Here is a 57671-nt window from a genome sequence, read left to right as displayed (position 1 = left end):
GCTTTTGGCGCTTGGGATGCTTTCGATCGGATTTTGAATGAAAAAAGAAGTAACTTTCCTGTAATTTCAGCCTTTGATGCTGTCGGAGGAAATAAACCTACCGCTGTTCAGAAGGTATTAAATGAAATGCGTGATAATTCTTTTAAACCCTTTCATGAGGACGAGTGCCTCGATGTTTTTACCCATTATGAAGCCATCAACGAACTCAAAACCAACAAACCAAAAGTACTTTACATTGCCTACGGGGAAACCGACGAATGGGCACATGCCGGACATTACAGATCTTATCTCGATGCCGCCAATCAGGTAGACAGCTGGATAAAAGAAATCTGGAACTTTGTACAAAATGATCCCCAGTATAAAAACAAAACGACACTCTTAATCACAGTAGATCACGGTCGTGGCGATAAAACAAAATCAGAATGGACAAGCCACGGTGACAAAATTGCCGGCGCCTCTGAAATTTGGTTTGCCGCAATGGGCCCTGAAATTGCCCCAAAAGGCGAAATAAAAACAGAATCTCAATTTTATCAAAAACAATTTGCCCAAACCATCGCCAAAATCATGGGATACACTTTTACGGCAGCACATCCTGTTGCGAGTGAGATTAAGGAAATTTTTGAGAAATAAACGGATTTAGATGTATTTATGCCACGAATTTCACGAATTTACACTAATTTTTAATTCGTACAAATTCGTGACCGAGCGACAGCGAAAAGGTGAAACAAATTCACGAATCTGCACTATTTTTAATTCGTGAAAATTCGTGAAATTCGTGGCGACTTTTTTTATTTATTAAATACTGACGGTTTTAAAAACTTTACAGAAGAAAACCTATTGACCTTTGCAACGCTGAACCTTTGCCCCAATTTTAAAAAAATCTCAGTACCTTAGCCCCTCAGAACCTAAGTACCTTTAAAAAAAATGAAACAAATTACTTCAATCCAAAATCCGTTTATAAAATCACTTGTTTTGCTGCAGGAAAAAGCAAAAGCCCGCAAGCAAACCGGAACATTTTTAATTGAAGGTTTACGTGAAATTTCAATAGCCATAAAAGGCGGTTACGAAATAGAAACGGTTTTATTTTTACCGGAATTAGTTACTGAAAATCAGATACAGAAATTAATCGGCACACCGCTTCAGCTAATAGAAATCAACAAAGAAGTGTATCAGAAACTGGCCTATCGTGATACCACTGAAGGCATTCTGGCTATCGCCAAAACAAAATCATTGCAGTTATCTGATCTAAAATTATCCGCTAATCCATTAATTTTAGTAGCCGAAGCACCCGAAAAACCGGGAAATATCGGTGCCCTTTTACGTACTGCGGATGCTGCCAATTTAGATGCTGTTCTGATCGCCAACCCGAAAAGTGATTTATACAATCCAAATATCGTTCGTTCCAGCGTAGGCTGCCTGTTTACCAATCAGATTGCTACAGGCACCACCGCCGAAATTATTGCTTTTCTGAAAGAAAAAAAGATCGGTTTTTACTGCGCTACTTTACAAGATTCCACTTCTTATCACACACAGGATTTTACCACCCCGACAGCCTTAGTGGTTGGTACAGAAGCCACGGGCCTGACTCAGGAATGGCGTGATGCTGCCACACAAAATATCATCATTCCCATGCAGGGCGAAATCGACAGTATGAATGTATCTGTTGCAGCCGCCATTTTAATTTTTGAAGCGAAACGCCAGAGGGGGTTTTGATTTTAGATTTTAGATTTTAGATTTTAGATTTTAGATTTTAGATTGAAAATTAAAGTCCTGCGGACTTATTTTCTTAAAAGGCTAAACAATTTTTACTTTTTCTTTCTAAAATTTTCATGTCAGACTGAGCGAAGTCGAAGTCCTTTTTATCAATCTAAAATCTAAAATCTAATATCATAAATCTACAATCCATTCCCTTGCGTATGTTCTAACTTATGCTTATTTTTAGTACTTGAACTATGCCGTTATGATAGAAATAGATATTGAAAAAGAAAATAAAGCAATTGCGCAGGAATACAAAGAATTACTTCGAATAAGTTACCAGACTTTATCACCCGCTGACAAAAAACTAATCAGAAAGGCTTTTGATGTAGCAGTTGATGCCCATAAAGAACAACGTCGCAAATCCGGGGAAGCGTATATCTTTCATCCTATTGCAGTTGCAAAAATTGTGGCCTCCGAAATTGGTTTGGGAGCGACCTCAATTGCAGCGGCTTTATTACACGATGTTGTCGAAGATACACCCATAACTGTTGAAGATATTGAGCGCTTATTCAATCCGAAAGTAGCACAGTTGGTGGAAGGCCTTACGAAGATTTCGATGGTTCAGAAAGATCTGAATGCCTCCATGCAGGCAGAGAATTTCAGAAAAATGATCCTGACCCTGAACGATGACGTGCGTGTTATCTTAATCAAACTGGCCGATCGTCTGCACAATATGCAAACCATGGATTCGATGGTGGAATACAAACAAACCAAAATCGCATCCGAAACCTTATACATTTATGCCCCGCTCGCCCACCGTTTGGGACTTTACAATATCAAAACCAAACTCGAGGACTTAGGTTTAAAATACACCGAACCGGCTGTTTACGAAGATATCGTCAGCAAAATCAGGGAGACAAAAGAAGAACAGGATGCTTATATCAAAGATATTTCAGATGTTCTGAAAAAATCGTTAGACAACGAAAACATTGATTACATCATCAAAGGCCGTCCGAAATCTATTTATTCGATTCGCCGAAAAATGCGTGCACAAAATGTAAGCTTTGATGAAGTATACGACAAATTCGCACTTAGAATCGTCTATAAATCAGATCCTCACGATGAAAAATTCGTAGCCTGGAAAATATATTCCATTGTAACAGATCATTACAGACCGAGCCCAAGCCGTTTGCGCGACTGGATTTCCTCTCCAAAATCAACCGGTTATGAAGCGCTGCACATCACCGTTATGGGCCCGAAAGGCCGTTGGGTTGAAGTACAGGTTCGTAGCGAACGTATGGATGAAATTGCAGAAAAAGGATACGCGGCACATTACAAATATAAAAATGGAGCCACGGAAGAAAGCGGACTGGATGTCTGGCTGAATTTACTCCGTGAGGCTTTAGAAAATCAGGAAACGAATGCGGTTGATTTTGTCGAGGATTTTAAAATGAATCTGTATTCAAAAGAAATCTTCGTCTTTACGCCAAAAGGAGAAATCAAATCATTGCCGAAAGGAGCTACTTCTCTTGATTTTGCTTTTAGCATTCACTCCGAAATCGGGATTAAAACCAGAGGAACACGTGTAAACGGTCGTCTGGTTCCTTTAAATCACGAGCTGAAAAGTGGTGACCAGGTCGAAGTTATTACCTCTGCCAATCAGAAGCCAACCGTGAACTGGCTGGAATATGTGACCACTTCAAGAGCTAAAAATAAGATCAAAAACGTTCTTAACGAGAACACCAAAAAAATTGCCGAAGAAGGAAAAGAATTACTGACCCGAAAACTGAAACATCTCAAAATTACCATAAGTGAACAGGTGATCAATGAGTTGGTGAACTTCTTCAAGCTTAAGACCAGCTTAGATTTATTTTACAGAGTTGGAATCGGGGCTATTGAAAATCAGCAATTAAAAGATTATGCCGCACAAAAAGGCAATACCATTATCAATTTCTTTAAAAATAAAATCAAAAGGAATAAGGATACGGCTGACGATGATATTCACAAACCTGTCATCAGCAGTAATTACGACATGCTGGTTTTTGGAACCGAGCATGATAAATTAGATTATAAGCTTTCACAATGCTGCAACCCAATTCCGGGTGACGATGTTTTTGGTTTTGTAACGATCAACGAAGGGATTAAAGTCCATAAAAAAGATTGTCCGAATGCAATCGGAATGCAGTCGAATTATGCGTACCGTATTATGAGCGCGAAATGGATTGATTCGTCTCAGGAAGAATTCAAAGCGATTATCAATATTACCGGAATGGATGTTCTCGGACTTACCAATCAATTGACCAGGGTAATTTCGAACAATATGAGTGTGAATATTCAGAGTATTTCTTTGAGTACGGATGCCGGAATTTTTCATGGCCAGATTGCGGTAATTGTGAAGAATAATACCATTTTGAAAAAAATGATCAATGCCATCAAAAAAATTGACGGCGTGGATAAAGTAACCAGGGAATACAGAACCTAAGTATTCGGAAATCAGAACTAATGAAAAATGACAATTTAAAAATACCCGAATTAAATTTTGATGAAAACGGAGCACTTATCATTAAGGCCTCTGAATCTTCTTCTAAAAATGATTTTGATTTTTTTAAAGGCAAGTCCAATATCATCAATAAAAAACTAAAAAAGAGACTTTGCAACTGCACCGAATGGATCGAATTTCCATCGACTCAGGAAATGTACACTATTCTGAAAGGAATTGGCAACATTGATAATTTCCTGGCCACTTTTGACGGAGAACCTTTTGAGGGAATGACTGTTCGTCTTTTTAATCCTGCAACAAAATTGTGGAGCATTTACTGGTCGGATTCGAATACAGGCGTTCTCGATAAACCTGTCATTGGTTCTTTTGAAAATAATGTCGGACACTTTTTCTCGGAAGATATTTTTGAAGGCAGCAATGTAATCCAGGTATTCCGGTGGGATGCCAGAGACCAGAAAAACCCGGTCTGGAGTCAGGCTATGAGTGCTGATAAAGGAAAAACATGGGAATGGAACTGGTACATGTTTATGACAAAAGCCGAATAAAAAATTTGTTAGTTTTATCTCATATAAAAATAAATATGTTAATTAAGTTCCTTCCGATCAATAAAAAAAATACGACGCAAAACCCTTAAACAGGAGTATTGACAGCATCTAAATCGAGATTTGAAAGTTAAACTTTGAACCGTAAACTTTTATTCATTAAAATAAAAAATTATCTTTGCCAGATTATGACACTAATTTCAACTGACAATACTAAAAATCAAGAAATTGTAAAAAATGTTTTTACAATGTATCTTGAACAGAAAGGGCATCGCAAAACTCCTGAGCGTTATGCTATACTTCAGGAAATTTACGATAGCGAAGAGCATTTTGACATAGAAAACCTTTATATCAAAATGAAAAACAAGAACTACCGTGTGAGCAGGGCAACCTTATACAACACGATTGAGTTACTGTTAGACTGCGCTTTGGTTAGAAAACATCAATTTGGGCAAAATCAGGCTTATTATGAAAAATCTTATTTTGATAAGCAGCACGATCACATTATCATGACCGATTCCGGTGAAGTGATTGAATTTTGCGATCCAAGAATTCAAACCATCAAAAAAACAATCGAGGAAATCTTTGATATTGAAATCACCAATCACTCATTGTATTTTTACGGAAACAAAAAACAAAAACAATAGTCCGGAAAGGAATTATTCAAAAAAATAAAAAAAAGAAAATTAACTACATTAATCAGTAGGGCAACTTAAATTGTCTCAACGCAAATTAAAACAGAATGACCGTAGATTTATTACTAGGATTACAATGGGGAGATGAAGGTAAAGGAAAAATTGTTGACGTTCTTACCTCAAATTATGATATTATTGCACGTTTTCAGGGAGGACCAAATGCAGGACATACATTAGAATTTGACGGAATTAAACACGTTCTTAGAACGATTCCTTCCGGGATTTTTCATAAAAATTCAATAAACATCATTGGAAATGGTGTTGTAATAGATCCGGTAGTTTTTCAAAAAGAAATTGAAGGCTTAGAGAAATTTAACCTTGACATCAAAAGCAAACTGATCATTTCAAGAAAAGCACATTTAATTTTACCAACACACCGTTTATTAGACGCAGCTTCGGAAGCATCAAAAGGAAAAGCAAAAATTGGTTCTACACTAAAAGGAATTGGCCCGACTTACATGGACAAAACCGGTAGAAACGGATTGCGTGTGGGGGATATCGAATTAGAAGACTTCAAAGAAAGATACAGAGCATTAGCCGACAAACATGAAGCAATGATTGCTTTTTATGATGTTGCAATTCAATATAATTTGGCAGAACTTGAAAAAGAGTTTTTTGAAGCTGTTGAAGAATTAAAAAAATTAGATTTTATTGACAGTGAAGAATATATCTACCAGGCTCAGAAAGCAGGTAAATCTATTTTATGCGAAGGGGCGCAGGGATCTTTATTAGATGTTGATTTCGGAACATATCCTTTCGTAACTTCATCCAATACTACTGCTGCCGGAGCTTGTACCGGTTTAGGAATTGCTCCTAATAAAATCAAAGAAGTATACGGAATCTTTAAAGCCTACGTTACACGTGTGGGCAGCGGACCGTTCCCAACAGAACTTTTTGACGAAGTGGGTGCTACAATGGCAAGAGTAGGAAACGAATTTGGTTCTGTTACAGGAAGACAAAGACGTTGCGGATGGCTGGATTTAGTAGCTTTAAAATATGCTGTTCAGGTAAACGGAGTAACGCAATTAATGATGATGAAAGGTGATGTACTTTCGGGATTTGAAACTTTGAAAGTTTGTACTGAATACAACTATAAAGGACAAAACATTTCTCACTTTCCTTATAACATCGAGCCTGAAAATGTAACTCCGGTTTATAAAGAATTTAAAGGATGGAAAGCTGACTTAACAGGATTGACTACTTACGAGCAGTTGCCAGTCGAGTTAAAAGAATATATTGAGTTTATTGAAGCAGAAGTGGGAGTGCCAATCAAAATTGTATCGGTTGGGCCAGACAGAAAACAAACGATAACCAAATAACAAATACGAAACGCTCTGATAACAGGGCGTTTTTTTATACAAAACTATTTTCATCATGAGAAAAAACCCTGAAATTAAAATAACCGAAACTAAATTATTATCCGATAATTGGTACGTACTTAACAAAGTTACTTTTGACTACAAAAAAAGCGAGGGTAAAACCGAATCCCATATTCGTGAAGTGTATGACCGTGGCAACGGAGCAGCAATTTTACTATACAACAGCGCTAAAAAAACAGTTGTTCTAACGAGACAATTTCGTCTGCCGACTTACCTGAACGGAAATAAAACCGGAATGATGATCGAGGTTTGCGCAGGACTTTTAGACAAGGATAATGCAGAACAAGCGGTGATTCGTGAAACGGAAGAAGAAACGGGGTACCGCTTAAGTAAAGTTCAGAAAGTGATTGAAACCTATATGTCGCCCGGTTCTGTAACAGAAATTTTATACCTGTTTGTTGGAGCATACGACGAAACAATGAAAGTGAACGAAGGAGGCGGATTGGATGCCGAGCAGGAAAACATTGAAGTTCTCGAATATACTTTTGATGAGGCCTATGCCATGATTGAGTCGGGTGAAATTACGGATGCTAAAACAATTATGTTGTTGCAATATGCTAAGATAAAAGGATTGATTTAAGTTTTTCCGACTTATAAATATGCATTTTTTAATAGACGAAATTCACCTGAAAAATTAAATGAAATTACCTAAATACGGAAAAATAATTATTAAGATACTATTGATTATTTTTATAATAATGAATGGTATAGGTTTTTTCCATGCATACAAATTCACTCATTTTTCAAATAATAAAGCTGAAAAAACTAAAAGTCCTGAAAAATTATCTTCGCTTGAAAAAGCTAAAATTGTACTTTTTGGAGTTAATAATCCAAAACCAAAAAATATAAAACTCCCTTCTCAAAAATATCAAACTTTAAAACTGAAAAGCAATAAAGAAATTGAGTGTTGGCACATTAAAACTGCTAATTCGAAAGGAACTGTTATATTATTTCATGGTTACGGAGGTGACAAATCTCAAATGCTGGAAAAATCAGATGAATTTATAAAATTAGGGTTTAGTACGATGCTTGTTGATTTTATGGGAAGCGGAAATTCAGAGGGGAATCAGACGACAATTGGCTACAAAGAAGCACAAGAAGTAAAAACCACATTTGATTATTTGAAGCAAAATGGAGAAAAAAACATCTACCTCTTTGGCACTTCGATGGGTGCTGTTGCCATTATGAAATGTATTAATGACAATAAAATAAAACCTGCAGGAATAATACTTGAGTGTCCATTTGGTTCAATGTATGAAACAGTTTGTGCAAGATTCAGAAGAGTCAATGCACCGGTTTTTCCAATGGCAAGCATCTTGTTATTTTGGGGAGGAATTCAAAATGGATTTTGGGGATTTACTCACAATCCAACAAAATATGCAACTACTATAACTTGTCCGACTCTATTGCTTTATGGAGAAAAAGATAAAAGTGTCAGCAGAAAAGAAATAAATGAAATTTTCAAAAACTTAAAGGGTCCGAAAAAATTAAATATTTACAAAAAAACAGGACATGAAAACTATATGATAAAGAATAAAACTGAATGGACAGCAAATATTTCTAATTTTCTACTAAATCGGAAATGTTAATCAGATAAACAATTCAGAAAATTGTGTAAGCGATTAGAGAGGTTATTAAAATAACTTTACACAAATCAAAACACCAATTTATGAAAAAGTTATACTATACCTCCAATATCCTTCTTTTACTTGTTTTAGTTTTGTTGGGGTCCTGTAAAAAGAATGAAAAAACTACACAAGAAAAAACCGGAACAAAACCACATAAAACTGTTGAATATACGGAACCAAAATCATTTGGTTTTCATTTCGAAAAAACAAAAGAATGGCTTGAAATCAACAAAAGTGATTCAGCTAAATCTGCTATCGTTTACGCGATAAACAGAACGGATAAAGCCAATCTTGCTAAAATGGATTCCATAATAATTCCTGCTGATTTTAGCGGTGATTTAGTATATTACCTACCTTTCCCGCTGCATGTTGCTTCTTTAAAAGAAGTTTCAAAAGTACTTATTTTCTCCTACCCTGCTCAAACTTTTGCTGCCTACGAAAACGGCGAACTGGTGTATACAGGGCCAACCAATATGGGAAGAAAAAAAGACCAGACACCAACCGGATTATTTTTTACCAACTGGAAAGCCGAAAAAACCACCAGTACTTTTAATGACGAATGGGACTTAAAATGGAACTTCAACATCGAAAACAAATTGGGTGTCGGATTTCACCAATATGAATTGCCGGGTTATCCTGCTTCGCATTCGTGCCTTAGATTATTGGAAAAAGATGCCAAATACCTGTACAAATGGGCCGATGAATGGATTCTGAAAGATTCCGAAAATGTGAGAGTAAAAGGAACTCCCGTTATTGTTTTCGGAAGTTATCCTTTTGGAGAACCAAAACCCTGGTTTGCATTAGTTAAAGATCCTAAAGCTTTAGATATTTCAGAATCGGAAATTGATACTCAGGTGAAACCTTTCTTAAAAGATATTTTAGACAATCAAAAAGTTAGAGAAGGCTCTATATAGAGGTACAAAGTTGCAAAGCCGCAAAGGTTTTACAAAAAATTATCAATTATTAAACTAAGTCATTTTTAATTTCTTAATTTCGTTTTGAATACCTTCTTATTAAAAGATGGGTTAAATAGCGCTAATTAAGAACAAATAATAACCATTACCAAAAATGTCAAAAAAACTAATACTGCTTTTTTTGCTATCAGGCATCTGCATGATCGGACAAACTAAGAAAAACTCAAATTTAGAGACCTATACCAGCCGAAAAAAAGTTTATGAAATAAAATACGCCCCTGAAAGATGGATACGCGCAGATACATCAGACTGGGATGTTGAATTTCATGATCAGTACAATTTAGTGACTGCCTATTTTATCGAGTATGATTATTTCATTAGCGATAAAAAATTAAAAAGCACTATTGAAGATGAATATAAGGAATTTGGCAAAATTAAAAATCTTAAAATCTATAAAAAGAAAATAAAGGACTTAAACGTTAATTATTTTGAATGTGAACTGGATTACAATGATATGCTATATAAGTATCAGGGATTTTTCTACAGCGGAAAAGGAGGTTCGATACAAATGCAGTTTGGCGCACAGGCCGAAGCAATAGAACAAAATCAGGCTCTTATTGATGAATTGAATAATGGAATTTCGATTCTCAATTAAATATAAAAGGCGTAAGAATTTAAATCTTACGCCTTTTGTTTTATGATGAAAGCTGAAAATTATCTGGAATAATTCGGAGCTTCTTTTGTAATGGTAACATTATGAGGATGACTTTCTGTAATTCCGCTTGACGTGATTCTCACAAAACGTCCTGTTTCCTGTAAAGTCGGAATATCTTTAGAACCACAGTATCCCATTCCGGCACGAAGACCGCCAATGAACTGAAGCATACTTTCGTTTAATTCTCCTTTGTATGGAACACGACCTACGATTCCTTCCGGAACTAATTTTTTAACATCGTCTTCCACGTCCTGGAAATAACGGTCTTTAGAACCTGTCTGCATCGCTTCTACAGAACCCATTCCGCGGTAGGATTTGAATTTTCTTCCTTCAAAAATGATTGTTTCTCCCGGAGATTCTTTTGTTCCTGCCAGTAATGAACCTAACATTACACAGTCGGCACCGGCAGCAATTGCTTTTGGAATATCTCCTGTATAACGAATTCCGCCATCTGCGATAACCGGAACACCTGTTCCTTTTATAGCTGCTGCCACTTCAAGAACTGCAGAAAACTGAGGAAAACCAACACCTGCAACGATACGGGTTGTACAGATAGAACCGGGACCGATTCCAACTTTTACACCATCTGCACCATTCTCTACTAAATACTTAGCTGCTTCCGGAGTTGCGATGTTTCCAACGATTACATCTATTTGCGGGAATCTTGATTTTACTTCTTTTAAGGTATTTACAACACCTTCGGTATGTCCGTGAGCTGTATCGATAATGATGGCGTCTACACCAGCAGCTACTAATGCAGCGGCTCTTTCAACAGCATCTCCGGTAACTCCAATGGCAGCCGCCACTCTCAAACGTCCGAAGATGTCTTTGTTTGCGATTGGTTTTTGAGTCAGTTTGGTAATATCCCTGAAAGTGATTAAACCAACTAATTCATATTTATCATTTACAACCGGTAATTTTTCGATTTTATGGCCTTGTAAAACTACTTCTGCCTGCTCTAATGAAGTTCCTTCTGCTACAGTAACCAGGTTAGTACTTGTCATTACTTCTACGATTGGCCGGGATCCGTTTTTTTCGAAACGTAAATCACGGTTGGTAACGATTCCTTTTAGGATTCTGTTTTCGTCAACAATTGGAATTCCGCCAATTCCGAATTCTTTCATGGCATTTTTAGCATCTGCAATGGTAGAAGTCATGGGTAAAGTTACAGGATCAATAATCATCCCTGCTTCTGCACGTTTTACTTTTCTAACCTTCGCCGCCTGCTGCTCGATAGTCATGTTTTTATGTAAAACACCAATTCCGCCTTCCTGCGCCATAGCAATAGCCATTGCACTTTCGGTAACGGTATCCATAGCAGCTGATACTATTGGAACGTTTAGTGTTATGTTTCTTGAAAATTTTGATTTGATACTCACTTCGCGTGGAAGCACATTCGAGTAGTTAGGTACTAATAATACATCGTCGTAAGTTAAACCTTCGCCGATAATCTTGGAGTTGTGTGCTATCATGTTGCAATTTCTAGTTGAATTGCGTGCAAATGTAGTGAATAAATCGGCAACTTGTTCACTAACTTAATCATAAAATTGTATTTACAGGAAAGGTCTTACAAATGATTTAGGAGATAAATTCCAATTTTTAAATTCCAAATTCCAATAAAGGCATAGTAAATTTAAATACTAAAAAAGTACAAATTCTAATGCATTCCAAAGCCAAACCTGAAACCTGAAACTTGTTCACTAACTTAATCATAAAATTGTATTTACAGGAAAGAACTTACAAATGATTTAGGAGATAAATTCCAATTTTTAAATTCCAAATTCCAATAAAGGCGCAGTAAATTTAAATACTAAAAAAGTACAAATTCTAATGCATTCCAAAGCCAAACCTGAAACCTGAAATCGGCAACTTGTTCACTAAGTTAATCATAAAATTGTATTTACAGGAAAAATCTTACAAATGATTTAGGAGATAAATTCCAATTTTTAAATTCCAAATTCCAATAAAGGCGCAGTAAATTAAATACTAAAAAAGTACAAATTCTAATGCATTCCAAAGCCAAACCTGAAACCTGAAACTTGAAACCTGAAACCTGAAACTTGAAACCTGAAACTTGAAACCTGAAACCTGAAACTTGAAATTTAAAAATTGGAATTTATATTTTTCATTAATCGTTCCGGTCCTGAAAAACGAAATTGAATCCGAATTGAAAGGCCAGACTATTGGCTTTGGTGACATCTTTATATTCCAGAAGATTATCCACAAGGGCGTAAATATTAAACTTTCCAATCGTTCCTGCGATTCCTAAACCAATATTTTTTTTAGAAAAGGAATCGAAAGTATAAGTCGCTTTTACATCCAGTTTCTCGAAAATACTTCGTTTGTAAAAAGCGGTAAAAGCCGTAAAAGGTGCTCTTGGCATTGTCATCATAAACAACTGGCCACCCACTGCATTCAGGTATCTTCGGCTAACTTTTCCTTTACAATTACAATCTTCACCAGAGCGGTATTCTCCAAACGAATATTGCATTGAGGAATAGAATTTCACAGGCCGCCAGGTGGTGTATTTGTTATAAAGCGTGTCGCGGGGAATGGCTTTTTCGAAATCATCAAAAACATTTTCAGGTTCATTGATGGCAGAAAAAATTGGATTCACGCCTTCATATTCATAATATCCTTTATACGTTAAGGTCTCGATATCTTTGGACTGTTTTATAAAACCTACATCCACCACGCTTGCCGTAAACTGAAGGTTTTCTTTGAAATAATAGGTAATTCCGGCATCAAAACCCACACCTAAACTCCCGTTAAAAAAGGTATTGTGGGCTATATCTCCTGGTATGTTTCCTTCGTATTTATCTTTGGTAAAACTTGCAATTCCGGAAGTTTTAAGTTCCAAATCAGAAGAAATGATCTGATTATACACATTGGCTGTCCCCTCATTTTTTCCGGTATAGATATATCCTGAATTTTTCGTAGAAGTTGCATTGGCACCACTCGAGTAGATTTTGGCTCGACCTCCTAAAACCAGCTTATCACTTATTTTTTTATGAAATCCGACATGGAATACCGAAAGCACTTCGGCCCTTAGATTTACATCCCCTAAATTGAATAATTTACCAATATAATCACGGTTTCCGTCTAAAGCAAGAATCCCAATATCTTTAGGGAAGTACATTAAAAAATCAAATTCCTGATAGACTCCAAAGGAGATATAGGACTTACTTTCTTCTCCTCCGACTCTGAAACCTCCCGAAAACAATTCCAGTTGCTGGTTGACCTGGGTTTTATCATTATTGGACGATCTGCTTACAATGCTGCGGACTTTATCATTGAAATCAACTCCGTTGTCAGCAAATAAATCGTAAGCCGAAAAGCTTTTGGAACCCATATTTGCCGAAACCCCTGACAATGCAGGGATTCCGAAATAAAATTTATACGAAACATCGGCACCCGGATTTACAAGCGAAGACTGTGGAATCGCCGTAAAGTTATACAGCACTTCTTTATTTTGAGAAAAAGAAGAGAGCTGAAAAAGTACTGCCAGAATATAGATTGCCTTTTTCATTCGATTACCAGATAAGCGGTTGCCCCGGATTTTAGTTTTAAACTTCCCGGACTGTTTTCATCTAAAGGAGCTCCGGCGCCCATTTTTACGACAAAACGAATTTTAACCGTTTGTTTCAGTAAATCTAATCTTTGCCCTTCGAATATTTCTGTAGTATGTTTTATAACGTTGGGGCTTCCTGAATAGGCAGGCGTTTCTAATGTTACGGTTTCCAGAACGTTACCATTCTCGTTGAGAAGTAATAAATCAACTGTAAAGGCACGTGCTATTGTATTTTCGGTTTCACAATCCAGCTCGAGTTTTACGAGATTATCTGTGAAAAATTTCTTTCTAAAAACATCGAATTCCTTTTCATCAAAAGTAATCAGCTGTTCCTCTCCATTATCTGTAAATTCATTTGCAGGCACATCAAAATAAGCCACATTGGCAACAAAAACGGGCTTTAATTTCAAATCATTAACCTGATCAAAATCTAAATCACTGGAACATGAAATAAAAGCGAAAGGCAAAAAAAGGAAAAGGAAAATTTTATTTTTTAAGAATAATTCCATGGCGGTACTTACATTAAAGAGTAATAACGAATATAGTATACCCTTTATTATTCTGATTTGTAAGTAAATATCCTGATTTTAATGAAACTTTCCAAATAATTTTGATGCTTCGTTATAAGCACTTTCAAAGCTCAGGGAATTGAGTCCGGTTATTTTTTTATTGGCCGTAAAATAAGAAATGAGTTTTTCTGTAGGCATATTTCCGGTAAGCTTATCTGTTGCCATCGGACATCCTCCAAAACCCTGTATAGCACCGTCAAAACGGGTACAGCCTGCTTTGTACGCCGCATCAATTTTCTCAAACCAGCTATCCGGCGTCGTATGCAGATGTGCCCCGAATTCTATTTGCGGATATTTTGGAATTAAATTTGAAAAAAGATACGTGATAACCTCCGGAGCAGAACTTCCAACCGTATCGGAAAGGGATAAGATTTTCACACCCATTTTAGACAATTTTTCAGTCCACTCCCCTACTATTTCCACATTCCACGGATCTCCGTAGGGATTACCGAAGCCCATAGAAAGATAGGTAACGACTTCTTTATCTTTTTTATCGGCAATTTCAAGGATTTCTTCCAGTGTGACTAAAGATTCAGCAATGGTTTTGTGGGTATTACGCATCTGAAAATTTTCTGATATCGAAAAAGGAAATCCCAGATACCGAATGGCTTCATGCTCTGAAGCGGAATCAGCTCCCTGTGTATTGGCAATTATGGCCAAAAGTTTACTCGTTGTCTGAGACAAATCGAGCTGAGCCAGAACTTCTGCGGTATCCTGCATTTGCGGAATAGCTTTTGGCGAAACAAAACTCCCAAAGTCAATGGTATCAAACCCTACCCGAAGTAAAGACTGAATATAGGAAACTTTATTTTTGGTTGGAATAAAATCCCTGATACCTTGCATAGCATCACGTGGACATTCGATAATTTTGATTTCTTTATTCAAAGCTTATTCTTTAGTGAAGGCTAAGTTAGTTTCTTTTTTAAAGAAATAAAAGAGAATTTTCTTTAATCATAATATTTCCGCAATAACGTAACAACTAAAAATGTTACATAAATAAGTAACTATTTAAAATGTTACCAAAATAAGTAACATTTAAAAATATTATGTATATTTGTACTACTATTATTATTTATTTTAAGTATATTTGAAGCTATGACTAGTGTAATTACAGGGGATATAATTGATTCCAGAAAACAAAAATCCAAGGACTGGGTAGAAGGTTTAAAAAAAATACTTTCTTCTTTTGGAGACAGCCCGCTGGAATGGGAAATTTACAGAGGAGATGAATTTCAAATCGAAATAAAAAATCCCGAGGATGCATTATTGTCAGCTATTTTAATAAAAGCCCATTTAAAAGCGATAAAACTGGATGCCCGCATGGGTATTGGTTTTGGGGACAAAACACATGATGCTGAAAAAATATCCGAAAGTAATGGTACTGCCTTTATAAATTCAGGAGAAGTTTTTGAAACTCTAAAAAAGCAAAAAGTAACGCTGGCAATACGAACAGGGGACGCGGCTACAGATGAAAAAATAAATCTGATGCTTCAGCTGGCCTTAACTTTTATGGACAACTGGCCTGCGCCATCTGCCGAATTTACAGCAATTGCAATAGAAAATCCGGACTTGTCTCAAGAAGAATTAGCACCGAAATTAGGCATCAAAAGAGCTGCCGTAAGCCGCAGACAAAAACGCGCCCAATTTGATCTGGTCATGAATTTAGATCGTTATTTCAGAAAACAAATAAACAATTTATAGTCTTATGATTTTATTTATAAAACTGCTTTTAGCCCATTTATTAGGTGATTTTATATGGCAGCCCAACTCCTGGGTAGCCGATAAGGAAGCTAAAAAACACAAAAGCATTTATTTATATCTTCACATCCTGCTTCATGGCGTTCTGGCTGCAATTCTTGCCGGGGAAATTCAATTTATACCTTATGCCGCTCTTATTGCCGTTACGCACGGAATCATTGACCTGATCAAATTAAATTTTCAGGAAAACAACACCAAACGCATTTGGTTTATAGCCGACCAAATCATGCATATTCTGGTTTTAACGGGAATAACGATACTCTATCAAAACAAATCCATAAACCTGGACTGGTTTGATAATCGGTTTTGGATTTTAGCAACAGGAATTTTACTGATTACCAAACCCACTTCGATTTTTATCAAAATAATAATTTCGATATGGAGTCCTGAAAGCAGCACTACTGATAGCGATCATTCGCTTGCCAATGCGGGAAATTACATTGGCATATTAGAACGCTTATTTGTGTTTTGTTTTATCCTGACCGGTCATTTTGAAGCCATAGGTTTTTTATTGGCAGCAAAATCTATTTTTAGGTTTGGAGACCTGAAAGAAGCCAAAGACCGAAAACTTACCGAATATGTTTTAATCGGTACGTTGTTAAGTTTTGGAATCGCAATACTGACGGGATTTATTGTTCAGGCGTTACTTTTACAATTGTTTTAAAACCTTTTTATTTATAGCTTTTACCAAAGCCGGTCCCTCATAAATAAAACCGGTATACAATTGCACCAGACTTGCCCCTGCATTTAGTTTTTCAATCGCATCATCGGCTGAGTGAATTCCTCCTACTCCGATAATAGGGAATGCCTTATTGCTTTTCTCCGAAAGAAAACGAATAACTTCAGTAGAACGTTTTGTTAAGGGTCTGCCTGATAAACCACCCATTTCAGTTTGGTTTGCAGCTTGCAATCCGTCACGTGAAATTGTAGTATTGGTTGCAATTACACCTGCAATCTGAGTTGTTTTTACAATATCAATAATATCAAGCAATTGTTCATCGGTTAAATCCGGAGCAATTTTCAAAAGGATCGGTTTTACTTTCTGGCTGCTCGTTTTTTGTTTTTCTGTATTTCTGTCCTGCAAAGTCTGCAGTAAAGCCGTAAGCGGTTCTTTATCCTGTAAAGCTCTTAAATTTGGGGTGTTTGGCGAGCTTACATTTACCACAAAATAATCAACATGGTCAAACAAGGCATCAAAACAAATGATATAATCATCAACGGCATTTTCGTTTGGGGTAATTTTATTTTTACCGATATTTCCACCGATTAAAACACCAGAATTCTTTTTCAGCCGTTCTACCGCTTCCAGAACTCCGCCGTTATTAAAACCCATTCGGTTAATAATAGCCTGATCTTCCTTTAGCCTGAACAATCGTTTTTTTGGATTTCCTTCCTGCCCCACCGGCGTAACAGTTCCTATCTCAATGAAACCAAATCCAAAATCAGAAAGTTCTTTATACAATTTGGCGTCCTTATCAAATCCTGCTGCAAGTCCCACCGGGTTTTTAAACTTAATTCCAAAAACTTCCCGTTCTAAACGAGTATCTTTTACTTCGTAAATGGATTTAATAATGGACGAAACGCCAGGGATTTTTGACAGGAATCTAATAAATGAAAAAGTAAAATAATGCACTTCTTCCGGATCAAACCAAAAAAGTATCGGGCGAATTATCAATTTATACATAGTAAGTTGTTGTTGTTTTTTCGGTTGCAAATTTAACTATAATAGTTGAAATCTCCCTATATACTTTACCACTGAAGTTAAAATAATTTACACAAAAAATATTTATCCTATAGAATAAGTAGAATTTTTATATCTTTGAAATAAAATTATACAACCTTATTAAATAAATCCTATTTGATAAGGTTGTTTTTTTCTTAATCGAATCCTATTCAGCTGTAAAACAACCATTTTTAAATTAAAATTTGCCCTGATGAAAAATAAAATTTACTGGATATTTACTATTCTGATCCTGGCTGCTATTTCAGTCGCTTACAGCTTCACCAAATTTAATACGCCAAAAGAAAAATTAACCGCAATGGATTGTACAGAGGCTCCAAATACTACAGTGGAATCTGAATTCGAGCCTACCATCATTAATAAAAATTCAGCCCCATCTAAAGCTCCAAAAGGAATGGTTTGGATTCCCGGCGGTGAATTTTCGATGGGCAGCAATGTTGAAGATGAAAGTTTATGCAGTATCAAAGGTGTTACAAAAGACGCCTCTCCTGTTCATCGTGTGTATGTTGATGGTTATTTTATGGATGAAACGGAAGTTACCAACGAAGAATATGCAAAATTTGTCAACGCTACAGGCTATATTACCGTAGCCGAGCAAAAGCCAACCCAGGAAGAATTTCCGGGTGTTCCGGCAGAAAATTTAATAGCCGGTTCTGCAGTATTTTCTCCCACAACGGCCGCTGTAAATCTCAATGACTTCATTCAATGGTGGTCTTACGTAGGCGGAACGGACTGGAAACATCCTTTGGGTCCGGAAAGCTCCATAAAAGGAAAAGAAAAATATCCCGTGGTACAAATTACCTATGAAGATGCCGCTGCCTATGCAAAATGGGCAGGGAAAAGATTGCCAACCGAAGCCGAATGGGAGTTCGCTGCCCGTGGCGGAAAAACAGGAAATCTGTACACCTGGGGAAATACCTTAAAACCGGACGGAAAATTTCAGGCAAATATCTATCAGGGACATTTCCCCATTAAAGACGGAGATACGGGAGAAGATGGCTTTAAAGGCATTGCGCCTACTGCCCAATTTAAACCAAATGCGTTTGGCTTGTATGATATGGCTGGAAACGTCTGGGAATGGGTAAACGACTGGTACAGTCCATCCTATTATACTGAATTAAGCAAAGGCGGAAAAATAGCCAGAAATCCTCAGGGACCTGACGCTTATGACGTTCCCAACGATCCTGAAAAAAAACGGGTACATCGCGGAGGCTCTTTTTTATGTACCGATCAATACTGCACCCGTTATATGGTAGGCACAAGAGGAAAAGGAGAAATCCGGTCTGCCGCCAACCATCTTGGATTCAGATGTGTTAAAAGCATTTAAAAAAATTAACCCTGAAAAAGGATGCTACAGCAAACAGAATCGTGTTTTATTTGAATTTAGATATTACCAACCGCAATAATACAGCGCAGAAAAATGTCTATATTTGCTAAAAATTATAAAAATGCAACATATTATAGATCGTTTTATCAGTTATGTAACAATCGACACAGAATCTGATCCGAACTCCAAAACTACGCCCAGTACCGAAAAACAATGGAATCTTGCCAATAAACTAGTCGAAGACCTAAAAACAATTGGATTACAGGATGTTACAATAGATGACAAAGCTTATATCATGGCAACTTTGCCAAGTAATGTTGCTCATGAAGTTCCTGTAATTGGATTTGTTTCGCATTTTGATACTTCCCCGGATTTTAGCGGTGCTAATGTAAAACCTCAGATTATTGAAAATTACGACGGGAAGGACATTATCCTGAACGCTGAAAAAAATATTATTTTATCTCCCAATTACTTCAAAGATTTATTACAATATAAAGGCCAGACCATCATTACAACAGACGGTACAACGCTTTTGGGTGCTGATGACAAAGCCGGAATTACCGAGATTGTTTCTGCAATGGAATATCTCGTGCAGCATCCTGAAATCAAACATGGTAAAATCAGGATTGGTTTTACGCCTGATGAAGAAATCGGTCGTGGCGCACACCATTTTGATGTAGAAAAATTCGGTTCGCAATGGGCGTATACAATGGATGGAAGTCAGATTGGTGAATTAGAATATGAAAACTTCAATGCTGCAGGAGCCAAAATTACCTTCAAAGGAAAAAGTGTTCATCCGGGTTATGCCAAAGGAAAAATGATCAATTCGATGCTAATTGCCAATGAGTTTATCAATGAACTTCCAAAAAGGGAAACACCACAGGAAACAAAAGGCTATGAAGGTTTTTTCCACGTGCATCATCTGACAGGAAGTATTGAAGAAACGGTTTTGGAACTTATTATTCGCGATCATAACAAAAGTAAGTTTGAAAAAAGAAAAAGCCTGATTGATAAAATTGCCAAAAAAATCAATAAAAAATTCGCCAGACAATTTGGGGAAGATATTGTAACCACTGAAATAAAAGACCAGTATTACAATATGAAGGAAAAAGTACTTCCGGTCAAACATATTGTGGATATTGCCGAAAAAGCAATGCGGGAATTACAGATTAAACCGATTATCAAACCCATTCGCGGCGGAACTGACGGATCTCAATTATCATTTATGGGACTGCCTTGTCCGAACATTTTTGCGGGCGGTCATAACTTCCACGGAAAATACGAATACGTTCCCGCAGAAAGCATCCAGAAAGCGACTGATGTGATTGTGAAAATTGCGGAATTAACTGCAATTCCGGGCATTTTTGATGTAACCGAAAAACCTAAAAGAAAATAATACGTTGGAACCGAATTCTGATAAAAAACACGTTTGGGACAAAGTCAATAACTGGGAAGAAGAACTTCTTTTCCTCAAATCTATTATTGATAAAACAGAGCTGGTTGAAACTATAAAATGGGGCGGCCCAATTTATGTCTACAACAAGAAAAACGTTATTGGCATTGGTGGTTTTAAAAACTACTTTGCCATTTGGTTTCTGAACGGAGTCTTTCTGAAAGATGAGAAAAAGAGATTAATGAATGCTCAGGAAGATAAAACAAAATCCATGCGTCAATGGCGTTTTACCTCAAAAGAAGACATAAACGAAAAGGAAGTTTTAGAATATATCCTGGAAGCCATTGAAAACGAAAAGCAGGGAAAAGTCATAAAACCGGCTAAAAAAGAAGCCATTGTTTCTGAATTACTGGAAAAGGAAATGAAGCAAAATCCCGCTTTATCAGAAGCCTTTCAGAAATTTTCTCCGTATAAACAATATGAGTTTTTAGAATATATTGAAACAGCCAAACAGGAAAAAACGAAACTTTCGAGAATTGAAAAGGTGATTCCGATGATACTGGGAAATATTGGGCTGAATGATAAATACAGATAGTTGGAAATTTTTAATTTAAAATTCCAATATTTTAAAATTCCAAATTCCAATTGTGGGGATATCAAAAGGAATTGAAATAAAGCTGTCACATCGAGCGAAGTCGAGATGCGTAAAAGTTCTCGACTCCGCTCGAACGGACAAGATTAAACATAAAAAAATCCCAACTTCCGGTTTCAAAACCTTGGAATTTGGGATTTATATTTTTTTGGAATTTTAAAAACCTTATGCCTTTTTATTCAAAGCCGAACTCATTTCCAAAGAAATGGCTGAACGCTCAATTTTTAATTTACCGGACATTGTTTCGATGATTACAGAAGTTTCACCAAGTTCAACAACTTTACCGTGAAAACCACTTTTTGTAATTATTTTATCCCCGACTTTCAGGCTGCTTTCAAATTCTTTTTCGTTTTTTGCTCTTTTTTGTTGCGGTCTGATCATAAAGAAATAGATCACCACAAACATTAATAGAAATGGCGCAAATTGAGTTAATTGTCCCATAATTTAAATTCTGTTTTTGTTTATTATTATTAATATTTTTTTGGCTCTTTGACTTCGCTCAGAGTGACAGCTTCAATTGGAATTTGGCTCTTTGACTTCGCTCAGAGTGACAACTTCAATTGGAATTTGGCTCTTCGTCTTCGCTCAGAGTGACAACTTCAATTGGAATTTGGAATTTATGAATTGGAATTTCTTCCCAATTACATCAAACCTCTTCCTACTTTAATCATCTTTTTGTTGGCTTCCAGCTCTTTAACCAGATTATCTAAAATTCCGTTGATAAAAATACTGCTTTTTGGCGTAGAATACTCTTTGGCAATTTCTAAATATTCGTTCAGCGTTACTTTTACCGGAATGGAAGGGAATTTTAAAAACTCACAGATTGCCATTTTTAGAATAATAGTATCAATTTCTGCAATACGATCGCTGTCCCAGTTTGGTGTTTTGTCTTCGTATTCTTTGGCGAAGAGCGATTCGTTTAAAACCGTTCTTCTGAACAAATCTTTCGCAAAATCTTTATCTTCCACATCTTTGTATAATTTCGGTACTCTGAAATCATCCGGATCTTCGGTTTTGATGGCTTTCAATTGTTTGATAATATGCGTATTTACAACAGGAATATCATCAACCCAGGTTAACTTATCGTCTTCCAGGTATTCATATAATTTATCATTCGGAACAATAACATCAGCAAACAGATCTGCGATAAATTGTCTGTCTTCCTGAAAAGTATTGACAGAAGTCTTCATGTAATTGGCATACAATTCACTTGACTTAATATCATTTAAAAGCAATAAAATATAATCATCATTTAATGACCAGTTATTGATTTTACGATTTTCTAAAGCGATACTAAGGGAATTACTTTCGGCAAGCAACTGAAAAATTTTGTTCTTGATAAATTTTTCATTTGGATTACGTTCTGCAGCAGTGGCAAGATGTTTTTTACTTGACAGATGTAAAAAAACAGATTCTTTTTTACAAATCTCTATCAGTGAAGATAGCATTATTAAATATAAATCCTGAATATTATCAATACTGTAAAAAAGAAATTTCTCTTCTTTTTCCATATTGTCAGAACCGCTTTGATGCATTGCATAAATGGATTGCATTACCTTAACGCGTATGTGTCTTCTATTTACCACCTTGTAAGAACATTTAAAAATTAGTCTGCAAAAATAAGTATTTAAGGCCTGATATTAAAATTTAAACCAATTATTTTTCGAACAAAAAGCAGTCGCTGTGTTTAGTCGCAGTCGCAGTTTGGCAGTCGCAGTAGTAGGAGTAAAAAAAGTCTCAGTCGCAGTCGCAGTTTTCGCTATAAGTTGAAACCGTGACTGAGACTGAGACTGTAAACTGAGACTGTAAACTAAGACTCTAAAAAATTACTTCCCAGCTGCGTTCTCGATTTTTCTCAAATCGATACGATTCTGAGCAATGGTAAGCGCTGCCTTATGTGTTGTCATTCCGTTTTTTACGGCGTAATCGATAATTTCTAAAGTAGTATTATAGATATTTTCGGTTTTGCGCATGATTTCTTCTTTACCGTAATGCTCTAATTCAGCATAAACATTGATAATTCCACCAGCATTGATCAGAAAGTCAGGTGCATATAAAATACCTCTTTCTGACAATCTTACACCGTGAATATTTTCATCTGCTAACTGATTGTTGGCAGCACCGGCAATTACTTTCGCTTTTATTTTGTTTACGGTATCATCGTTGATTGTAGCCCCCATGGCACATGGTGCATAAATATCAACATCAGCAGCATATATATCTTCACCTGTAAATATCGTAGCGTTGTATTTTTGAGCTACTTCATATAATTTTTCTTCGTTGATGTCGGTAATAAAAACCTTTGCTCCTTCTTTGGTTAAGTATTCCACCAAAGCTTCACCAACATGTCCAATTCCCTGAACCAAAACTTTTTTGCCTTCTAAAACATCAGAACCAAACTGACTTTTTGCAGCCGCTTTCATTCCCAGGTAAACACCATAAGCCGTTACCGGAGAAGGATTTCCTGAACCACCTCTTTCTTCTGAGATACCCGTAACATAAGGCGTTACATCCCTAACAGTGTCCATGTCTTTAGTTTCCATTCCAACATCTTCAGCTGTAATATATCTTCCGCTTAGCGAGTGCACAAATTCACCGAATTTACGCATTAGCTCCGGTGTTTTTTGTGTTTTGGCATCACCAATAATTACTGCTTTTCCACCACCAATATTAAGTCCGGTAATTGCAGATTTATAAGTCATACCTCTTGAAAGACGCAAAACATCGTTTAAAGCTTCCCATTCCGTATTATAATTCCACATTCTGGTACCTCCTAAAGCTGGCCCCATAACTGAATTATGAATACCAATAATTGCTTTTAAACCTGTATCTTTGTCATTGCAAAATACAATTTGTTCGTGATCGTTAAAAGATAACTGACCAAAAACAGGATCCATTTTTTGAAGTTCCTTTCCAGTTGCGAAAGTTGCGTCCATAGCGTTATTATTTATTTGTTAAAATTATGAATTTGTCAAAAAGACATCTCAAACATAAACAAAAAATACACATGTGCTAATATTTTATCTTTATAATAACAAATTAACAATCGATTTATATTGAGCTAATTACACTTTCTATTGCTTTTAATTGAAAGTAATTTATAAAATTAATATCATTTCAACATTGAATATCTTAAAAAAATGAAAGAATTACGCTATTTAAACAAATATTTCATTAAATATAAATATAGTTTTTCACTGGGAATTTTAATCACCATAATCGCACAAATATTTTCCTTATTTACTCCAAAACTGATTAGCAAGTCGTTAAATGCCATTGAAAAGTTTGACAAACTGCCCAAAGCCGATCAGACATCGAAAGTAATTATCGCTTCTTATCATCAGGATTTAATTCATAACGTATTGCTAATCATAGCCACTACCATTGTTGCGGGTTTCCTGACTTTCTTAATGCGTCAGACTTTAATCGTCATGTCACGTCATGTGGAATTTGATTTGAAAAACGAAGTCTTCAGGCAGTATGAAAACCTTTCCCAAAATTTCTACAAACAAAACAGGACCGGGGATTTGATGAACCGAATCAGCGAAGACGTTTCAAAAGTCCGCATGTATGTTGGCCCTGCGGTTATGTATACCATCAATACCTTTATTCGTTTTGCGATTGTGATCATCTATATGTATAATGTATCGCCATTACTGACCTTGTATACGATATTGCCACTGCCGATACTTTCGTACTGCATTTTTAAACTGAGTTCAGAAATCAACAAAAGAAGTACTATTTTCCAACAATACTTATCTAAAGTTTCCAGTTTCTCTCAGGAAATATTTTCGGGAATTCGTGTAATTAAAGCCTATTCCTTAGAAAACCAGCATCAGAACAACATGATCGCCCTTGCCGATGAAAGCAAAAGCAAAAGTCTGAACCTGGCAAAAGTGCAGTCACTGTTTGGTCCATTGATGATTGCGTTAATCGGAATCAGTAATCTGGTTGTGATATACTTCGGAGGGATGATGTACATCAACGGAACAATTCAGAATATCGGAACAATTGCAGAGTTTATCTTATACGTTAACATGCTAACCTGGCCTGTAGCCTCGTTGGGATGGGTTTCTTCGATGGTACAGGAGGCAGAAGCTTCCCAGAAACGTCTGAATGAATTTTTGAAAATTGAACCGGAAATCAAAAACAACAATGAAAATGCATCTGATATCCAGGGTTCCATTGCTTTTGAAAATGTAAGTTATACTTATGAGGATACGAATATCAAGGCTTTAAAAAACATCACTTTCACAGTTAAAAAAGGAGAAACTTTAGCGATTCTTGGAAAAACAGGTTCCGGAAAATCAACCATATTGTCCCTTATTTCGCGTTTGTATGATGTTACGGAAGGAAGAATAACTATTGACCAGAGTGAAATAAGCACTTTAAACTTAAATGATTTACGAAATAACATCGGAATTGTGCCTCAGGATGCCTTTCTATTTTCGGATACGATAAAAAATAATATCAAATTTGGCAACCGGAACGCCACTGACGAACAAGTAATTGAAGCAGCGCAAAATGCTGTAGTGCATGACAATATCATGGCTTTCAACAAACAATACGACACCATTTTAGGAGAAAGAGGTATCACGCTTTCCGGTGGCCAGAAGCAGCGTGTATCGATTGCAAGGGCCATTATTAAAAATCCGGCGATTTTACTTTTTGACGATTGCCTGTCTGCGGTGGATACAGAAACAGAAGAAACGATCCTGAATAATTTGTTCGAAATCTGTAAAGACAAAACTACGATAATAGTAAGCCATCGGGTGTCTTCCGCCAAAAATGCCGACAAAATAATCATTTTAGAAGATGGTAAAATCATTCAACAAGGCTCTCATAATCAATTAATAAATCAGGACGGTTATTATGCAGCGTTATATTTAAAACAACTTTCGGAAAAAGAATTACTTTAATTGTTGCGTAATAGATAAATTTTTATGATTTTTGAGTACTATTAATTCCAAAAATGATAGAACGTATTATGAGAGAAAATGACATGTTAGAAAAAGAAGAGATCTTTTCTAAAGTATTACGAGCAGGGAGAAGAACGTATTTCTTTGATGTGAGAGCTACTAAGGCTGACGATTATTATATCACGATTACTGAAAGCAAAAAATTTACTGAAGAAGACGGTTCTTTTCACTTTAAAAAACACAAAATTTACTTATACAAAGAAGATTTCGGTGCTTTTGCAGAAATACTGGAAGAAATGACTTCATACGTCCTGAACCACAAGGGCGAGGAAGTAATCTCTGAAAGACATCAGAAAGATTTTAAAAAAGAATACGGTTCTGATAAACCGGAAGGACAAAGATCCAGCTTTACTGATATCGATTTTGACGATATTTAGTCCTACATAACTTTTTAAAAAGTACGAGTCCAACATGTCCTGCATTTTGGACTTTTTTTATATATTTAAGTTTAGATTTTCAGATTTTGGACTATTCGATTTTTAGAATCTTGCTGCAACCATAATTGCTGGTTAATTAATACGTTATAAAAATGAAAAAAATACTTCTTTTACTATTTATTGGAATTTCATCTTTTGCTCAGAAAACAGCATATGAAACGAAAACCAATATTCAATATTATAATACAGCAACCAACAAATCGGACGCTTATATTAACGAAAGATGTGTTCTTGATATTTATTACCCAAAAAACACTAAAAACTTCGCTACCATTGTTTGGTTTCATGGCGGAGGGCTGACCGGAGGAAACAAGGAAATTCCGGAAGCCTTAAAAAACAAAGGTTTCGCTGTTATTGGTGTCAATTACAGACTATCCCCAAAAGCAAAAGCGGCAAAAAGTATCGAAGATGCCGCCGCAGCCATTGCCTGGACATTTAATAACATTTCGGATTATGGAGGGGATCCTTCGCTGATTTTCGTTTCCGGACATTCTGCAGGAGGCTATTTAGCTGCCATGACTGGCCTGGACAAAAAATGGCTGCAAAAAGAAGGGATTGATGCTAATAAAATCGCAGGCCTTATTCCGTTTAGTGCCCAATGCATCACGCATTTTGAAATCAGAAGAGAAAACGGAATTCCGGATACACAACCCACAATTGATGCTTTTGCACCACTTTTTTATGTTCGTGCCGATGCTCCTCCTTTATTATTAATAACCGGAGATAGAGAACTCGAAATGTTAGGCCGTTATGAAGAAAATGCTTATCTGGCGCGCATGATGAAACTCGTTGGCCACAAACAAACCAAACTTTTTGAACTGGACGGCTACGGTCACGGAATGACTGAACCTGCTTTTCCGCTACTTGTGAATGAAGTAAACCGAATTATAAAAGAACACCAAAAATTAAACTAAACTTAAAATCCACGGCAATGGAAACCAATTTATTAATACTACCGGGACTCGGAAACTCAGGCGAAAAGCACTGGCAAACTTTCTGGCATGAAAAATTCAAAAACTCCAAAAGGATTGTTCAGGACAATTGGGATGAGCCCATCAGAGAAGAATGGCTGGAAAGATTAAACGAAGAAATTGCAAAATTAGACCATCCGACTATTCTTGTGGCACATAGCTTAGCTGTTTCGCTGGTTTTACACTGGGCAGCTTCACATACGAATAAAAACATTGTGGGCGCTCTATTGGTCGCTCCTGCCGATGTAGATTCACCTCAGCATACTCCTGAATCGGTTCGGAATTTTTCACCGATCCCCACGTCAAAGTTACCTTTTCCCTCGATTGTTGTCGCAAGTGAAAACGATCCCTACGCCTCTTTCGAGAGAAAAAAATATCTGGCAGAAAAATGGGGAAGCGATTTCATCAATGTGGGACCGCAAGGACACATCAACTCCGACTCCGATTTAAAATACTGGGAAGAAGGACAGTTAATATTACAACAATTAGTTGCAAAAATTAACACTCTTTAGTATGGTTTACAGTCGCAGTCGCAGTTTTCAGTCGCTGCAAGTTAGCAGTCGCAGTCGCAGTTTTCAGTCTCGGTTTTGTGCCTGTAAACTGCGACTGAGACTGAGACTGAGACTGAACACTGAGACTGAGACTGAACACTGAGACTAAAAAACCTACCCAATCCGAAGCCCATTCTCTATTTTAAAATCGGGAGCAAGTAAAATAACGTCTCCTTCTTCGCCTACTGCACCCAGAACCAGACATTCACTCATGAATTTTCCGATTTGTTTTTTGGGGAAGTTGACGACAGCAACGATTTGCCTGTTTAGCAAATCTTCTTTTTGGTAGCGCTTTGTTATTTGTGCCGATGATTTTCGGATGCCAATTGCTGAACCAAAATCAATCGTAAGCTGATAAGCCGGCTTTCTGGCTTCGGGAAAATCGTTTACTTCAAGTATTGTTCCGACACGCATGTCAGTTCTTTCAAATTCATTCCAGGACAAATCCATATTGTACTTTTTTTAGTATTTACAAACCTATTAATTTTGTAAGTATTACCACTAATTCTATAACCCTTTTTTTAATGTAGCTTTTAAATTTACATTACAGATTATCATGCTAACGTTAAAAAAGATAAAAATGGAAAATAATGTCATCAACTCAACACTATCAGAGAAAAATTTTGAGTCAAACCTAAAACAAGTTCATACCGATAAATATATAGAAACAGCCCAAAACGTAAGACTTTATGTAAAAGATTACGGTCAGGGCAAACCTGTAATTCTTATTCATGGCTGGCCGCTCTCTAATGAAATGTGGGAATATCAGATTGAATTCCTGGTTCAGAATGGTTTCAGGGTGATTGCCTATGACCGTCGTGGATTTGGTAAATCATCACAACCCTGGGATGGTTACGATTACGACACTTTATCTGATGACTTGCAGGAAATTATCGAACAATTAGAATTAACAGATGCTACACTTGTCGGTTTCTCTATGGGAGGCGGTGAAGTAGTTCGTTATTTTAGCCGTCATGGTGGAAAAGGAGTTTCAAAAGCTGCCCTGATCTCGTCTATTATTCCTTTTTTACTAAAAACGAATGATAATCCTGACGGGCATCCAAGAGAAAAAAGTGAAAACACTGCCAATGCCATTAAGGAAGACCGAATTGCTTTTATAGATAATTTCGGAAAAACGTTCTTTGGCGTAAACATCATAAACAAGCCTTTAAGCACACCGTTATTGGAATACTACAGAAATCTTTGTTCTGTTGCATCTCCAAGAGCGACTTTAAAATGTGCTGAATCTTTTTCGTTTACGGATTTCAGGGATGAACTGAATTTCGTAAAGGTTCCGACATTAATTATCCATGGTGATGACGACAAAATAGTTCCTATTGAACTAACGTCCAAAAAAGCTGCTGAAGGTATTCGCGAAAGCACTTATATTGTGTATGAAGGCGCACCGCACGGCTTATTTTACACCGAAAGAGAAAGACTAAACAATGACTTACTGAATTTCTTAAATTCATAAGCTACCTATAACAAATATCCAAAGCGCATTTAAGTTCTTCTTAAACGCTTTGGATATTTTTTTTAAATCCTCTTCTGCTTTTTTTTAAAGAATATTAAGGTTATTTTTGAATAATCAATTCTTTATAAAAATGTCACAAACTTCTTCAAACATGCTGGCTCTTGGAACAATTGCTCCGGAATTCAGACTGAAAGACACCAATTCTAATGACACCTATTCGTTTGAAGATCTAAAAGGATCGAAAGGGACGCTTGTGATCTTTATGTGCAACCACTGTCCTTATGTACTTCATGTCATCAATGAAATCGTTATGATTGCAAATGATTACCGTGTACAGGGCATCGGCGTGATGGCCATTTCAAGCAATGACATTGAAAAATTCCCTCAGGATGCACCGGAAATGATGACTGAATTTGCTTTTCAGAACAAGATTGATTTCCCGTATTTATTTGACGAGACCCAGGAAGCAGCCAAAGCTTTTGATGCTGCCTGCACTCCTGATTTCTTTTTATTTGACAATAGGGACCGCTTATTTTATAGAGGACAATTGGATGATTCAAGGCCCAATAACGGTATTCCTTTAAGTGGAAGTGATTTGCGTAGTGCGATAGATGCGCTTATTTACAACAGAAGCTTAAAAGATCCTCAAAAACCGAGTGTGGGCTGTAATATCAAATGGAAATAAAAATTTAAACACCTCATCTCTGAAGGTATTTTTTTTATGTTTCATCCAAAAAAAAAAGCATCCTGATTCAGAATGCTTCTTTTATTTTTTTTACAATTGCGAGTTAATATAATTCGTAATCGATGTCATTTGTACTGCATCTAAATGTGCTTTTTTGCCCATTCTCACAAGGATCGGCGACCATTCTTCCTGTGTGAATTTTTTCGGCTCAAATAATTTGTGGCATTTTGCACAATTGTTTTCGTACAAATTCTGACCTTCTGCAAGTTCAGGCGTCAGTGTTACAGCTTTAGCCGTTTCAGTAGCCGTTGGTAATGCTGGCTCAGTTGCTGCAACCGGAGCCGACTTTTGAGTACCGCAGGAAACCACGAATAAGACTAGTGCTGCAAGAGTTATAATTTTTGATTTCATTCAGTTTTGTTTTTGAAGTAAATATAAAAAAAATCCCATTCGGCAGGCGAATGGGATTCATTATTTAAGACTATTTAGAAGTTGTCTAATTACTTATTTTACTTCCATTAATTCAACATCAAAAATCAAAGTTGCATTTGGCGGAATAACTCCCCCTGCACCTGCAGATCCATACGCTAAATGAGACGGAATAACAAAACGTGCTTTGTCTCCAACCTGCAATAAAGCGATACCTTCGTCCCATCCTTCGATAACCTGACCCTGACCTAATCTGAATTCGATTGGTTTTTTGCGTGGGTAAGAAGAATCAAAAACTTTTCCGGTTTCTAAAGATCCTTCGTAATGAACAGCAACTGTTTTACCGGCTTCAGCTCTTTTACCATCTCCTTTTTGAATCATTTTGTAACGTAAACCACTTTCTGTTTTATCAAAACCGGCAGCAAGCTCTTCCATTTTAGCTTCAGCGGCAGCTTTTTCAGCAGCTTCACGTTTGGCACGGGAACCTTCAAAAACTCTGAAAGCTTCGATAGCATTCCATTTTTCAGCTTCTTCTCCTACTCTTACGATTTCAACAGTTTCAAGAGCATCGCCCTGAGCAATTGCATCAACGATATCCTGTCCTTCCACTACGTGACCAAAAACAGTATGTTTTCCGTCTAACCATGAAGTTGGAACGTGTGTAATATAAAACTGAGAACCGTTTGTTCCTACACCTGAATTTGCCATGGCTAATACTCCCGGACGATCGTGTTTTAAACTTGGGTGAAACTCATCATCAAATTTGTAACCAGGACCACCTGTTCCTGTTCCCTGAGGACAACCTCCCTGGATCATGAAATCAGGAATTACACGGTGAAATGATAATCCGTCGTAATATTTGTTTCCTTGTGGTTTAATTTTATTTTCTAAGTTTCCTTCAGCAAGACCTACGAAGTTACCCACTGTACCCGGTGTCAAGTCGTGTGCCAATTTTACTAAAATAGATCCTTTGCTAGTATTGAATTTAGCGTATATTCCGTTTTCCATTGTTGTTATTTTTAATTTTGAATGCAAATTTACAAATTAATTTTATATCAATTTGTGCTTTCTATTTTTTAGATTTTGATTTATAAGTAAGTCCGTAAACCAGCAATGCCAGTACCGCCAGAATTGCGCATCCGATGGTAACGCCATGCCATCCGCCTAACTTCCAAAGTAATAATCCGTAGGCAGATCCGGCAGCAGTACCTAAAAAACTAAAGGACATGAATACCGTATTAAGCCTGTTTCGGGCTTCCGGTAAAAGCGAATAGACCCTCGTCTGGTTGGAGATATGCACCCCCTGAATTCCGATGTCGATAAAAACGATACCTATCACTACTCCGATTACACTTTCGATTGAAAAGTAAAAAGTGATGAAACTGATCAGCATCAGTAAACAGCCGTAGCCCACTGCAACCCTTGGATTTCCTTTATCTCCCATTTTACCAACCAACGGTGCTGCCAAAGCTCCTGAAGCACCTACAATTCCAAAAAGGCCAATTGTCGCACTATTGAAATTAAACGGTTCTCCTGAAAGCAACAATACCATTGTGGTCCAGAAAGCACCAAACTGTGCAAAACAAAACACATTGATTAAAGTGGCTTCACGCAAAACAGGCTGGGTTTTGATAAGGGTAAAAAGTGATTTTATAAGCTGACCGTAAGAACCCTGAAACTGAGGTTTATTGACCGGGAATTTCTTCTGAATGGCAAAAAAGATTAAAAGGCAGATTCCGGCTGCTATCCAAAACATGGAGCGCCATCCAAAAAGCTGACCGATAAATCCGCTCAAGGTTCTGGAAAGTAAAATCCCTACCAGCAAACCGCTCATAATAGTTCCTACTACTTTTCCGCGTTGTTCGGGTGCGGTTAAGGAAGCAGCCAACGGCAAAATAAGCTGGGGCACTATCGAAGTGATTCCTAAAAGTAATGAAGCAATCTGCAATATAAGAAAGCTTTTGGCCGTAGCGGCGATAATTAAAGCAATTACCGAGGCAAAAGTGGTCATCAGGATTTGTTTTTTACGTTCGATCTTGTCACCAAGCGGTACCATAAAAAACAAACCAATCGCATAACCTGCCTGAGTAAGATAGGTAATCGTACCGGCATTGGCTTCCGGAATTTTAAATTCGTTGGCAATTAAAACAATCAGTGGCTGGCAGTAATACAGATTGGCAACTATAAGTCCAGTGCAGGCTGCCATAAATAAGACATTCGTTTTGGATAGATTCATTTTGCAAAAATACTATTCTAATTGTAACCTAAACTTAAAAAAAAGTATAAATTTCGTAGCGCTGCGATCCAATTAGCGGCTTCATTTATCAATTCTATTGTCCTTCAAAACTTTATAGTTTCAAAAAATCCTCACGCGCCGGACTGAAAACATCCGTCAAAGTACCGCTTTCCAGACATAACACCCCATGAATCGCATGCGGCGGAATATAGAAACTGTCTCCTGCTTTTAAAGTCTCTGTAACCCCGCTGATCGTCACAGCAAATGCACCACTGGAAATATAAGTGACCTGCGTATGATAATGTTCATGCAAAACACCAATGGCGCCTTTTTCAAAATGAACATTCACCAGCATGGCCTGATCATTATACGCCAGAATTTTTCGTTTAATGCCTTCTCCGACAACTTCCCACTCTATTTCGTCTCCTTTTATAAATTCTTTGCTCGTCCCTGAACTTTGCATATTCTCTTATTTTAATTTAACTTCCTGATTTCTTTTTCAAAATTAGTAATGAATGCTAAAATAGTATGTAACGTTTTTTCATCTGTAATAGTTCCTTCAGCATCTAATTTCCCTCTGATTCCCTGTATCAAAAGTTGGGTCTCATCCGTAAATTTAGCTTCAATGGTTTTCATGATTAAACCTAATTGCTCGTGCCCTTTTTCCCCGGATGCCGAAGCGGTAATCAAACCCACTTTTTTATTCGAAAAAACGGTTGTCGAAACACACCATTCCAATGCATTTTTCAGACTGCCCGGCAAACTGAAAACATATTCGGGAGTACAAATCAATACGCCTGCTGCATTGTTAATTTTATCCCTGAAAGCTCTCACTTCTTCCGGTGGATGTTCGGTATCTAAGTCCGGATTAAAATGCGGAAGACTTTCGAGATCTTCAAATAGTTCAATCTCAAAGTCTTTATTACTATTTTCAGAAATGAATTTCAGAATTTTAAAATTGCTGGAATTCTTTCGCGTACTTCCTGAAATAGCCAGTATTTTTTTCTTTTGATCCGTCATTTCGATTTACTCTGCTGAAACAGCAAAATCTACGGCTGCCTCTGAATGAATTTTAGTCGTATCAAAAACCGGAACCGAAACATCTTCCTGACTTATTAACAATGGAATTTCGGTACAGCCCAGAATAATTCCTTCAGCACCGTTTTCAATAAGTTTTTCAATAATAGAAAGATAGGCTCTTTTGGTTTGCTCTTTGATGATTCCGCGTCCTAACTCTTCTTTCAGGGTCTGCTGAATAAAATCTCTTTCGTCCTGCAGAACAGGAACAATGGCCTCTATATTGTTTTCTGCCAGTTTTTTGATGTAAAACTCCATTTCCATTGTAAATTTTGTCCCCAGTAAACCGACTTTTTTTAATCCTTGTTTGTTAATGGCGTTTGCGGTAGCTGTTGCTACGTGAATAACAGGCAATTTAATTTCCTGTTCCAGCCGGTCTGAAACCGCATGGGCCGTATTGGCGCACAAAACAATGGCATCCGCCCCGCTTTTTTCGAGGCTTTTGCAGGCATTTAAAAGCAATTCGAAAGTCGCATCCCAATTTCCGTTGGTATTATTTCTTTGAAAATCATCAAAATTTAAAGAATAAATAATGCATTCGGCAAAATTAAGACCTCCTAATTTTTCGTTGATTCCTTCATTTATAAATCGATAGTAATCAATGGTCGAAACCCAGCTGATCCCTCCTACAAGTCCTAGTTTTTTCATGTTTCTCAATTATGAGTTTTTATTTATTTTGTATTGCTTTCTGACCGCTTACTATCATTTTTACGCCATAACAAATCGTTGAAATCGCACAGCAGATACTCACGATTGCATTGGCAAAATTTACAGTTGTTACTTTTTCAATTATCATATAAAGACCTATAATCGCCACTGTAGAAGTCCAGATTCCCATATAATAATCGAACTTTCTTTGGAATAATTTCCCCAGAGGAAAAAAGTGCAGCCCGACAATTAAAGCAAAAAACGGAATGAACAATTCGTTGTGATTGATATTGATGAGTATATTTTTTGCCAAAAAGATTCCTAATCCCTCCAGACCAAAAATCCACAGAAAACGTTTGTCTTTTTTCTCTTCTTCCGGCGTTTTGCTTTCGACAGCAGTATCCAGTATTGTTTTTTGAAATTTTGTAAAACGGACATAAAAAAACAAAAAGACCAGAATGACTGCACCAATCAGTAATCCAAGCATTTTATTGTCTTTATTTTCTAAATAATATTCGGCAATTAAAGTCCATATTGCTGTATTTATAATCATAAAAAACAATCCGCCAATTGCTTTTTCCACCTCTCTTTTTACGTTTATTTCCATTCGTTTTTTTTATTGTTTAAAATTTTACTTATTTACGGGTTAGATTATTCAGAATAAAATCACAGCTTACTTTTATGGAATTGAAAGAATTTCCAGCAAAATTGTTCTCCTGTTCTACAAAAAAATGTTTCATTCCGGCCCGTTCTGCTTCCTGAAAGATGGGTTTAAAATCAATCGATCCTGAACCAACTTCCGTATTTAAAGCCGGTTTTAGTTTATCCATGTCTTTTACATGCCACATGCTAAAACGCCCGGGATTTTCCCTGAATAGCTGTAACGGATCTTTTCCGGAATACGACACCCAGTATAAATCCATTTCGAAATGTACCAGATCCTTATCGGTTTCTTTTAGTAAAATTTCATAACCTGTAATTCCGTTATGCTTTTCAAATTCGAAATCATGATTGTGATACGCTAATTTCAGACCTGCCTCCCGGCACATTTTCCCGGCTTCGTTTAAGCGTCCGGCAATCTTTTTATAATCGTCACTGTTTTTTCTGAAAGGCGGATCGACCCACGGAATGGTGAGATAGTCACTTTTTAAGGTTTTTGCAGCAGCAATGGCAGCTTTAAGTTCTGTTGTATTTCCGTCATCCAGAAAAGAACCTATTCCATAATGGCCACTCACCGCTTTTAAATCGTTTGCATCAAGGATTGCTTTGAACTCAGCGGGTGATATTCCCCAAAACTGATCCCTGATTGAAAAACCATACGTCTCCACAGTCGTAAATCCGGCTGAAGATACTTTCTCTAAAGTCCCTTTGATATCTTTTGGAAGTTCTTCCCGCAACGTATACAATTGCAGACCAATTTCTTTTTTATTCATAGTAAAAGCGAATGACGGCATAGCCAAAACTGCCACAGTAGCAAGGCTGCCATTGATTATAAAGGTACGTCTGGAGGTCATTTGTTATTTTGTAATTCAGAAAGTAAAACTAAGTTTATTTATTAGATTTTGAATCATCAAAATTATCAAAATAGGTAAAATCTTTGGTTATTTTTCCGTTCTCAATGGTAAAGATGGTACAAATAGGCAGCTTAAATTTCGAACCGTCCGAAGCTGTTCCGGTAGAAACAAATTCTACAATGATATGTCTCTCATCTGAAGGATAGATATTGACAATTTCATCATGCAAATCCGGAAAAAGAGCATTGAGCGATGTATATTTATCAATAGTCTGTTTTCTGGTCTGCGTAATCATTTCTTTTCCGAATGACGGATCTTTAAAATCAGATACCGGCGCGTACATCGCTGCCATTTCTTTCCACTGATGTTTGTTGAAATATTCAAAATACTGTTTTACTATTTTTTCTTTTTCAGTTGGATCTAAATTGGGTGATTTTACCTGATTATTGCAGGAAACAACTAATAGCGCTGTGGTTACTACCAAAAATATTTTCTTCATCATTTCAGGATTTAGAGGATTTTATATCGTATCCTAAATTAAGTAAAAAAGGAATCATTCTGCGGAAGATTTTTTTTTATTTGGCACTAATTGAATTTGTCTGCCTGAGTACGCTGGCATCAATTTGCTGCGGTGGAAAATTTTGCTTTTCATTTCTCAAGGATGTAACTTTTCCTTCGTTATTTATATAGACAAAAAGATATTCCCAATAGTTTGAGGCAGTCATTGGAGATCCATTTGTATTATCTGCTTTTTTATAAATCTGGTCGGCATAAATAAGTATTTCTCCGTCATCATGGCGAAAGGTACGAACAGGTGGTCCTGAATTCTTAATAAAAATTTGTTTTGTTTTTCCGACCCAGCTATCCATGGATTTTTTAGTACTGGTGCAGGCTGCAGTAAGCAGCAACATAACTGTCAATAAGTATAGCTTTTTCATGAGTGATACTGATTTGTTAGTGACATTCCGGTTTTCTTAAGTAAAAGTAATATTTTTTTGACAACAAAAACACAACACTATGTTTATCAACATGTTATTTTTTAATTAAAACCATGATCCTCACAAAAAAAAGATATACTGTTACATCTAAAAATACCTTTTTATCTGTTATTCCCCGAATTTTCAAAACTTTAAAATTCACTACTATTTACTTTGTATCTTTGCCGCTTACACTATTGAAGAGAAAAAATGCGAATTGACATCATCACCATTTTACCTGAGTTATTAAAAAGCCCGTTTGAGGCTTCGATCATGAAACGTGCCATTGACAAAGGCCTGGTAGAAGTTCATTTTCATAATTTAAGGGATTATACGACCAACAAACAAAAAAGTGTCGACGATTATCCGTTTGGCGGCGGTGCCGGAATGGTCATGACCGTTCAGCCCATTGATGCCTGCATCACGCACCTGAAAAGCGAACGGGAGTACGACGAAATCATCTATATGTCACCGGACGGGGAAACACTGAATCAAAAAATGGCCAATACCATGTCGATGTATGAAAATATCATCATTTTATGCGGTCATTATAAAGGTGTGGATCAGCGTGTTCGCGATCATTTTATTACCAAGGAAATTTCGATTGGCGATTATGTATTATCGGGCGGCGAATTAGGCGCTTTGGTTTTATCAGATGCCTTAATCCGATTAATTCCGGGTGTTTTGAGCGATGAAACCTCAGCTTTGACAGATAGTTTCCAGGACAATTTACTTTCAGGACCTATATACACAAGACCCGCAGACTATAAAGGATGGAAAGTTCCGGAAGTTTTAACCAGCGGTCACTTTGCCAAAATCGACAAATGGCGCGAGGATATGGCGTATGAACATACGAAGAACAGAAGACCGGATTTACTCGAAGGACAGGAGTAGTTTTCAGTGTTCAGTCACAGTCGCAGTTGTAGGAATGTGAAAACCAAGACTGAAAACTACTTCAACTGAGAACGAGACTGAAAACTGAGACTGAAAACCGAGACTACCAATCACCAAAAAGTCAGCTAGTTAAGAAATTGGAATTTGGAATTTAAATTTATTGGAATTTAACTTTTTTTAATTACATTTGCACCCGAATTAGACTAACCTCTGGCGAGATCCGTGAATGTTGCTCTATAATAAAAACCATAATTAAAGATATCATGGCAGATTTAATGAAATTCGTTCAAACCGAATTAGTTGCTAAAAAAGATTTCCCTGTTTTTGGAGCTGGAGATACTATTACAGTTTTCTACGAAATTAAAGAGGGTGAAAAAACAAGAACTCAGTTTTTTAAAGGAGTTGTTATTCAAAGAAGAGGTTCTGGTAACACAGAAACTTTTACTATTCGTAAAATGTCTGGTGCTATCGGAGTTGAGCGTATCTTCCCTGTAAACTTACCAGCTTTACAAAAAATTGAAATCAACAAAAAAGGAGCTGTTCGTAGAGCGAGAATTTTCTACTTCAGAGAACTTACTGGTAAAAAAGCTAAGATTAAAGATAAAAGAAGATAATCATTTATCTCTTTGTTATAAAAAAGCTCGTTTCATTTATTTGAAACGAGCTTTTTTTTGTGCCTGTTTGTGAATCAAAACTCTCCTTGAATGCTTTTATTTTACACCAAATAGAAATTTGAATTAATTGCCTCCAGCTTTAGCTGGAGGCAAAAATGAATTCCTTTGAAGGCTTTAGCCAAATTACAGATTTGAACCTCTTTTCGAAAATTTGGCTAAAGCCAGTGCACCAGCTTTATTATGACCTCCAGCTAAAGCTGGAGGCAATTTATTTTATAGAACACTGATAACTAAACATTATATCATCAAAAAGAAAAAAAAATGTTTCCTAACCTGAAGCAACTAAGTAAAAATTTGAATTGAATTGCCTCCAGCTTTAGCTGGAGGTAAAATGAGTTTCTTTGATGGCTTTAGCCAAATTAAACTGTAGATTTGAATCCCTTTTTGTAAATTAGGCTAAAACCAGTGCACCAGCTTTATTATAACCTCCAGCTAAAGCTGGAGGCAATTTATTTTTATAGAACACTGATAACTAAACATTATATCATCAAAAAGAAAAAAAATGTTTCCTAACCTGAAACAGCTAAATAAAAATTTGAATTGAATTGCCTCCAGCTTTAGCTGGAGGTAAAAATGAATTCCTCTGAAGGCTTTAGCCAAATTACAGATTTGAACCTCTTTTCGAAAATTTGGCTAAAGCCAGTGCACCAGCTTTATTATAACCTCCAGCTAAAGCTGGAGGCAATTTATTTTATAGAACACTGATAACTAAACATTATATCCCAAAAAAAATAGTTGTAAAATGAATTTACACAACCGAAAAAGTTTCTTTTTTTTCAAAATCAGCAACTTTTATCTGTGATTCATCAAAACTGTAATTTTTTAATACCAAAATCATCGATTTGATAATTAAACGAGTTCGAAATAACAATCTGATAATTTCGGTAATTCTTGGTAAAACTATACCGTTTTCGCAGTGATTTTATTATATTTGCTCCGCTCATTCTGAGCCGAATATACCTTTTACATCACCATCCCTTGGCGATACGATTATAAAAAAAAAAAAAAATGACACAGAATTCAAAGATTTTTTACACCTTAACTGATGAGGCGCCATTATTAGCGACCTATTCTTTGTTACCAATTGTTCAGGCTTTTACTGCTACTGCCGGTATCGCTATTGAAACCAGAGATATCTCTTTGGCAGGCAGAATTTTATCTAACTTTCCTGAAGTCCTTACAGATGCTCAGAAAACGGGAGATGCATTGGCAGAATTGGGTCAGTTAGCGACGCAACCGGAAGCTAACATCATTAAGTTACCAAACATTTCAGCATCAGTACCACAATTAAAGGCTGCTATTACTGAATTGCAATCGCACGGATACAACATCCCGAATTTCCCGGAAGATCCACAAAACGATGCTGAAAAAGAAATCAAAGCAAAATACGCCAAGGTTTTAGGTTCTGCCGTTAATCCGGTTTTACGTGAAGGAAACTCAGATCGTAGAGCTCCAAGAGCGGTTAAGAATTTTGCTAAAGCAAATCCACACTCGATGGGTGCCTGGTCTGCTGATTCCAAAACTAAAGTAGCTTCAATGCCAAACGGTGATTTCTACGGAAGTGAAAAATCACTTACTGTTGCAGAGGCTGATGATGTAAAAATCGAATTCGTGGCCAAAGACGGTACTACAACTGTTTTAAAAGCAAGTACTCCTCTAAAAGCCGGTGAAATTATCGACAGCTCTGTTTTGAGTGTAAAAAAATTAAAATCTTTTGCTGCTGAAGCTATCGCTGATGCAAAAAAAGAAGGACTTTTACTTTCTGTACACTTAAAAGCTACTATGATGAAAGTTTCAGATCCAATTATCTTTGGCGCTATCGTTGAAGTTTATTTTGCTGATCTTTTCAAAAAATATGAAACTTTATTCACTGAATTAAATATTGATACCCGTAATGGTTTAGGTGATATCTATGCAAAAATTGCAGGAAGACCGGAACAGGCTGAAGTTGAAGCTGACATTACAAAAGCAATCGAAAACGGACCGGCTTTGGCAATGGTAAATTCTGATAAAGGAATTACTAACTTACACGTTCCGTCTGATGTTATTGTTGACGCTTCTATGCCGGCAATGATTCGTACTTCGGGACAGATGTACAACAAAGAAGGAAAACAACAAGATACTATCGCTGTTATCCCGGATCGTGCCTATTCTGGTATTTATACTGCAACTATAGATTTCTGTAAAAAACACGGTGCTTTTGACCCTAAAACAATGGGAAGTGTTCCTAACGTAGGTTTAATGGCCCAAAAAGCAGAAGAATACGGATCTCACGACAAAACTTTCCAAATGAGTGCTGACGGAGTTGTTCGTGTAGTAGACAATCAAGGAACTGTTTTAATGGAGCAGAACGTTGAAGCCAACGACATTTTCAGAATGTGTCAGGCAAAAGACGCTCCGATTCAGGACTGGGTTAAACTGGCTGTAAACAGAGCACGTTTATCTGATACTCCTGCTGTTTTCTGGTTAGACGAAAACAGAGCACACGATAGAGAATTAATCGTAAAAGTTCAAAAATACCTTAAAGATTACAATACTGTAAACTTAGATATCCGTATTTTAAACCCTGTTGCTGCCACTGAATTTACTTTAGACAGAATCATTAAAGGTTTAGACACTATCTCTGTAACAGGAAACGTTTTACGTGATTACCTGACTGATTTATTCCCGATTTTAGAATTAGGAACTTCAGCTAAAATGCTTTCTATCGTTCCTTTGATGAATGGCGGTGGCTTGTTCGAAACCGGTGCTGGAGGTTCTGCTCCAAAACACGTAGAGCAATTTACAGAAGAAGGATATTTACGTTGGGATTCATTAGGAGAGTTTTTAGCGCTTGGTGCTTCTCTGGAGCATTTAGGACAAACTTTAGACAATTCTAAAGCTATTATCTTATCTGAAACTTTAGATCAGGCCAACGATAAATTCCTGGCAAATGACAAATCTCCGGCTCGTAAAGTAGGACAGATTGACAACCGTGGTTCTCATTTCTACCTTGCTTTCTATTGGGCTCAGGCTTTGGCTGCCCAAAATAAAGATGCTGAATTAAAAGCTATTTTTACTCCGATCGCTGCTCAGTTTGAAGCGAACGAATCTAAAATTAACGAGGAATTAATCGGAGCTCAGGGAAAACCACAAACTCTTGGCGGTTACTATCAGCCAACTCCTGAGTTAGTGAGCAAAGCAATGCGCCCTAGTGCGACATTCAATGCAATTCTTGCTGAAATTAAATAATACACCAGTATTTTCTACTTCTATATCCAAGGCAGCCCTCATCGGCTGCCTTTTTTTCTTAACTAATGTTTAACAATCGTTCCGCGGTAATATTTCGTAAGAATTCCTAACTATGTAATTCAAAACCAATACAATGATTTCAAAAAATAGTTTCATATTTCTTATCATTATCCTATTTTCACTTACCTCATTTTCCCAGGAAAAATTCACATTAAGCGGCACTATTACGGACCATAAAAACAACGAAACCTTAATTGGCGTCAACATTTATGTTCCGGCATTAAAAATAGGAACTACCACAAACGAATATGGTTTTTATTCGTTAACTATTCCTGCCGGGGAACAACAAATTGAAATCAGTTATGTGGGTTACCAGTCCATTCAGGAAACAATTCTTTTAAATCAAAATACCAAAAATAATTTCTCCCTGAATGAAGGCGGAGAAGAACTTCAGGAGGTGGTCATTACCGATAACAAAGCAAAAACCAATATCAAGTCTCCTGAAATGAGTACCAACAAACTTTCTATTGCTACCATCAAAAAAATGCCGGTGGTGTTGGGCGAAGTCGACGTTTTAAAATCTATCTTGTTATTACCCGGTGTGACGAATGCGGGTGAAGGCGCTTCCGGATTTAATGTCCGTGGCGGCGGTGCCGATCAGAATTTGATTTTACTGGATGAAGCGACTATATTTAATTCTTCCCACGTATTTGGTTTTTTCTCGGTTTTTAATCCGGATGCCATTAAAGATTTAAAATTGTATAAAGGCGGGATTCCTGCCCGTTACGGAGGAAGAGCATCCTCTGTTTTGGATATTTACCAGAAAGACGGAAGCAGCAAAGATTTTCATATGAATGGCGGAATCGGATTAATCTCCAGCCGTCTTCTGGCCGAAGGACCACTCGTAAAAGACAAAGGTTCCTTTTTAATTGGAGGGAGAGCTTCCTACGCCCATTTATTTTTAAAATTATCAGAGGACAACAAAGATAATGCGGCCTATTTTTATGATTTAAACACCAAATTAAGTTATAAGGTAAACGACAATAACAGTTTATACCTGTCCGGCTATTTTGGCCGGGATGTTTTCAGTATCAACAAAAGTTTTTCCAATACTTACGGAAATGCCACACTGAACCTGCGCTGGAATCATTTGTATTCTGATAAATTATTCTCCAATTTATCGCTGATTTACAGCGACTACTATTATGGACTGGATCTGGATTTCGTGGGTTTCAAATGGGATTCGGGAATTAAAAATTACAATATTAAATACGATTTCAAACATTATATTTCAGACAAATTCAAACTCAATTACGGGGTAAGCGGTATTTATTACGAATTCAATCCGGGAACGATTAAGCCAACCGGAGAAGTTTCCGGAATTAATCCGGATCAGTTAGATAAAAAATATGCTTTTGAGCCTTCTGTCTATCTCGATGCCGAAAGTCAGCTTTCTAAAAAAATAACCGTTGCCTACGGACTGCGCTATAGTTTATTTTATCGTCTGGGTTCTTCCACGGTTAATTATTATGCGAATAACAATCCTGTTGTTTTTAATAGCAACACAGCCATTTACGAAAAAGGCAAGCCGACTTCAACAGCTTATTTTGGCAAAAACAAAGTAATTCAGGATTACAATAATTTAGAACCGAGATTTGCTGTTTCCTATCAGTTAAATGATGATCAGTCTTTCAAAGCAAGTTATAACAGGATGGCACAATACCTTCAGTTAATTTCGAATACCTCATCACCTACTCCTCTGGACGTCTGGATGCCGAGTGACAAATACATAAAACCCCAGATCGCAGATCAGGTCGCACTGGGTTATTTCAGAAACCTCAATAACGGGGCTTATTCGCTTGAAGTGGAAACGTATTACAAGGAAATTCAAAACAGACTGGACTATATTAACGGTGCCGATTTAATTGCCAACGATGCTATCGAACAGGTACTTCTAAACGGACAAATGAGAGCCTACGGATTAGAAATTATGTTTAAGAAAAACGAAGGTAAATTTAACGGCTGGATTTCATACACCCTCTCAAAATCAGAACAGCAAACTCCCGGAAGAGCTCCTGAAGAAACCGGAATCAACAACGGGCAATGGTACAGTTCTGCTTATGATAAAACACATAATTTAGCCATTACATCTGCTTACAATTTAAACGACAAATGGTCCTTTGGCGCTAATTTCGCCTTGCAGTCAGGACAACCGGTCACCTATCCGAATTCGCAATATGAATATTTGGGAATCAAAGTTCCCAACTACGGATTAAGGAATGAAGACCGCCTTCCGGCCTATCATCATCTGGATGTCTCCGCTACTTTGACTTCAAGAAAAAACAAAAACAGAAATTGGAAAGGCGAATGGGTTTTCAGCATTTACAATTTGTACAATCGCCAAAATGCCGCTTCGATAAATTTCAGGCAAAATGTGGATAGCGGAGCAAATGAAGCCGTGCAGACCTCCATTTTCGGAATTGTACCGGCCGTTAGTTATAATTTTAAATTTTAAAAAATTCTTCCGTAAAAAGAAAACAAAAAATATAGCATGAAAAAAGCAACCTTATTAATCGCGTTTTTTATATCCCTATTCTTTACAAGTTGTGAAGAAGTAGTCGATGTCGATCTGGATACTGCTCCTCCTAAATTGGTTATTGAAGCAGCAATCAACTGGCGAAAAGGAACAAATGGTGCACAGCAATCCATTAAATTAACTACCACAACGGGTTATTTTGAAAATCAGATTCCGGTTGTTTCAGGTGCAGTTGTTTTTATAAAAAACAGCCAGAACGAACAATTCAATTTTACTGAGGTTTCCAAAACCGGACGTTACGTCTGCAATAATTTCAAACCTGTAATCAATGCACAATATACATTGACTGTAGTGACAAACGGCCTAACCTATACGGCAAGTGAAACCATGAAATCCGTAGCGCCTATTACCCGCATCGAACAAAACAACGAAGGCGGTTTTACCGGAAAAGACATTGAAGTCAAAGCGTTTTATAATGATCCGGGAAATGAAGATAATTTCTATTTATTCAAATATACCTATTCCAGTAAAGTGACTTCTACCTTTTATGCCTCTGAGGATAAATTTTATCAGGGAAACGAAATTTACAGCAGCTCCGATGATGAAGACTTAAAAGCAGGCGATCAGATTGAGATCATCCATTATGGCATTTCCGAGCAATATTACAATTATATGAACATCTTGGTAAGTATTGCCGGAAGCAATGTTGGAGGGCCATTTCAATCCCCTCCGGCGACCGTAAAAGGCAATATTATAAACAGTACTGATAAAGCCAATTATCCGCTGGGGTATTTTTCCCTTAGCGAAACTGATGTCAAAAAATATATCATAGAATAATACAAACAAAACAAAGTTATGTTAATCGAAACCTTAAAATCGCTTTTTGACCGCGATCTTACCAAATTGAAGCTGGAGATTGCGTCCTATCAAAATGAATCCCAAATCTGGGCAATCGACAAAAACATTTCGAATTCGGCCGGAAATCTTTGCCTGCACCTAATCGGCAACATCAATACGTACATTGGGGCAGAAATCGGAAAAACCGGTTATATCAGAAATCGTGAACTGGAATTTTCATTGAAAGATATTCCCAAAACCGAATTGATTCAAAAAATTGAGGACACTATTTTAGTAGTCCGCCAGTCACTTGATACAATGACCGATGCTGATCTGGACGCTGTTTATCCGTTAATTGTCTTCGAAAAAGAAATGACCACCGAATTTTTCCTGGTCCATCTTTCCACCCATTTAGCCTATCATTTAGGACAAATCACGTATCACAGAAGATTATTAGATTAGGCTTTCACGGACTAAGTTTACCGGATTCCATATCTTTGAATTCAAAATTAAATTAAATTAAAAAAATGTCTTCACACCATATTGTACGCGACGACCAGGAACCCGCTTTAATCATTGCCAACGGAGCCGCCTGCGATCCGGAATTATTAGGTCAGTTACTCGAATGGTCACCCTTGGTCATCGTTCTCGATTCGGCTATCGAAAGAGTTATTGATCTCGGGATAAAGGTTGACGTACTTCTGGGAGATTTCGATCATGGCTTTGATCCTGAAAGCTACAAAACAGCCCAATATCCGATTGAAATTGTGTATACACCGGACCAAAACAAAACCGATTTAGAGAAGGCTTTTGATTATTTGATTGATCGCAAAATTCCCGCTGCTAACGTGGTTTGGGCCACCGGAAGACGTGCCGATCATACCATAACAAATTTAACAAACATCGTTCGTTACCGAAATTTACTTAAAATTGTCATTCTCGACGATCATTCCAAAATATTTCTGCTGCCCCGTAAATTCGAAAAATGGTATACGGCCAAAACACCGATTTCATTAATTCCGATTGGAGTGGTAAACGGTATTTTTTCTACCAATTTAGAGTATCCGCTGGAAAATGATACGCTTACCATTGGCTACAGAACCGGCAGCAGTAATTCCGTTGCAAACGATGGTCTCGTAACCATTACACATACTGATGGCGATTTACTGCTGATGGAGTGTATGGATTAGTCATAATGGCTCTATCGTGATAGCGATAGTATTTGAAATTTGGATTTTTGGATTTTTGGAATTTGGAATTTGGAATTTGGAATTTAAAAAAATTGGATTTTCAATAACTCCATTCCTCCAAAAGGAATGACTATCTTTGCACGCAAATTCACAAAATGAAAACAATAGACAATTCCGAAAAAAACAGTTTACATCCCAGAAATCTGCATCGTTTCCGCTATGATTTCGAACTTCTTATTTCGAATTGTCCGGAATTAAAGAATCATGTCGCGATAAACGTTCATGGCATCGAAACTATTGACTTCAGTGATCCCAAAGCAGTAAAAATGCTGAATAAGGCATTATTACAAACCTATTATGACATTCAGGGCTGGGATATTCCGGCTAATTATCTTTGCCCGCCCATTCCCGGCCGTGCCGATTATATCCATTACCTGGCCGATTTATTAGCCGAAACCAACAACGGAATCATGCCTGAAGGATCTTCGGTTTTAGGTCTTGATATCGGAACAGGCGCTAATTGCATCTATCCGATATTAGGCAATGCGATTTACGACTGGAATTTCGTAGGGACAGATATTGATCTGAAAGCAATTGAAAACTGCAGCAAAATCATTGAAGCCAATCCGAAACTAATCGATGCGATCAGTCTGCAGCAGCAAACCGAAGCACGTTTTATTTTCAAAAACATCATAACACCCGAAGATCGTTTTACGTTTACCATTTGTAATCCGCCTTTTCATGCCTCAGCTGAAGATGCCAATCAAAGTACGGTAAGAAAAGTTTCCAACCTGAATCCGAAAGAAAAGAAAAAAACAAATCCTGTTTTAAACTTCGGAGGCCACAATGCTGAATTGTGGTGCGACGGTGGCGAAATTGGTTTTGTAACGCAAATGATTTACGAAAGCGCCAAATACCCAATGCAGTGTTTGTGGTTTACTACCCTGGTTTCCAAAAGGGAGAATCTTTCGAGTATTTATAAAACCTTAAACAAAGTAAATGCTGCTTCGATCAAAACAATAGACATGGCGCAGGGCCAAAAAACAAGCCGCATTGTAGCCTGGACGTTCTTAACGGAAGCCCAGCAGAAAACCTGGAAAATTTAAATTAACTCGTTGGAGTTATTTAAAATTGCTGTCAGGCTGAGCGAAGCCGAAATCCTTTCATATAACAAGCTTTCGAGTTCGCTCAGGATGAAATTCATTACAAAAAACAAGAGTTTCAGTGAATTATATCCGACACTTTAAATTGTCACATTTTTAAACTGCACAACATTGTAATTTTGATACTTTAAATTAAAATTCTAATACTAATTGAGACTCCTTTCGAAGTACCTTTAGTCTAAATTGAATTTTATGAATATTTCAAAACTACTCTCCAGGTTACTGTTTTTTCTTGTGCTGGCTGGCTGTTCTTCAACAAAACAGGCAAAATTTGACGATTACATTTTTCAAACCAGAAAAGACAGAAATGCCTACATTACTACCTACGACAAGTCCCTGAAACTGTGGGGTATTCCGTATACAGAAGAAAATATAAAAACCTCCTACGGCACAGCCCATGTGGTAATGGCCGGGCCAAAAAACGGTAAAGACCTGGTTTTGCTTCACGGTATGGATGCCAGTTCTACAATGTGGTATCCCAATATTAAAGCTTTAGCCAAAACCTACCGCGTTTACGCCATTGACTTTCTGATGGAACCCGGAAAATCAACGATGACCTCAAAACCGCTTTCATCAGAAGAAATTGCCATTTGGTACAACGAAATATTCAAGTATTATAAATTAAAAAACTTTGATATTATAGGCGCTTCAAGAGGGGGCTGGATTGCGACTTTACTGGCAACTCAAAAGCAGAATTCAATTGACAAAGTCGTTTTACTGAGTCCGGCGCAGACCTTTAAATTTATCGATAAAGTCGGAAAAACCTCTTCTGCTTTGATGCTTAAACTGTTTCCGAGTGAAAAGAAATTCGGAAAAACATTAAAAACTTTTGCTACCCATCCTGAAAAAATTAGTCCGGTTTATAGAAGGCAATTTTATCTGGCCAACAAATATGCAAAATCGAATTCGAGCATGCTTAAAATGCATCCTTTTTCAGACGATGAACTACAGTCCATTTCAAATCCGGTTTTAGTTTTAATTGGCGATACGGATGTCATTAATTCTCAGGAAAGCCTGGAAAGAGCGCAAAAATACTTAGTCAACGGTAAAACAAAAACAATAAAAGATGCGGGGCATTTTTTGACCATAGATCAACCCAAAATTGTAAACGATGCGATTATTGACTTTTTGAAATAGTCTGAATTTTTAATTTCAACTCACTATTTTATAGGATTCAAACTTTGTATCTTTACAAAACTAAAATTTTCATCCCTCAAAAATGGAGTTTCAAGTTTCCTCAGATTATAGTCCAAAAGGCGATCAGCCGCAAGCCATTCAAAAATTAGCGCAAGGAGTTGTTGATGGCGAAAAATACCAAACCTTACTGGGTGTAACGGGTTCCGGTAAAACATTTACGGTAGCCAATGTTATTCAGGAAGTGCAGAAACCAACTTTGGTTTTGGCGCACAACAAGACTTTGGCGGCACAGCTGTACTCGGAGTTCAAACAGTTTTTTCCGAATAATGCGGTGGAATATTTTGTGTCGTATTACGACTATTATCAACCGGAAGCTTTTATGCCGGTAACAGGGGTTTTCATCGAAAAAGATTTATCGATCAATGAAGAACTTGAAAAGATGCGTTTAAGCACTACTTCTTCCCTGCTTTCCGGTCGCCGTGACATTTTGGTGGTTGCTTCTGTTTCCTGTTTGTATGGTATCGGAAATCCGGTAGAGTTTCAGAAAAACGTAATCGCCATAGAAAAAGATCAGGTCATTTCACGCACCAAATTATTGCACAGTCTGGTACAAAGTTTATATGCGAGAACAGAAGCTGATTTTACACCCGGAACTTTCAGAATAAAAGGTGACACCGTTGAAGTATATCCAAGTTATGCTGACGATGCTTTCAGGATTCACTTTTTTGGCGATGAAATTGAAGAAATAGAATCTTTTGACGCCAAGACTTCGCAGGTCATTGAGAAATTCAAAAAACTGACCATTTATCCCGCCAATATGTTCGTGACTTCCCCGGAAGTCTTACAGGGTGCCATCTGGGAAATCCAGCAGGATCTGGTCAAACAAGTTGATTATTTTAAAGAAACAGGCAAACATCTGGAAGCAAAACGTCTGGAAGAACGTACCAATTTTGACTTAGAAATGATTCGTGAACTGGGGTATTGCTCCGGAATCGAGAATTACTCAAGATACCTTGACGGAAGATTACCCGGTACAAGGCCTTTCTGTCTTTTAGATTATTTTCCTAAAGATTATTTGATGGTCGTTGACGAAAGTCACGTAACCGTTTCGCAGGTTCACGCTATGTACGGAGGTGACCGCAGCCGAAAAGAAAACCTGGTAGAATACGGGTTCCGTTTGCCCGCCGCAATGGACAACAGACCATTGAAATTTGAAGAATTTGAAGCGCTGCAAAATCAGGTGATTTATGTATCTGCAACACCGGCCGATTATGAATTAGAAAAAACAGACGGTGTTTACGTCGAACAGGTGATTCGCCCGACGGGATTGCTGGACCCGATTATAGAAATCCGTCCGAGTTTAAATCAGATTGATGATTTAATCGAAGAAATCCAGGTTCGGTGTGAATTAGACGAAAGGGTTCTGGTGACTACGTTGACCAAAAGAATGGCCGAAGAATTAGCCAAGTATTTAACCAAAGTAAGTATCCGTTGCCGTTATATTCATTCTGATGTCGATACCTTAGAACGTATTGAAATCATGCAGGATTTACGAAAAGGTATTTTTGATGTTTTAATTGGTGTAAATTTACTTCGTGAAGGTTTGGATTTACCGGAGGTTTCGCTTGTTGCAATTCTTGATGCCGATAAGGAAGGTTTTCTTCGAAGCCACAGGTCGCTGACACAAACCATTGGTCGTGCAGCGAGAAATCTTAACGGTAAAGCTATTATGTATGCCGACAAAATTACGGCCAGCATGCAGAAAACAATTGACGAAACGAATTACAGAAGAACTAAACAGATCAATTACAATACCGAACACAATATTACACCGCAGGCCTTAAACAAAAAAATCGAAAGTGCCTTTACCAAAAATCCATTGGTCGAATACGAACTGGGACATACTTTGACAGCTGCTGCCGAACCGGACACCAAATACATGTCCAAGCCGGATCTGGAGAAAATGATACGTGAAAAACGAAAATCAATGGAAAAAGCAGCTAAGGATTTAGACTTTTTACAGGCTGCAAAATTGCGTGATGATATTAAAAAACTACAGGAACAATTGCCTTAAAAACATCATTTTAAAATAATTGAATAAAAAACAAAGAGGAATTTATTCTTAAATTTATCTGTGAAATATTTTATAAAGAATTTCAAATTCATTAGTTTTAAAAAAATTTAAAACTCTGAAATGAAGCATTCTTTACTCCTTTTTATTTTTTTTGTTTTTAGCTGCCACGCCATAGCACAATCTGATAACAACGATTTTTGGAATAAAGAAATAGAAAATTCTTCAGACATTATAAAGCCTTATATACTTTCTACTCATCCATTTGGAATTTACATTTCCAGATTAAATCACAATTTTAATGTTCGGTCTCCTGATAAATATTTTTTTTCATTTGAGGTTTCAAGTGGAAATATTGTTCTTCCTTATGTAAAATCATACGAACTAACAGATCCAAACGATCAAAAAACAGCCGAAAATTTACCGTGGCATGATCGTGAATATTCATTTGATTTAAATAAAGTTCCTTCTAAAATTAAAGAATTTGCAGCAGACGGAGTTATTCGATCGTATCGATTCACTTTTACATTGCCTATTACGGTTCACCACGAACTCAATTTCAGTTTGCGTGCTAATTCTCTTGATGGTGGAAAATATCCTTATTCTATTTTTACTTCAGATGAAACAATCGAATGGTTTCATCGCAATATTGCCGGTGGAAAAGATCCGTTTTCGAGACAATATTATGGTCTAAATAAAGCTGGAATATCCTATAAAGATGAAAACGGTAAAGTTTTGACAATGAATAATGGTAATTTTACGATTCCCGGAATTGATATCAATTACAACTATTATCCTAAATTAGAGATGAATGAAAAACATTATATTTATCTAAATTTTGGTGCTCAGCTTGGTATTAATACTTCTCGATATAATGCTGTTGCTGATTTTGGAATTTCTTCTTCTATTCTAAAAAAAATGATTATCAAAGATAAAAACATTCTAAGTTTTGGTGCCAGTGGAGGAATTTTACGTCAGCATTTTGTAGAATACGGAGATCGGGTAAATATAAGCAATCAGGATTTTTTATACAGCTTTGAAGGCCTTGTTCATTACAAAATAAAACTCAAAAACAAGAACCATCTTTCGTATGGCATTAATTATAATTTTCAAACTTCCTATTTTAAAAAGAAAGATATCGATCATATTGTGCTAACGGGAGAAAGAATAAATACACATTGGCAAAAAACGATATCTCATTTGTATGACAATTTAGAAGGATGGAATTTTATCTGTACGTACTCAACAAGAAAATTTTCTTATTTTGTCTATTTCAGAGAAGATTTAAATTTAGATAATGCTCCCGATTTTCAAACAGGAATAGGATTAAAAATGGTTATAAAAAAAAAAGATTAATCTGAGTTATACTACGCCAATTAATTGTGTTGTTCCTGAAAAACTTTCAACAATAATTTAGCGTTAATCATCGCATTCGGTGCTTTGTGCATCAGATCCAAAATCCGTTTGGTGGCGTTTGGGTTCAATCCCATTTCTATTGCGATTTGACGGATCGCTTTGGCTTCTTTTTCATGCAGGATACCATCACAATGCATGATCAAAGCCAGTCTGTAGAATTGCTGAATGCGCTGAAATTCGGATTTTATCTTTATCGGAACACTTTCCTGATGAAATAAATCCTGGAAATCTTTCTTCTCAATATTCAATTCCCGGGCTACCAGCCATAAAAATTCCAATTCCCTTTTATGCAGCTGACCATCGACTGTTGAGAAAGCAATCATTTCTAAAAGTAAACTTCTCTTTTGTGCTTCGGTATCCATCAATTTATTATTTTTAGCTAAAATATTGTTTTTAAATCTAAAACACAATAGAGCATATGAATCGGGTATTCTTCTTTTTTATCTTTTCATTCCTAATCTTTAGCGGAAGGGCTCAGGAAAGTACCGCCTCCAAAAACGTTTCTACTTTTACGATGGAAGCCCCGCAACTGAAAACCACAAAAAAAATCTGGGTTTACTTACCCGAAAATTATAGCGCTTCAGACCAAAGATATTCCGTGATTTACATGCACGACGCGCAGAATTTGTTTGATGCCAAAACTTCTTACGTGGGCGAATGGAATGTTGACGAAAAACTGGACAGCCTAAAAGCAAAGGTAATTGTTGTCGGAATAGCGCATGGAAACGAAAAACGAATCGACGAATTAACACCCTTCAAAAATGAAAAATACGGTGGCGGAAATGCGGATAATTATCTCGATTTTATCGTAAAGACAGTAAAACCATACATAGATAAAAACTACAGGACCAAAACAAAAGCCAAAAACACCCTTATCATGGGCAGCTCACTTGGCGGACTGGTGTCGTATTATGCCATTTTAAAATATCCGGAAGTTTTTGGCAAAGCCGCTGTGTTTTCCCCTTCTTTCTGGTTCTCGAAAGACATTTACACCTTAACGGAAAAAACGCCCAAAATTAAGACCAAAATTTACTTTTTATGCGGTGACAAAGAAGATGAGAACATGGTACAGGATATGACCAAAATGGAACGTTTATTAGATACAAAACGTTGTTACTGCCTTCACCTTACTAAATCGAAAATTGTAAAAGGCGGGGAACATAATGAAAAACTCTGGCGTGACAGCTTTGTTGGCGCACTTTCATGGCTGAAATATTAAATTAAAACAAGACATTATGGAATTGATATTAAGAGATTACAATCTGAAATTAAAACACACCTTTACCATTTCCAGAGAATCCATTGATTTTCAGCCTTCGTTGATTGTTGAACTCAAAAGTGATGGTTTTTCCGGTTTTGGAGAAGCCACCTCCAATCCGTATTATAAAACAACGGTTCCGGTCATGATGCAGGATTTAGAAGCCATCAGAAATCTTATTGAAAGTACCGAAAATGAAACTCCTGAAGCTTTCTGGGCCAAAATATATCCTTTCTTACAACACGACATGTTTGCTTTATGTGCTTTGGATATGGCTTATAACGATTGGTATGCCCGCAAAAAAGGTAAAAAACTATATGAATTATGGGGCTATTCTCCCGATAAAAATCCAATGACCGATTATACTATCGGAATTGCTTCGATCGAAAAAATGGTCTCCAAAATGCAGGAACTGCCGTGGCCGATTTATAAAATTAAACTGGGAACCCAGGAAGACATTGCCATTGTAAAGGAATTACGAAAACATACGGATGCCATTTTCAGAATCGATGCCAATTGTGGCTGGGGAGTTGAAGAAACCATTAACAATGCCGTTGAATTAAAAAAATTAGGGGTTGAGTTTCTGGAACAACCTATGAGAGCAGACGACTGGGAAGCCCACAAAGAAGTCTACAAACATTCCGTTTTGCCTGTTATTGCAGATGAAAGCTGTATTATCGAAGAAGATGTAGCAAAATGCCATAACTATTTTCATGGTGTAAATGTCAAATTGGTCAAGTGCGGCGGACTGACTCCGGGAAAACGCATGATTGAAGAAGCTAAAAAACTTGGATTGAAAACCATGGTGGGCTGTATGACCGAATCTACGGTGGGAATTTCGGCAATCGCCCATTTATTGCCACAACTGGATTATGTTGACATGGACGGCGCATTACTTTTGGCACAGGATATCGCAACCGGAGTAACAATAAAAAATGGAGTAATAAGCTATTCAGAACTAAACGGAACGGGTGTAACTTTAATTTAGCTGTAATGAATGTCAATCAATTTCCGGATCGTATTATCGAAATAGACCAGGAACAGTATTTGTATTTTGGCGGAACCGCTTATCTGGGTCTGTCCACAAATAAAGCTTTTCAGGAATTGGCTGTGAAAAATATCCTGAAATGGGGAACGACATATGGAAGTTCCAGAAATGCAAATGTAAAAGTTACAGCATATGAAAACGGAGAAACTTTTTTAGCAAATTATAGTAAAGCAGAAGCTGTAGTTACCGTTTCCTCCGGAATGTTAGCCGGAAAACTGGTAATCGACGAATTGAAAAAACAAACTGATACTTTTTTTCATTTTGATGATCTTCATACGGCGATTCAAACAAACAACAGTTTACCGGTTTTTATTGCCGGTAAAATAAATTCAAGATTACTGGACGACAAAGAAGAAAAAATTACAATCCTAACGGACGGAGTTCCTTCTTTTGAAACCAATCCGATTGATTTAAATATTTTGAGAGAAATTTCAAAAAACAAAGAAGTTACGCTTCTTATTGATGAATCACATTCGCTGGGGATTTTAGGCAAAAATGGCTGTGGAATTTATTCTGAAATCAATCTTCCGATAAAAAGAAAAATTATGGTTTCTTCTTTAGGCAAAGCTTTTGGCTTAACGGGAGGTGTAATTGCAAGCGATGCTTCTTTTATCGATCAAATAAAAAAAACAGAAATCTTCGGTTCTGCTGCCGGAATGAATCCTGCTTTCGTACAGACTTTGGCTGATGCTGCTGAAATATATCCCAAACAACATCAAAAATTAGTTGAGAATTTAAAGTATATCGATCAGAAATTGGTCAAAAATGACTCCATTAAATTTGATAAAAGTTATCCTTTACTCTATCTGAAAGACAAAAATGTTATTGATGTATTAAAAGAAAATAAGATCATAATCGCCAGTTTTAAATACAAACAAAACGCAGATAACCTCAATAGGATTGTAGTAACCGCCAATCATCTGCCGGAAGATTTAGATAAATTAATAAGTGTTTTAAACAGTAATAATACTCATTAAGAAAAATTAAAATACTTAGTCAATCTCACGCAAAGTGGCAAAGATGCCAAGGTTTGATTTTTTTTACTTTACGACTTCGCGACTTTGCGTAAAAATACCGATAGTCTTTGCTTTTAATTCTAAACCCAAATTGCCCTCTAATTGCTTTTAAAATGTACCTTTGTAAAAAATTAAACGATGACGAACAACGATATCCTAAAAAAACTGCGCGTGGCTTTGATGCTCCGTGACGACCAAATAGTTGAGATTTTAGAATTAGTAGATTTTAGAATTACAAAATCAGAATTAGGAGCTTTTTTCAGAGCCGAAGATCATGAAAATTATATGGAATGCGGTGATCAGGTTTTGCGTAACTTCCTGAATGGATTAGTAATTCATTTAAGAGGCACCAAAGAAAACCCTAAAAATCCGAATGATGTTTTAGCAAAGCATAAAGCTGAAATTCCAAAAAAAGATACCACTAAAGAAAGACCTGAGTTCAAAGCTGCTCCTAAAGATTCAGAAAGAGCTAGAGGCGATAAAGCACCTTCTAAAACTGGTCCTGCAGCTAAAAAGCCTTTCAAGAAAAACAACACAAAAACGGCGCCTAAAGTACAGGTGGTAGAAAAAGTGGTTTACAAAAACGGGAAGAATAAAAAATAATTTAACCGCAAAGGGCGCTACGATTTACGCAAAGTTCGCAAGGCTATTATTGATATAGCTTTGCGAACTTTGCTGTTAAAAAAGATCATAATTTTAAATATAACCCGCGGTTTCAACCAAGATTGTATCATATCACATTGTGTACCCGAGGTTGAAACCGCGGGCCATGTTCGCAAAAATTCGCAAATCCTTATGCAGATAGCTTTGCGAACTTTGCTGTTAAAAAAGATCATAATTTTAAATATAGCCCGTGGTTTCAACCGCAGGGATGTTCAGAGATGTGTTGTATCATATCACATTGTGTACCCGCGGTTGAAACCGCGGGCCATGTTCGCAAAAATTCGCAAATCCTTATGCAGATAGCTTTGCGAACTTTGCTGTTAAAAAAGATCATAATTTTAAATATAGCCCGCGTTTCAACCTCGGGGATCCTCAGAAGATTGTATTATATCACATTGTGTACCCGCGTTGAAACCGCGGGCCATGTTCGCAAAAATTCGCAAATCCTTATGCAGATAGCTTTGCGAACTTTGCTGTTAAAAAAGATCATAATTTTAATATAGCCCGCGGTTTCAACCTCGGGGATCCTCAGAAGATTGTATTATATCACATTGTGTACCCGCGGTTGAAATCGCGGGCCATGTTCGCAAAAATACGCAAATCCTTATGCAGATAGCTTTGCGAACTTTTCTGTTAAAAAAGATCATAATTTTAATATAGCCCGCGATTTCAACCGCGGGGATGTTCAGAAGATTGTATCATTATCACATTATGTACCCGAGGTTGAAACCGCGGGCCATATTTGCCAAAATTCGCAAATCCCTATGCAGATAGCTTTGCGAACTTTGCGTTTGTATAGACTTCTATAAAAAAACCTTGCGTGCCTTGCGGTTAAATTAACTCCAAAAAAAAATCCCTCCGAATATCGAAGGGATTTTTTATATAATTGATTTCTTATTTGATTAAGATAATGCAGCTTTAACCTGATCAGCAGCTTCCTGAAACTGAACAGCTGATAAAATTGGCATACCTGAATTGTCAATTAATTCTTTTGCAATTTCAGCATTTGTTCCTTGCAAACGAACGATAATTGGCACTTTAATAGCGTCACCCATATTTTTGTAAGCGTCAACAACTCCTTGCGCCACACGGTCACAACGAACGATTCCACCAAAAATATTGATCAGAATAGCTTTTACGTTAGGATCTTTTAAGATAATACGGAAAGCCGTTTCAACACGTTTTGCATCAGCAGTTCCACCAACGTCAAGGAAGTTAGCAGGCTCAAAACCAGCATATTTAATTAAATCCATAGTTGCCATTGCAAGACCTGCTCCGTTTACCATACATCCTACAGTACCGTCAAGATCTACATAGTTCAAACCTACTTCTTTAGCTTCCACTTCGATTGGGTTCTCCTCACGGATATCACGCATCTCAGCATATTTTGGTTGTCTGTATAAAGCATTATCATCGATATTTACTTTAGCATCAACAGCCATAATTTTGTTATCTGAAGTTTTCAAAACCGGGTTGA

At 36.9% G+C, this 57671-nt stretch carries 57 protein-coding genes (2 of these 57 cut by a window edge); 36 read left to right on the top strand and 21 right to left on the bottom strand.

From position 1 onward, the window contains the following. The 10 genes from LPB89_RS12245 to LPB89_RS12200 all read left to right on the top strand — a co-directional run. Positions 1 to 630 carry the 3' portion of a phosphoglyceromutase gene (locus LPB89_RS12245; protein WP_230702075.1) on the top strand. The gene continues 456 nt to the left of window position 1, outside the view, so only the last 630 of its 1086 coding nucleotides appear in the window; its start codon lies off the left edge, out of view; its stop codon occupies positions 628 to 630. Positions 631 to 924: 294 nt separating this feature from the next. Next, positions 925 to 1713: an RNA methyltransferase gene (locus tag LPB89_RS12240; protein ID WP_230702074.1), complete on the top strand. Its 789-nt coding sequence runs from the start codon at positions 925 to 927 to the stop codon at positions 1711 to 1713. A 247-nt stretch (positions 1714 to 1960) separates the two neighbouring features. Further along, positions 1961 to 4180, top strand: coding sequence for a bifunctional (p)ppGpp synthetase/guanosine-3',5'-bis(diphosphate) 3'-pyrophosphohydrolase (locus tag LPB89_RS12235; RefSeq protein WP_230702073.1), 2220 nt, complete (start codon positions 1961 to 1963; stop codon positions 4178 to 4180). Positions 4181 to 4200: 20 nt separating this feature from the next. After that, complete coding sequence (locus LPB89_RS12230; protein WP_230702072.1) at positions 4201 to 4743, top strand: hypothetical protein; 543 nt, start codon at positions 4201 to 4203, stop codon at positions 4741 to 4743. A 185-nt stretch (positions 4744 to 4928) separates the two neighbouring features. After that, positions 4929 to 5387: a Fur family transcriptional regulator gene (locus tag LPB89_RS12225; RefSeq protein WP_026981862.1), complete on the top strand. Its 459-nt coding sequence runs from the start codon at positions 4929 to 4931 to the stop codon at positions 5385 to 5387. Between the two features lie 95 nt (positions 5388 to 5482). Next, complete coding sequence (locus tag LPB89_RS12220; protein ID WP_230702071.1) at positions 5483 to 6754, top strand: adenylosuccinate synthase; 1272 nt, start codon at positions 5483 to 5485, stop codon at positions 6752 to 6754. Between the two features lie 55 nt (positions 6755 to 6809). Next, entirely contained in the window at positions 6810 to 7394 is a 585-nt protein-coding gene (locus LPB89_RS12215) for an NUDIX domain-containing protein (RefSeq protein WP_230702070.1), read from the top strand. A gap of 58 nt (positions 7395 to 7452) precedes the next feature. Then, on the top strand, positions 7453 to 8403 hold the full coding sequence (locus LPB89_RS12210) for an alpha/beta hydrolase (RefSeq protein ID WP_230702069.1): 951 nt from the start codon (positions 7453 to 7455) through the stop codon (positions 8401 to 8403). A gap of 80 nt (positions 8404 to 8483) precedes the next feature. Continuing rightward, positions 8484 to 9356, top strand: a complete 873-nt coding sequence (locus tag LPB89_RS12205) for a L,D-transpeptidase (RefSeq protein ID WP_230702068.1) — start codon at positions 8484 to 8486, stop codon at positions 9354 to 9356. Between the two features lie 154 nt (positions 9357 to 9510). Beyond that, entirely contained in the window at positions 9511 to 10011 is a 501-nt protein-coding gene (locus LPB89_RS12200; protein ID WP_230702067.1) for a hypothetical protein, read from the top strand. 59 nt (positions 10012 to 10070) lie between these two features. On the opposite strand, the gene guaB is transcribed toward LPB89_RS12200, so the two are convergent. From guaB to LPB89_RS12180, 4 genes are all read right to left on the bottom strand, one after another. After that, on the bottom strand, positions 10071 to 11543 hold the full coding sequence (gene guaB, locus LPB89_RS12195; RefSeq protein WP_127336904.1) for an IMP dehydrogenase: 1473 nt from the start codon (positions 11541 to 11543) through the stop codon (positions 10071 to 10073). Between the two features lie 656 nt (positions 11544 to 12199). After that, complete coding sequence (locus LPB89_RS12190) at positions 12200 to 13600, bottom strand: DUF5723 family protein (RefSeq protein WP_230702066.1); 1401 nt, start codon at positions 13598 to 13600, stop codon at positions 12200 to 12202. Next, positions 13597 to 14151, bottom strand: coding sequence for a hypothetical protein (locus LPB89_RS12185; protein ID WP_230702065.1), 555 nt, complete (start codon positions 14149 to 14151; stop codon positions 13597 to 13599). The genes LPB89_RS12190 and LPB89_RS12185 overlap by 4 nt, the downstream gene beginning before the upstream one ends. A 78-nt stretch (positions 14152 to 14229) precedes the next feature. After that, positions 14230 to 15096: a hydroxymethylglutaryl-CoA lyase gene (locus LPB89_RS12180; RefSeq protein ID WP_230702064.1), complete on the bottom strand. Its 867-nt coding sequence runs from the start codon at positions 15094 to 15096 to the stop codon at positions 14230 to 14232. Between the two features lie 210 nt (positions 15097 to 15306). Here LPB89_RS12180 and LPB89_RS12175 point away from each other — a divergent pair, with 210 nt between their 5' ends. Next, positions 15307 to 15912, top strand: a complete 606-nt coding sequence (locus LPB89_RS12175; protein ID WP_230702063.1) for a SatD family protein — start codon at positions 15307 to 15309, stop codon at positions 15910 to 15912. A 4-nt stretch (positions 15913 to 15916) separates the two neighbouring features. Beyond that, positions 15917 to 16633 carry a DUF3307 domain-containing protein gene (locus LPB89_RS12170; RefSeq protein ID WP_230702062.1) on the top strand — a complete coding sequence of 239 codons (717 nt, stop codon included), beginning with the start codon at positions 15917 to 15919 and terminating at the stop codon, positions 16631 to 16633. On the opposite strand, the gene LPB89_RS12165 is transcribed toward LPB89_RS12170, so the two are convergent. Then, positions 16619 to 17653, bottom strand: coding sequence for a quinone-dependent dihydroorotate dehydrogenase (locus LPB89_RS12165; protein ID WP_230702061.1), 1035 nt, complete (start codon positions 17651 to 17653; stop codon positions 16619 to 16621). The genes LPB89_RS12170 and LPB89_RS12165 overlap by 15 nt on opposite strands. A 250-nt stretch (positions 17654 to 17903) precedes the next feature. Between LPB89_RS12165 and LPB89_RS12160 the strand changes: the two genes are divergently transcribed. The 3 genes from LPB89_RS12160 to LPB89_RS12150 all read left to right on the top strand — a co-directional run bounded on the left by LPB89_RS12160 (position 17904) and on the right by LPB89_RS12150 (position 21025). Beyond that, positions 17904 to 19037 carry a formylglycine-generating enzyme family protein gene (locus LPB89_RS12160; RefSeq protein ID WP_230702060.1) on the top strand — a complete coding sequence of 378 codons (1134 nt, stop codon included), beginning with the start codon at positions 17904 to 17906 and terminating at the stop codon, positions 19035 to 19037. 121 nt (positions 19038 to 19158) lie between these two features. Further along, positions 19159 to 20433, top strand: coding sequence for a peptidase T (pepT, locus tag LPB89_RS12155; protein ID WP_230702059.1), 1275 nt, complete (start codon positions 19159 to 19161; stop codon positions 20431 to 20433). Positions 20434 to 20437: 4 nt separating this feature from the next. Further along, the gene (locus tag LPB89_RS12150; RefSeq protein ID WP_230702058.1) at positions 20438 to 21025 is read left to right on the top strand and encodes a YdeI family protein; all 588 of its coding nucleotides are present in this window, start codon (positions 20438 to 20440) and stop codon (positions 21023 to 21025) included. Positions 21026 to 21247: 222 nt separating this feature from the next. On the opposite strand, the gene yajC is transcribed toward LPB89_RS12150, so the two are convergent. The 3 genes from yajC to LPB89_RS12135 form a co-directional block, all read right to left on the bottom strand. Further along, positions 21248 to 21523, bottom strand: a complete 276-nt coding sequence (yajC, locus tag LPB89_RS12145; protein WP_127336894.1) for a preprotein translocase subunit YajC — start codon at positions 21521 to 21523, stop codon at positions 21248 to 21250. Between the two features lie 200 nt (positions 21524 to 21723). Next, positions 21724 to 22635 carry a transcription antitermination factor NusB gene (gene nusB / locus LPB89_RS12140; RefSeq protein ID WP_230702371.1) on the bottom strand — a complete coding sequence of 304 codons (912 nt, stop codon included), beginning with the start codon at positions 22633 to 22635 and terminating at the stop codon, positions 21724 to 21726. 273 nt (positions 22636 to 22908) lie between these two features. After that, positions 22909 to 24018 carry a Glu/Leu/Phe/Val dehydrogenase gene (locus LPB89_RS12135; RefSeq protein WP_305070301.1) on the bottom strand — a complete coding sequence of 370 codons (1110 nt, stop codon included), beginning with the start codon at positions 24016 to 24018 and terminating at the stop codon, positions 22909 to 22911. A 204-nt stretch (positions 24019 to 24222) separates the two neighbouring features. Here LPB89_RS12135 and LPB89_RS12130 point away from each other — a divergent pair, with 204 nt between their 5' ends. The 4 genes from LPB89_RS12130 to LPB89_RS12115 all read left to right on the top strand — a co-directional run bounded on the left by LPB89_RS12130 (position 24223) and on the right by LPB89_RS12115 (position 27981). Then, positions 24223 to 26001 carry an ABC transporter ATP-binding protein gene (locus LPB89_RS12130; RefSeq protein ID WP_230702057.1) on the top strand — a complete coding sequence of 593 codons (1779 nt, stop codon included), beginning with the start codon at positions 24223 to 24225 and terminating at the stop codon, positions 25999 to 26001. A gap of 68 nt (positions 26002 to 26069) precedes the next feature. Then, the gene (locus LPB89_RS12125; protein ID WP_026981839.1) at positions 26070 to 26438 is read left to right on the top strand and encodes a PUR family DNA/RNA-binding protein; all 369 of its coding nucleotides are present in this window, start codon (positions 26070 to 26072) and stop codon (positions 26436 to 26438) included. Positions 26439 to 26590: 152 nt separating this feature from the next. Further along, positions 26591 to 27412, top strand: coding sequence for an alpha/beta hydrolase (locus LPB89_RS12120; RefSeq protein ID WP_230702056.1), 822 nt, complete (start codon positions 26591 to 26593; stop codon positions 27410 to 27412). A gap of 17 nt (positions 27413 to 27429) precedes the next feature. Beyond that, complete coding sequence (locus LPB89_RS12115) at positions 27430 to 27981, top strand: alpha/beta hydrolase (RefSeq protein WP_230702055.1); 552 nt, start codon at positions 27430 to 27432, stop codon at positions 27979 to 27981. A 153-nt stretch (positions 27982 to 28134) separates the two neighbouring features. Here the strand turns inward: LPB89_RS12115 and LPB89_RS12110 are convergent, their stop codons facing one another. After that, on the bottom strand, positions 28135 to 28470 hold the full coding sequence (locus LPB89_RS12110; RefSeq protein ID WP_230702054.1) for a tRNA-binding protein: 336 nt from the start codon (positions 28468 to 28470) through the stop codon (positions 28135 to 28137). Between the two features lie 130 nt (positions 28471 to 28600). On the opposite strand from LPB89_RS12110, the gene LPB89_RS12105 reads away from it, so the two are divergent. Next, the gene (locus tag LPB89_RS12105; RefSeq protein ID WP_230702053.1) at positions 28601 to 29494 is read left to right on the top strand and encodes an alpha/beta fold hydrolase; all 894 of its coding nucleotides are present in this window, start codon (positions 28601 to 28603) and stop codon (positions 29492 to 29494) included. 130 nt (positions 29495 to 29624) lie between these two features. Continuing rightward, positions 29625 to 30179: a thioredoxin family protein gene (locus LPB89_RS12100; RefSeq protein WP_230702052.1), complete on the top strand. Its 555-nt coding sequence runs from the start codon at positions 29625 to 29627 to the stop codon at positions 30177 to 30179. 90 nt (positions 30180 to 30269) lie between these two features. On the opposite strand, the gene LPB89_RS12095 is transcribed toward LPB89_RS12100, so the two are convergent. The 10 genes from LPB89_RS12095 to LPB89_RS12050 all read right to left on the bottom strand — a co-directional run bounded on the left by LPB89_RS12095 (position 30270) and on the right by LPB89_RS12050 (position 37021). Beyond that, on the bottom strand, positions 30270 to 30590 hold the full coding sequence (locus LPB89_RS12095) for a cytochrome c (protein ID WP_230702051.1): 321 nt from the start codon (positions 30588 to 30590) through the stop codon (positions 30270 to 30272). Positions 30591 to 30683: 93 nt separating this feature from the next. Further along, positions 30684 to 31616, bottom strand: coding sequence for a peptidylprolyl isomerase (locus LPB89_RS12090; protein ID WP_230702050.1), 933 nt, complete (start codon positions 31614 to 31616; stop codon positions 30684 to 30686). A gap of 61 nt (positions 31617 to 31677) precedes the next feature. Continuing rightward, complete coding sequence (locus LPB89_RS12085) at positions 31678 to 32814, bottom strand: MFS transporter (protein WP_230702049.1); 1137 nt, start codon at positions 32812 to 32814, stop codon at positions 31678 to 31680. Positions 32815 to 32956: 142 nt separating this feature from the next. Next, positions 32957 to 33307 carry a cupin domain-containing protein gene (locus LPB89_RS12080; protein ID WP_230702048.1) on the bottom strand — a complete coding sequence of 117 codons (351 nt, stop codon included), beginning with the start codon at positions 33305 to 33307 and terminating at the stop codon, positions 32957 to 32959. 11 nt (positions 33308 to 33318) lie between these two features. After that, positions 33319 to 33864 carry an NADPH-dependent FMN reductase gene (locus LPB89_RS12075; protein WP_230702047.1) on the bottom strand — a complete coding sequence of 182 codons (546 nt, stop codon included), beginning with the start codon at positions 33862 to 33864 and terminating at the stop codon, positions 33319 to 33321. Positions 33865 to 33870: 6 nt separating this feature from the next. Continuing rightward, complete coding sequence (locus LPB89_RS12070) at positions 33871 to 34569, bottom strand: aspartate/glutamate racemase family protein (RefSeq protein WP_230702046.1); 699 nt, start codon at positions 34567 to 34569, stop codon at positions 33871 to 33873. Between the two features lie 19 nt (positions 34570 to 34588). Then, complete coding sequence (locus tag LPB89_RS12065; protein WP_230702045.1) at positions 34589 to 35176, bottom strand: hypothetical protein; 588 nt, start codon at positions 35174 to 35176, stop codon at positions 34589 to 34591. Positions 35177 to 35204: 28 nt separating this feature from the next. Next, a complete protein-coding gene (locus tag LPB89_RS12060; protein WP_230702044.1) occupies positions 35205 to 36083 on the bottom strand; it encodes a sugar phosphate isomerase/epimerase in 879 nt (292 codons plus the stop codon). Between the two features lie 34 nt (positions 36084 to 36117). Then, positions 36118 to 36585, bottom strand: coding sequence for a nuclear transport factor 2 family protein (locus tag LPB89_RS12055; protein WP_230702043.1), 468 nt, complete (start codon positions 36583 to 36585; stop codon positions 36118 to 36120). 73 nt (positions 36586 to 36658) lie between these two features. Further along, positions 36659 to 37021 carry a hypothetical protein gene (locus tag LPB89_RS12050; protein WP_230702042.1) on the bottom strand — a complete coding sequence of 121 codons (363 nt, stop codon included), beginning with the start codon at positions 37019 to 37021 and terminating at the stop codon, positions 36659 to 36661. A gap of 249 nt (positions 37022 to 37270) precedes the next feature. Here LPB89_RS12050 and trmD point away from each other — a divergent pair, with 249 nt between their 5' ends. From trmD to LPB89_RS11995, 11 genes are all read left to right on the top strand, one after another. Then, a complete protein-coding gene (gene trmD, locus LPB89_RS12045; RefSeq protein WP_127336879.1) occupies positions 37271 to 37954 on the top strand; it encodes a tRNA (guanosine(37)-N1)-methyltransferase TrmD in 684 nt (227 codons plus the stop codon). A gap of 263 nt (positions 37955 to 38217) precedes the next feature. Continuing rightward, positions 38218 to 38568 carry a 50S ribosomal protein L19 gene (gene rplS, locus LPB89_RS12040; RefSeq protein WP_007804248.1) on the top strand — a complete coding sequence of 117 codons (351 nt, stop codon included), beginning with the start codon at positions 38218 to 38220 and terminating at the stop codon, positions 38566 to 38568. A gap of 1068 nt (positions 38569 to 39636) precedes the next feature. Next, positions 39637 to 41859: an NADP-dependent isocitrate dehydrogenase gene (locus LPB89_RS12035; RefSeq protein ID WP_230702041.1), complete on the top strand. Its 2223-nt coding sequence runs from the start codon at positions 39637 to 39639 to the stop codon at positions 41857 to 41859. A gap of 133 nt (positions 41860 to 41992) precedes the next feature. Next, the gene (locus tag LPB89_RS12030; protein WP_230702040.1) at positions 41993 to 44374 is read left to right on the top strand and encodes a TonB-dependent receptor; all 2382 of its coding nucleotides are present in this window, start codon (positions 41993 to 41995) and stop codon (positions 44372 to 44374) included. Positions 44375 to 44410: 36 nt separating this feature from the next. Continuing rightward, a complete protein-coding gene (locus LPB89_RS12025) occupies positions 44411 to 45232 on the top strand; it encodes a DUF4249 domain-containing protein (protein ID WP_230702039.1) in 822 nt (273 codons plus the stop codon). Positions 45233 to 45250: 18 nt separating this feature from the next. Further along, positions 45251 to 45694: a DinB family protein gene (locus LPB89_RS12020; protein ID WP_230702038.1), complete on the top strand. Its 444-nt coding sequence runs from the start codon at positions 45251 to 45253 to the stop codon at positions 45692 to 45694. Between the two features lie 65 nt (positions 45695 to 45759). Continuing rightward, positions 45760 to 46422: a thiamine diphosphokinase gene (locus tag LPB89_RS12015; RefSeq protein ID WP_230702037.1), complete on the top strand. Its 663-nt coding sequence runs from the start codon at positions 45760 to 45762 to the stop codon at positions 46420 to 46422. 155 nt (positions 46423 to 46577) lie between these two features. Next, entirely contained in the window at positions 46578 to 47528 is a 951-nt protein-coding gene (rlmF, locus tag LPB89_RS12010; protein WP_230702036.1) for a 23S rRNA (adenine(1618)-N(6))-methyltransferase RlmF, read from the top strand. 249 nt (positions 47529 to 47777) lie between these two features. Then, positions 47778 to 48722 carry an alpha/beta fold hydrolase gene (locus tag LPB89_RS12005; RefSeq protein WP_230702035.1) on the top strand — a complete coding sequence of 315 codons (945 nt, stop codon included), beginning with the start codon at positions 47778 to 47780 and terminating at the stop codon, positions 48720 to 48722. Positions 48723 to 48804: 82 nt separating this feature from the next. Next, the gene (gene uvrB / locus LPB89_RS12000; RefSeq protein ID WP_230702034.1) at positions 48805 to 50796 is read left to right on the top strand and encodes an excinuclease ABC subunit UvrB; all 1992 of its coding nucleotides are present in this window, start codon (positions 48805 to 48807) and stop codon (positions 50794 to 50796) included. 120 nt (positions 50797 to 50916) lie between these two features. After that, positions 50917 to 52149 carry a hypothetical protein gene (locus LPB89_RS11995; RefSeq protein ID WP_230702033.1) on the top strand — a complete coding sequence of 411 codons (1233 nt, stop codon included), beginning with the start codon at positions 50917 to 50919 and terminating at the stop codon, positions 52147 to 52149. A gap of 20 nt (positions 52150 to 52169) precedes the next feature. On the opposite strand, the gene LPB89_RS11990 is transcribed toward LPB89_RS11995, so the two are convergent. Then, a complete protein-coding gene (locus LPB89_RS11990) occupies positions 52170 to 52571 on the bottom strand; it encodes a TerB family tellurite resistance protein (protein ID WP_230702032.1) in 402 nt (133 codons plus the stop codon). A 56-nt stretch (positions 52572 to 52627) separates the two neighbouring features. Here LPB89_RS11990 and LPB89_RS11985 point away from each other — a divergent pair, with 56 nt between their 5' ends. The 4 genes from LPB89_RS11985 (at position 52628) to LPB89_RS11970 (ending at position 56134) form a co-directional block, all read left to right on the top strand. Continuing rightward, positions 52628 to 53428, top strand: coding sequence for an alpha/beta hydrolase (locus LPB89_RS11985; protein ID WP_230702031.1), 801 nt, complete (start codon positions 52628 to 52630; stop codon positions 53426 to 53428). Between the two features lie 16 nt (positions 53429 to 53444). Beyond that, a complete protein-coding gene (locus LPB89_RS11980) occupies positions 53445 to 54455 on the top strand; it encodes a dipeptide epimerase (protein ID WP_230702030.1) in 1011 nt (336 codons plus the stop codon). 5 nt (positions 54456 to 54460) lie between these two features. Continuing rightward, positions 54461 to 55492, top strand: a complete 1032-nt coding sequence (locus LPB89_RS11975; RefSeq protein ID WP_230702029.1) for an aminotransferase class I/II-fold pyridoxal phosphate-dependent enzyme — start codon at positions 54461 to 54463, stop codon at positions 55490 to 55492. A gap of 177 nt (positions 55493 to 55669) precedes the next feature. Beyond that, positions 55670 to 56134, top strand: coding sequence for a DUF1456 family protein (locus LPB89_RS11970; protein ID WP_230702028.1), 465 nt, complete (start codon positions 55670 to 55672; stop codon positions 56132 to 56134). 962 nt (positions 56135 to 57096) lie between these two features. Here LPB89_RS11970 and sucC read toward each other — a convergent pair. Continuing rightward, positions 57097 to 57671 carry the final stretch of an ADP-forming succinate--CoA ligase subunit beta gene (gene sucC / locus LPB89_RS11965; RefSeq protein ID WP_026986007.1) on the bottom strand. The gene runs 619 nt beyond the window's last position, so the window shows 575 of its 1194 coding nt (coding positions 620–1194); its start codon lies beyond the right edge, outside the window — the gene reads right to left on this strand; the stop codon is at positions 57097 to 57099.

Source organism: Flavobacterium sp. ENC (genome assembly GCF_020991415.1).
Lineage (GTDB): Bacteria > Bacteroidota > Bacteroidia > Flavobacteriales > Flavobacteriaceae > Flavobacterium.
Note: the sequence above shows the minus strand (reverse complement) of the source record. Positions and strands in the feature narration are given on the sequence as shown.

What these genes read in the sequence shown, in the direction of transcription:
- LPB89_RS12240 (WP_230702074.1), top strand. Translation starts at nt 925, where the DNA reads ATGAAACAAATTACTTCAATCCAAAATCCGTTTATAAAATCACTTGTT.
- LPB89_RS12235 (WP_230702073.1), top strand. Translation starts at nt 1,961, where the DNA reads ATGATAGAAATAGATATTGAAAAAGAAAATAAAGCAATTGCGCAGGAA.
- LPB89_RS12230 (WP_230702072.1), top strand. Translation starts at nt 4,201, where the DNA reads ATGAAAAATGACAATTTAAAAATACCCGAATTAAATTTTGATGAAAAC.
- LPB89_RS12225 (WP_026981862.1), top strand. Translation starts at nt 4,929, where the DNA reads ATGACACTAATTTCAACTGACAATACTAAAAATCAAGAAATTGTAAAA.
- LPB89_RS12220 (WP_230702071.1), top strand. Translation starts at nt 5,483, where the DNA reads ATGACCGTAGATTTATTACTAGGATTACAATGGGGAGATGAAGGTAAA.
- LPB89_RS12215 (WP_230702070.1), top strand. Translation starts at nt 6,810, where the DNA reads ATGAGAAAAAACCCTGAAATTAAAATAACCGAAACTAAATTATTATCC.
- LPB89_RS12210 (WP_230702069.1), top strand. Translation starts at nt 7,453, where the DNA reads ATGAAATTACCTAAATACGGAAAAATAATTATTAAGATACTATTGATT.
- LPB89_RS12205 (WP_230702068.1), top strand. Translation starts at nt 8,484, where the DNA reads ATGAAAAAGTTATACTATACCTCCAATATCCTTCTTTTACTTGTTTTA.
- LPB89_RS12200 (WP_230702067.1), top strand. Translation starts at nt 9,511, where the DNA reads ATGTCAAAAAAACTAATACTGCTTTTTTTGCTATCAGGCATCTGCATG.
- guaB (WP_127336904.1), bottom strand. Translation starts at nt 11,543, where the DNA reads ATGATAGCACACAACTCCAAGATTATCGGCGAAGGTTTAACTTACGAC.
- LPB89_RS12190 (WP_230702066.1), bottom strand. Translation starts at nt 13,600, where the DNA reads ATGAAAAAGGCAATCTATATTCTGGCAGTACTTTTTCAGCTCTCTTCT.
- LPB89_RS12185 (WP_230702065.1), bottom strand. Translation starts at nt 14,151, where the DNA reads ATGGAATTATTCTTAAAAAATAAAATTTTCCTTTTCCTTTTTTTGCCT.
- LPB89_RS12175 (WP_230702063.1), top strand. Translation starts at nt 15,307, where the DNA reads ATGACTAGTGTAATTACAGGGGATATAATTGATTCCAGAAAACAAAAA.
- LPB89_RS12170 (WP_230702062.1), top strand. Translation starts at nt 15,917, where the DNA reads ATGATTTTATTTATAAAACTGCTTTTAGCCCATTTATTAGGTGATTTT.
- LPB89_RS12165 (WP_230702061.1), bottom strand. Translation starts at nt 17,653, where the DNA reads ATGTATAAATTGATAATTCGCCCGATACTTTTTTGGTTTGATCCGGAA.
- LPB89_RS12160 (WP_230702060.1), top strand. Translation starts at nt 17,904, where the DNA reads ATGAAAAATAAAATTTACTGGATATTTACTATTCTGATCCTGGCTGCT.
- pepT (WP_230702059.1), top strand. Translation starts at nt 19,159, where the DNA reads ATGCAACATATTATAGATCGTTTTATCAGTTATGTAACAATCGACACA.
- yajC (WP_127336894.1), bottom strand. Translation starts at nt 21,523, where the DNA reads ATGGGACAATTAACTCAATTTGCGCCATTTCTATTAATGTTTGTGGTG.
- nusB (WP_230702371.1), bottom strand. Translation starts at nt 22,635, where the DNA reads ATGCAATCCATTTATGCAATGCATCAAAGCGGTTCTGACAATATGGAA.
- LPB89_RS12135 (WP_305070301.1), bottom strand. Translation starts at nt 24,018, where the DNA reads ATGGACGCAACTTTCGCAACTGGAAAGGAACTTCAAAAAATGGATCCT.
- LPB89_RS12130 (WP_230702057.1), top strand. Translation starts at nt 24,223, where the DNA reads ATGAAAGAATTACGCTATTTAAACAAATATTTCATTAAATATAAATAT.
- LPB89_RS12125 (WP_026981839.1), top strand. Translation starts at nt 26,070, where the DNA reads ATGAGAGAAAATGACATGTTAGAAAAAGAAGAGATCTTTTCTAAAGTA.
- LPB89_RS12120 (WP_230702056.1), top strand. Translation starts at nt 26,591, where the DNA reads ATGAAAAAAATACTTCTTTTACTATTTATTGGAATTTCATCTTTTGCT.
- LPB89_RS12115 (WP_230702055.1), top strand. Translation starts at nt 27,430, where the DNA reads ATGGAAACCAATTTATTAATACTACCGGGACTCGGAAACTCAGGCGAA.
- LPB89_RS12110 (WP_230702054.1), bottom strand. Translation starts at nt 28,470, where the DNA reads ATGGATTTGTCCTGGAATGAATTTGAAAGAACTGACATGCGTGTCGGA.
- LPB89_RS12105 (WP_230702053.1), top strand. Translation starts at nt 28,601, where the DNA reads ATGGAAAATAATGTCATCAACTCAACACTATCAGAGAAAAATTTTGAG.
- LPB89_RS12100 (WP_230702052.1), top strand. Translation starts at nt 29,625, where the DNA reads ATGTCACAAACTTCTTCAAACATGCTGGCTCTTGGAACAATTGCTCCG.
- LPB89_RS12095 (WP_230702051.1), bottom strand. Translation starts at nt 30,590, where the DNA reads ATGAAATCAAAAATTATAACTCTTGCAGCACTAGTCTTATTCGTGGTT.
- LPB89_RS12090 (WP_230702050.1), bottom strand. Translation starts at nt 31,616, where the DNA reads ATGGAAAACGGAATATACGCTAAATTCAATACTAGCAAAGGATCTATT.
- LPB89_RS12085 (WP_230702049.1), bottom strand. Translation starts at nt 32,814, where the DNA reads ATGGCAGCCTGCACTGGACTTATAGTTGCCAATCTGTATTACTGCCAG.
- LPB89_RS12080 (WP_230702048.1), bottom strand. Translation starts at nt 33,307, where the DNA reads ATGCAAAGTTCAGGGACGAGCAAAGAATTTATAAAAGGAGACGAAATA.
- LPB89_RS12075 (WP_230702047.1), bottom strand. Translation starts at nt 33,864, where the DNA reads ATGACGGATCAAAAGAAAAAAATACTGGCTATTTCAGGAAGTACGCGA.
- LPB89_RS12070 (WP_230702046.1), bottom strand. Translation starts at nt 34,569, where the DNA reads ATGAAAAAACTAGGACTTGTAGGAGGGATCAGCTGGGTTTCGACCATT.
- LPB89_RS12065 (WP_230702045.1), bottom strand. Translation starts at nt 35,176, where the DNA reads ATGGAAATAAACGTAAAAAGAGAGGTGGAAAAAGCAATTGGCGGATTG.
- LPB89_RS12060 (WP_230702044.1), bottom strand. Translation starts at nt 36,083, where the DNA reads ATGACCTCCAGACGTACCTTTATAATCAATGGCAGCCTTGCTACTGTG.
- LPB89_RS12055 (WP_230702043.1), bottom strand. Translation starts at nt 36,585, where the DNA reads ATGATGAAGAAAATATTTTTGGTAGTAACCACAGCGCTATTAGTTGTT.
- LPB89_RS12050 (WP_230702042.1), bottom strand. Translation starts at nt 37,021, where the DNA reads ATGAAAAAGCTATACTTATTGACAGTTATGTTGCTGCTTACTGCAGCC.
- trmD (WP_127336879.1), top strand. Translation starts at nt 37,271, where the DNA reads ATGCGAATTGACATCATCACCATTTTACCTGAGTTATTAAAAAGCCCG.
- rplS (WP_007804248.1), top strand. Translation starts at nt 38,218, where the DNA reads ATGGCAGATTTAATGAAATTCGTTCAAACCGAATTAGTTGCTAAAAAA.
- LPB89_RS12035 (WP_230702041.1), top strand. Translation starts at nt 39,637, where the DNA reads ATGACACAGAATTCAAAGATTTTTTACACCTTAACTGATGAGGCGCCA.
- LPB89_RS12030 (WP_230702040.1), top strand. Translation starts at nt 41,993, where the DNA reads ATGATTTCAAAAAATAGTTTCATATTTCTTATCATTATCCTATTTTCA.
- LPB89_RS12025 (WP_230702039.1), top strand. Translation starts at nt 44,411, where the DNA reads ATGAAAAAAGCAACCTTATTAATCGCGTTTTTTATATCCCTATTCTTT.
- LPB89_RS12020 (WP_230702038.1), top strand. Translation starts at nt 45,251, where the DNA reads ATGTTAATCGAAACCTTAAAATCGCTTTTTGACCGCGATCTTACCAAA.
- LPB89_RS12015 (WP_230702037.1), top strand. Translation starts at nt 45,760, where the DNA reads ATGTCTTCACACCATATTGTACGCGACGACCAGGAACCCGCTTTAATC.
- rlmF (WP_230702036.1), top strand. Translation starts at nt 46,578, where the DNA reads ATGAAAACAATAGACAATTCCGAAAAAAACAGTTTACATCCCAGAAAT.
- LPB89_RS12005 (WP_230702035.1), top strand. Translation starts at nt 47,778, where the DNA reads ATGAATATTTCAAAACTACTCTCCAGGTTACTGTTTTTTCTTGTGCTG.
- uvrB (WP_230702034.1), top strand. Translation starts at nt 48,805, where the DNA reads ATGGAGTTTCAAGTTTCCTCAGATTATAGTCCAAAAGGCGATCAGCCG.
- LPB89_RS11995 (WP_230702033.1), top strand. Translation starts at nt 50,917, where the DNA reads ATGAAGCATTCTTTACTCCTTTTTATTTTTTTTGTTTTTAGCTGCCAC.
- LPB89_RS11990 (WP_230702032.1), bottom strand. Translation starts at nt 52,571, where the DNA reads ATGGATACCGAAGCACAAAAGAGAAGTTTACTTTTAGAAATGATTGCT.
- LPB89_RS11985 (WP_230702031.1), top strand. Translation starts at nt 52,628, where the DNA reads ATGAATCGGGTATTCTTCTTTTTTATCTTTTCATTCCTAATCTTTAGC.
- LPB89_RS11980 (WP_230702030.1), top strand. Translation starts at nt 53,445, where the DNA reads ATGGAATTGATATTAAGAGATTACAATCTGAAATTAAAACACACCTTT.
- LPB89_RS11975 (WP_230702029.1), top strand. Translation starts at nt 54,461, where the DNA reads ATGAATGTCAATCAATTTCCGGATCGTATTATCGAAATAGACCAGGAA.
- LPB89_RS11970 (WP_230702028.1), top strand. Translation starts at nt 55,670, where the DNA reads ATGACGAACAACGATATCCTAAAAAAACTGCGCGTGGCTTTGATGCTC.